At 33.0% G+C, this 57,671-nt stretch carries 57 protein-coding genes, 1 pseudogene and 1 riboswitch (2 of these 59 cut by a window edge); of the genes and pseudogenes, 19 read left to right on the top strand and 39 right to left on the bottom strand.

Going from position 1 to position 57,671, the window contains the following annotated elements; genetic code table 11:
- Both DFR54_RS04815 and DFR54_RS04810 read right to left on the bottom strand, forming a co-directional pair.
- Positions 1–49: the start of a YjjG family noncanonical pyrimidine nucleotidase gene (locus DFR54_RS04815; RefSeq protein ID WP_114289148.1), read on the bottom strand. The gene continues 641 nt to the left of window position 1, outside the view; the window shows 49 of its 690 coding nt (coding positions 1–49); it begins with the start codon at positions 47–49; its stop codon lies off the left edge, out of view.
- Between the two features lie 22 nt (positions 50–71).
- Positions 72–554 (bottom strand): MerR family transcriptional regulator, encoded by a 483-nt coding sequence (locus DFR54_RS04810; RefSeq protein ID WP_114289189.1) that lies wholly within the window; start codon positions 552–554, stop codon positions 72–74.
- 88 nt (positions 555–642) lie between these two features.
- Between DFR54_RS04810 and DFR54_RS04805 the strand changes: the two genes are divergently transcribed.
- On the top strand, positions 643–1,377 hold the full coding sequence (locus tag DFR54_RS04805; protein WP_114289147.1) for an SDR family oxidoreductase: 735 nt from the start codon (positions 643–645) through the stop codon (positions 1,375–1,377).
- A 39-nt stretch (positions 1,378–1,416) separates the two neighbouring features.
- Here DFR54_RS04805 and DFR54_RS04800 read toward each other — a convergent pair whose 3' ends face one another.
- Entirely contained in the window at positions 1,417–1,941 is a 525-nt protein-coding gene (locus DFR54_RS04800) for a folate family ECF transporter S component (protein WP_114289146.1), read from the bottom strand.
- 38 nt (positions 1,942–1,979) lie between these two features.
- A riboswitch (THF riboswitch) is annotated at positions 1,980–2,084 on the bottom strand.
- 61 nt (positions 2,085–2,145) lie between these two features.
- Positions 2,146–2,523 (bottom strand): methylglyoxal synthase, encoded by a 378-nt coding sequence (locus tag DFR54_RS04795; protein ID WP_114289145.1) that lies wholly within the window; start codon positions 2,521–2,523, stop codon positions 2,146–2,148.
- A gap of 130 nt (positions 2,524–2,653) precedes the next feature.
- Here DFR54_RS04795 and DFR54_RS04790 point away from each other — a divergent pair, with 130 nt between their 5' ends.
- Positions 2,654–3,760, top strand: coding sequence for an ABC transporter ATP-binding protein (locus DFR54_RS04790; protein WP_114289144.1), 1,107 nt, complete (start codon positions 2,654–2,656; stop codon positions 3,758–3,760).
- Positions 3,761–3,833: 73 nt separating this feature from the next.
- Here the strand turns inward: DFR54_RS04790 and DFR54_RS04785 are convergent, their stop codons facing one another.
- From DFR54_RS04785 to DFR54_RS04760, 6 genes are all read right to left on the bottom strand, one after another.
- Positions 3,834–4,403: a hypothetical protein gene (locus tag DFR54_RS04785; protein WP_086341043.1), complete on the bottom strand. Its 570-nt coding sequence runs from the start codon at positions 4,401–4,403 to the stop codon at positions 3,834–3,836.
- A 78-nt stretch (positions 4,404–4,481) separates the two neighbouring features.
- The gene (rsmA, locus tag DFR54_RS04780) at positions 4,482–5,366 is read right to left on the bottom strand and encodes a 16S rRNA (adenine(1518)-N(6)/adenine(1519)-N(6))-dimethyltransferase RsmA (RefSeq protein ID WP_114289143.1); all 885 of its coding nucleotides are present in this window, start codon (positions 5,364–5,366) and stop codon (positions 4,482–4,484) included.
- The gene (rnmV, locus tag DFR54_RS04775; RefSeq protein ID WP_114289142.1) at positions 5,353–5,937 is read right to left on the bottom strand and encodes a ribonuclease M5; all 585 of its coding nucleotides are present in this window, start codon (positions 5,935–5,937) and stop codon (positions 5,353–5,355) included. Before rnmV ends, rsmA begins: the two co-directional genes overlap by 14 nt.
- Positions 5,934–6,707: a TatD family hydrolase gene (locus DFR54_RS04770; RefSeq protein WP_114289141.1), complete on the bottom strand. Its 774-nt coding sequence runs from the start codon at positions 6,705–6,707 to the stop codon at positions 5,934–5,936. The genes rnmV and DFR54_RS04770 overlap by 4 nt, the downstream gene beginning before the upstream one ends.
- Before the next feature lie 81 nt (positions 6,708–6,788).
- Positions 6,789–8,795 carry a methionine--tRNA ligase gene (metG, locus tag DFR54_RS04765; protein ID WP_114289140.1) on the bottom strand — a complete coding sequence of 669 codons (2,007 nt, stop codon included), beginning with the start codon at positions 8,793–8,795 and terminating at the stop codon, positions 6,789–6,791.
- A 152-nt stretch (positions 8,796–8,947) separates the two neighbouring features.
- Positions 8,948–9,220, bottom strand: a complete 273-nt coding sequence (locus DFR54_RS04760) for a GNAT family N-acetyltransferase (protein ID WP_114289139.1) — start codon at positions 9,218–9,220, stop codon at positions 8,948–8,950.
- A 134-nt stretch (positions 9,221–9,354) separates the two neighbouring features.
- On the opposite strand from DFR54_RS04760, the gene DFR54_RS04755 reads away from it, so the two are divergent.
- The 3 genes from DFR54_RS04755 (at position 9,355) to DFR54_RS04745 (ending at position 12,343) form a co-directional block, all read left to right on the top strand.
- The gene (locus DFR54_RS04755) at positions 9,355–10,701 is read left to right on the top strand and encodes an Nramp family divalent metal transporter (protein ID WP_114289138.1); all 1,347 of its coding nucleotides are present in this window, start codon (positions 9,355–9,357) and stop codon (positions 10,699–10,701) included.
- A gap of 96 nt (positions 10,702–10,797) precedes the next feature.
- Entirely contained in the window at positions 10,798–11,334 is a 537-nt protein-coding gene (locus tag DFR54_RS04750) for a hypothetical protein (protein ID WP_114289137.1), read from the top strand.
- A 151-nt stretch (positions 11,335–11,485) separates the two neighbouring features.
- Positions 11,486–12,343 (top strand): AraC family transcriptional regulator, encoded by an 858-nt coding sequence (locus tag DFR54_RS04745; RefSeq protein ID WP_114289136.1) that lies wholly within the window; start codon positions 11,486–11,488, stop codon positions 12,341–12,343.
- A 39-nt stretch (positions 12,344–12,382) separates the two neighbouring features.
- Here the strand turns inward: DFR54_RS04745 and DFR54_RS04740 are convergent, their stop codons facing one another.
- From DFR54_RS04740 to treP, 4 genes are all read right to left on the bottom strand, one after another.
- Complete coding sequence (locus DFR54_RS04740; RefSeq protein WP_114289135.1) at positions 12,383–12,916, bottom strand: GNAT family N-acetyltransferase; 534 nt, start codon at positions 12,914–12,916, stop codon at positions 12,383–12,385.
- A 25-nt stretch (positions 12,917–12,941) separates the two neighbouring features.
- Positions 12,942–13,592, bottom strand: a complete 651-nt coding sequence (locus DFR54_RS04735) for an HD domain-containing protein (RefSeq protein WP_114289134.1) — start codon at positions 13,590–13,592, stop codon at positions 12,942–12,944.
- A gap of 188 nt (positions 13,593–13,780) precedes the next feature.
- On the bottom strand, positions 13,781–15,403 hold the full coding sequence (gene treC, locus DFR54_RS04730; protein ID WP_114289133.1) for an alpha,alpha-phosphotrehalase: 1,623 nt from the start codon (positions 15,401–15,403) through the stop codon (positions 13,781–13,783).
- Positions 15,404–15,465: 62 nt separating this feature from the next.
- The gene (treP, locus tag DFR54_RS04725; protein WP_114289132.1) at positions 15,466–17,433 is read right to left on the bottom strand and encodes a PTS system trehalose-specific EIIBC component; all 1,968 of its coding nucleotides are present in this window, start codon (positions 17,431–17,433) and stop codon (positions 15,466–15,468) included.
- Positions 17,434–17,614: 181 nt separating this feature from the next.
- Here treP and treR point away from each other — a divergent pair, with 181 nt between their 5' ends.
- Both treR and DFR54_RS04715 read left to right on the top strand, forming a co-directional pair.
- Positions 17,615–18,331 carry a trehalose operon repressor gene (gene treR / locus DFR54_RS04720; RefSeq protein ID WP_114289131.1) on the top strand — a complete coding sequence of 239 codons (717 nt, stop codon included), beginning with the start codon at positions 17,615–17,617 and terminating at the stop codon, positions 18,329–18,331.
- Between the two features lie 20 nt (positions 18,332–18,351).
- The gene (locus tag DFR54_RS04715) at positions 18,352–19,767 is read left to right on the top strand and encodes a cryptochrome/photolyase family protein (RefSeq protein ID WP_114289130.1); all 1,416 of its coding nucleotides are present in this window, start codon (positions 18,352–18,354) and stop codon (positions 19,765–19,767) included.
- Positions 19,768–19,794: 27 nt separating this feature from the next.
- Here the strand turns inward: DFR54_RS04715 and DFR54_RS04710 are convergent, their stop codons facing one another.
- The 6 genes from DFR54_RS04710 to DFR54_RS04685 are packed head-to-tail and all read right to left on the bottom strand — an operon-like array spanning position 19,795 to position 26,156.
- Positions 19,795–20,661 (bottom strand): MurR/RpiR family transcriptional regulator, encoded by an 867-nt coding sequence (locus DFR54_RS04710; protein WP_086341029.1) that lies wholly within the window; start codon positions 20,659–20,661, stop codon positions 19,795–19,797.
- A 21-nt stretch (positions 20,662–20,682) separates the two neighbouring features.
- On the bottom strand, positions 20,683–21,801 hold the full coding sequence (gene anmK / locus DFR54_RS04705; protein ID WP_114289129.1) for an anhydro-N-acetylmuramic acid kinase AnmK: 1,119 nt from the start codon (positions 21,799–21,801) through the stop codon (positions 20,683–20,685).
- An 11-nt stretch (positions 21,802–21,812) separates the two neighbouring features.
- Positions 21,813–22,904, bottom strand: a complete 1,092-nt coding sequence (locus DFR54_RS04700; protein WP_086341027.1) for a DUF871 domain-containing protein — start codon at positions 22,902–22,904, stop codon at positions 21,813–21,815.
- Positions 22,901–23,800, bottom strand: coding sequence for a BadF/BadG/BcrA/BcrD ATPase family protein (locus DFR54_RS04695; RefSeq protein ID WP_170126919.1), 900 nt, complete (start codon positions 23,798–23,800; stop codon positions 22,901–22,903). Before DFR54_RS04695 ends, DFR54_RS04700 begins: the two co-directional genes overlap by 4 nt.
- A gap of 18 nt (positions 23,801–23,818) precedes the next feature.
- Complete coding sequence (gene murQ, locus DFR54_RS04690; RefSeq protein WP_114289127.1) at positions 23,819–24,712, bottom strand: N-acetylmuramic acid 6-phosphate etherase; 894 nt, start codon at positions 24,710–24,712, stop codon at positions 23,819–23,821.
- A 10-nt stretch (positions 24,713–24,722) separates the two neighbouring features.
- A complete protein-coding gene (locus DFR54_RS04685; RefSeq protein WP_114289126.1) occupies positions 24,723–26,156 on the bottom strand; it encodes a glycoside hydrolase family 1 protein in 1,434 nt (477 codons plus the stop codon).
- 280 nt (positions 26,157–26,436) lie between these two features.
- On the opposite strand from DFR54_RS04685, the gene DFR54_RS04680 reads away from it, so the two are divergent.
- From DFR54_RS04680 to DFR54_RS04670, 3 genes are all read left to right on the top strand, one after another.
- Entirely contained in the window at positions 26,437–26,739 is a 303-nt protein-coding gene (locus DFR54_RS04680) for a hypothetical protein (RefSeq protein ID WP_114289125.1), read from the top strand.
- 31 nt (positions 26,740–26,770) lie between these two features.
- On the top strand, positions 26,771–28,063 hold the full coding sequence (locus tag DFR54_RS04675) for a PTS sugar transporter subunit IIC (RefSeq protein ID WP_114289124.1): 1,293 nt from the start codon (positions 26,771–26,773) through the stop codon (positions 28,061–28,063).
- A gap of 83 nt (positions 28,064–28,146) precedes the next feature.
- On the top strand, positions 28,147–28,635 hold the full coding sequence (locus DFR54_RS04670) for a hypothetical protein (protein ID WP_114289123.1): 489 nt from the start codon (positions 28,147–28,149) through the stop codon (positions 28,633–28,635).
- 58 nt (positions 28,636–28,693) lie between these two features.
- On the opposite strand, the gene DFR54_RS04665 is transcribed toward DFR54_RS04670, so the two are convergent.
- The 5 genes from DFR54_RS04665 to DFR54_RS04645 form a co-directional block, all read right to left on the bottom strand.
- Entirely contained in the window at positions 28,694–30,448 is a 1,755-nt protein-coding gene (locus DFR54_RS04665; protein ID WP_114289122.1) for a flavocytochrome c, read from the bottom strand.
- A gap of 206 nt (positions 30,449–30,654) precedes the next feature.
- Entirely contained in the window at positions 30,655–31,623 is a 969-nt protein-coding gene (locus tag DFR54_RS04660) for a siderophore ABC transporter substrate-binding protein (protein WP_114289121.1), read from the bottom strand.
- 15 nt (positions 31,624–31,638) lie between these two features.
- Positions 31,639–32,394, bottom strand: coding sequence for an iron ABC transporter ATP-binding protein (locus DFR54_RS04655; RefSeq protein ID WP_114289120.1), 756 nt, complete (start codon positions 32,392–32,394; stop codon positions 31,639–31,641).
- On the bottom strand, positions 32,394–33,353 hold the full coding sequence (locus tag DFR54_RS04650) for an iron chelate uptake ABC transporter family permease subunit (RefSeq protein ID WP_114289119.1): 960 nt from the start codon (positions 33,351–33,353) through the stop codon (positions 32,394–32,396). The genes DFR54_RS04655 and DFR54_RS04650 overlap by 1 nt, the downstream gene beginning before the upstream one ends.
- Positions 33,353–34,300: an ABC transporter permease gene (locus DFR54_RS04645; protein ID WP_114289118.1), complete on the bottom strand. Its 948-nt coding sequence runs from the start codon at positions 34,298–34,300 to the stop codon at positions 33,353–33,355. The genes DFR54_RS04650 and DFR54_RS04645 overlap by 1 nt, the downstream gene beginning before the upstream one ends.
- A 151-nt stretch (positions 34,301–34,451) precedes the next feature.
- On the opposite strand from DFR54_RS04645, the gene DFR54_RS04640 reads away from it, so the two are divergent.
- The 8 genes from DFR54_RS04640 (at position 34,452) to DFR54_RS04605 (ending at position 38,522) form a co-directional block, all read left to right on the top strand.
- On the top strand, positions 34,452–34,919 hold the full coding sequence (locus DFR54_RS04640; RefSeq protein ID WP_114289117.1) for a DUF1694 domain-containing protein: 468 nt from the start codon (positions 34,452–34,454) through the stop codon (positions 34,917–34,919).
- Positions 34,920–34,937: 18 nt separating this feature from the next.
- Positions 34,938–36,008, top strand: coding sequence for a serine hydrolase domain-containing protein (locus DFR54_RS04635; protein WP_114289116.1), 1,071 nt, complete (start codon positions 34,938–34,940; stop codon positions 36,006–36,008).
- Positions 36,009–36,035: 27 nt separating this feature from the next.
- Positions 36,036–36,419, top strand: coding sequence for a hypothetical protein (locus DFR54_RS04630; RefSeq protein WP_114289115.1), 384 nt, complete (start codon positions 36,036–36,038; stop codon positions 36,417–36,419).
- Between the two features lie 289 nt (positions 36,420–36,708).
- Positions 36,709–37,269, top strand: coding sequence for an alkaline shock response membrane anchor protein AmaP (gene amaP / locus DFR54_RS04625; RefSeq protein WP_114289114.1), 561 nt, complete (start codon positions 36,709–36,711; stop codon positions 37,267–37,269).
- Positions 37,270–37,282: 13 nt separating this feature from the next.
- Entirely contained in the window at positions 37,283–37,459 is a 177-nt protein-coding gene (locus DFR54_RS04620) for a DUF2273 domain-containing protein (protein WP_071456867.1), read from the top strand.
- A gap of 34 nt (positions 37,460–37,493) precedes the next feature.
- Entirely contained in the window at positions 37,494–38,024 is a 531-nt protein-coding gene (locus tag DFR54_RS04615) for an Asp23/Gls24 family envelope stress response protein (protein ID WP_114289113.1), read from the top strand.
- A gap of 28 nt (positions 38,025–38,052) precedes the next feature.
- The gene (locus DFR54_RS04610; protein ID WP_114289112.1) at positions 38,053–38,298 is read left to right on the top strand and encodes a GlsB/YeaQ/YmgE family stress response membrane protein; all 246 of its coding nucleotides are present in this window, start codon (positions 38,053–38,055) and stop codon (positions 38,296–38,298) included.
- 29 nt (positions 38,299–38,327) lie between these two features.
- Positions 38,328–38,522, top strand: a complete 195-nt coding sequence (locus tag DFR54_RS04605) for a CsbD family protein (RefSeq protein WP_114289111.1) — start codon at positions 38,328–38,330, stop codon at positions 38,520–38,522.
- A 344-nt stretch (positions 38,523–38,866) separates the two neighbouring features.
- Here the strand turns inward: DFR54_RS04605 and DFR54_RS13455 are convergent, their stop codons facing one another.
- Positions 38,867–38,995, bottom strand: a complete 129-nt coding sequence (locus tag DFR54_RS13455; protein WP_264481237.1) for a hypothetical protein — start codon at positions 38,993–38,995, stop codon at positions 38,867–38,869.
- 207 nt (positions 38,996–39,202) lie between these two features.
- On the opposite strand from DFR54_RS13455, the pseudogene DFR54_RS04600 reads away from it, so the two are divergent.
- Positions 39,203–39,452: pseudogene (locus tag DFR54_RS04600) on the top strand (family 1 glycosylhydrolase); the annotation flags it as partial.
- A gap of 297 nt (positions 39,453–39,749) precedes the next feature.
- On the opposite strand, the gene gshAB reads toward DFR54_RS04600, so the two are convergent.
- From gshAB to DFR54_RS04535, 13 genes are all read right to left on the bottom strand, one after another.
- A complete protein-coding gene (gene gshAB / locus DFR54_RS04595) occupies positions 39,750–42,029 on the bottom strand; it encodes a bifunctional glutamate--cysteine ligase GshA/glutathione synthetase GshB (protein ID WP_114289110.1) in 2,280 nt (759 codons plus the stop codon).
- A 153-nt stretch (positions 42,030–42,182) separates the two neighbouring features.
- On the bottom strand, positions 42,183–44,117 hold the full coding sequence (locus tag DFR54_RS04590) for a PTS fructose transporter subunit IIABC (RefSeq protein WP_114289109.1): 1,935 nt from the start codon (positions 44,115–44,117) through the stop codon (positions 42,183–42,185).
- 11 nt (positions 44,118–44,128) lie between these two features.
- On the bottom strand, positions 44,129–45,049 hold the full coding sequence (gene pfkB / locus DFR54_RS04585; RefSeq protein WP_114289108.1) for a 1-phosphofructokinase: 921 nt from the start codon (positions 45,047–45,049) through the stop codon (positions 44,129–44,131).
- Positions 45,046–45,798, bottom strand: a complete 753-nt coding sequence (locus DFR54_RS04580; RefSeq protein ID WP_114289107.1) for a DeoR/GlpR family DNA-binding transcription regulator — start codon at positions 45,796–45,798, stop codon at positions 45,046–45,048. The genes pfkB and DFR54_RS04580 overlap by 4 nt, the downstream gene beginning before the upstream one ends.
- A gap of 186 nt (positions 45,799–45,984) precedes the next feature.
- Positions 45,985–47,142, bottom strand: a complete 1,158-nt coding sequence (gene ftsY, locus DFR54_RS04575; RefSeq protein ID WP_114289106.1) for a signal recognition particle-docking protein FtsY — start codon at positions 47,140–47,142, stop codon at positions 45,985–45,987.
- 9 nt (positions 47,143–47,151) lie between these two features.
- Positions 47,152–47,964, bottom strand: a complete 813-nt coding sequence (locus DFR54_RS04570) for a Cof-type HAD-IIB family hydrolase (protein WP_114289105.1) — start codon at positions 47,962–47,964, stop codon at positions 47,152–47,154.
- 13 nt (positions 47,965–47,977) lie between these two features.
- The gene (gene smc / locus DFR54_RS04565; protein WP_114289104.1) at positions 47,978–51,553 is read right to left on the bottom strand and encodes a chromosome segregation protein SMC; all 3,576 of its coding nucleotides are present in this window, start codon (positions 51,551–51,553) and stop codon (positions 47,978–47,980) included.
- 18 nt (positions 51,554–51,571) lie between these two features.
- On the bottom strand, positions 51,572–52,276 hold the full coding sequence (gene rnc / locus DFR54_RS04560) for a ribonuclease III (RefSeq protein WP_114289103.1): 705 nt from the start codon (positions 52,274–52,276) through the stop codon (positions 51,572–51,574).
- Positions 52,277–52,396: 120 nt separating this feature from the next.
- Positions 52,397–54,172, bottom strand: coding sequence for an oligopeptide ABC transporter substrate-binding protein (locus tag DFR54_RS04555; RefSeq protein ID WP_114289102.1), 1,776 nt, complete (start codon positions 54,170–54,172; stop codon positions 52,397–52,399).
- Positions 54,173–54,199: 27 nt separating this feature from the next.
- Positions 54,200–55,096, bottom strand: a complete 897-nt coding sequence (locus DFR54_RS04550; protein WP_170126918.1) for an ABC transporter permease — start codon at positions 55,094–55,096, stop codon at positions 54,200–54,202.
- Positions 55,097–55,126: 30 nt separating this feature from the next.
- Complete coding sequence (opp4B, locus tag DFR54_RS04545; RefSeq protein WP_114289100.1) at positions 55,127–56,089, bottom strand: oligopeptide ABC transporter permease; 963 nt, start codon at positions 56,087–56,089, stop codon at positions 55,127–55,129.
- Positions 56,090–56,091: 2 nt separating this feature from the next.
- On the bottom strand, positions 56,092–57,039 hold the full coding sequence (locus DFR54_RS04540; protein WP_114289099.1) for an ATP-binding cassette domain-containing protein: 948 nt from the start codon (positions 57,037–57,039) through the stop codon (positions 56,092–56,094).
- On the bottom strand, positions 57,039–57,671 hold the 3' portion of the coding sequence (locus DFR54_RS04535) for an ABC transporter ATP-binding protein (protein ID WP_086340988.1). It continues 372 nt past the right edge of the window; 633 of the gene's 1,005 nt are visible here — the last part of the coding sequence; its start codon lies off the right edge, out of view — the gene reads right to left on this strand; the stop codon is at positions 57,039–57,041. The genes DFR54_RS04540 and DFR54_RS04535 overlap by 1 nt, the downstream gene beginning before the upstream one ends.

The following is a 57,671-nucleotide window of genomic DNA, read 5'->3' as shown; positions in this document are numbered from 1 at the left end:
CTAATAACGTGTTATCTAAATCAAAAATTAAATAATTATACTTCTTCATAATATTCTCCTTCAAATCTCTTTTATTTCAAATGACGAGGTGTTGTTTTGATTTTATCTTTTTCATTTAGTTGCATCTCATTGTATCTATCCAGTACTAATGGATTAAAAGAACGAGTGCCTTCTACAAAATGAATCGCTTCAGTTTCTGCAACACAAGCCTCTTCATAGTACCATTTCTTCCATTTTAGAAAGGCTAGCATCGATTCTAGTGAGGATATTTTTTCTTCTAAATCTTTTTGTTTCTCAGTAAAGAAGTCTTTTCTTTTTTCTAGTGTGTCATCTCCTATAATAGTCCATTCTACAAATTGACCGATTTCTTTCACAGGAACATCTGATTTTTTTAGACATTGAATAACTTCTAAATATTTTAAATCTCTCTCACTGAATAAACGATGACCAAATTCATTTCTTTTTACAAATGGCAACAAGCCAATCTTATCATAATACCTAAGTGTATCCGTAGTAATTTGCGTTAATTCAGCAACTTGTCCAATTGTATACATTTTTTTCACTCTTTCTCTTGCCTTGGAGTTAACTCCAAGAGCTATACTCTTTTTATAGTTTCTATAAATATAAGGATGTGTTGAAAAAATGTCAAACAAACCATTAATCATTATTACAGGTGCCAGCTCAGGTTTTGGTGCTAAAACAGCTGAGATTTTTAATCAAAAAGGGTTCCCACTATTACTAATCGCCCGACGCGTGGAAAAAATTAAGCAACTACCCCTAAATTTTGAGAATATTCTCATTGAAAACATAGACGTTACTCAGATTAATGAGTTGAATGCAGCTATAAAAAAAGCTGAAAGTATTTATGGTCCTGCCGATTTACTGGTTAATAATGCCGGTGTTATGCTACTTGGTAATATTACTGAGCAAGATGAATCAGAATGGCAAACTATGCTCCAGACAAATGTGATTGGTGTTTTAAATGGAATGAAAGCTGTTTTAGGTAATATGACTAAAAGAAATCAAGGAACGATTATTAATGTATCTTCCATTGCAGGTTACAAAGCTTTTGTAGATCACGCAGCTTATGCAGCTAGTAAATTTGGCGTTCATGGTTTAACTGAAACAATTCGCCAAGAAGTAGCAGATAGTAATGTCCGTGTTAGCCTAGTTTCTCCTGGAGCTGCTGAAACTGAGCTTTTAACTCATGTTACAAATGAGAAGTCTCTTACTGACTATAATTCTTGGAAAGAAAGTATGGGTGGTTTAACTTTAGATCCTGCCAAGGTTGCCGAAACTATTTTCTTTATTTACAATATGCCACAAGAAGTAACTATTAGAGAAATATCTATTGCAGCAACCAAACAACAAGCATAAAAAAAGCCGTTGGAAAATTATTTTCCAACGGTCTTTTGCTTAGGCATTAAATTTTATAACTTGTTTTTGGAACACACTCACGTTTGCTAGTGAATATGTTACAGCAATTTGAACTGCACATAATATAAGTGAAGCAATTAACCTAGTGGGAATCATAGCGACTACTGAACTACTAAATATCATGTATAACCATAAAGTATTTAAAGGAAAACTAACTAAAAACGTAACGATAATATTCGTTATAATAATTCTTTTTAGTGTTAATTCCTTTTTATGATAGGAAGCTCCATAAATTAATCCTGCTATTAAAGCAGTTAATGTAAACCCCGGGAAGTAAGCTCCTCCTGCTGGGAACAATAAAGCTCCAATAAAATCTCCTATTGCATTTCCCGCTCCCGTTAATACTGGACCAAACATAATGGCCATAATAACTACAGGAATAAAGAAAAAACTGATTTTAACAAATGGTGTTGTTATCGATAAAAATTGCGATAAAACTATTCGTAGTCCAATCAGCACCCCCATCAGTGCAATAGATTTCGTTGTAAAACGTTGTTTTTCCATTCTAGCATCTCCTTTTCATAGAGTTGCTACATCCAATATGCAGCGAATGCAGAAACCATGTCGCAAGTACTCCATTAGCACTTTTCGTCCAGTGAGCAACATCCCATCCCACTAGCACTTTACGCATCGTTTCCTACTCTGTTTTTTTGTTTTACAATTAGACTATATCATACTTCATAATAATTACAATAAAGAGGATTCACGTCAAATTTCCGCCAAATTTTTCAGTTCTTTTAATAGTAAAATAGCCGTACTTTTATTGGTAGCTAAAGGGATTTCATAGACGTCACTTAGACGAATCAAAGCATTTACATCTGGCTCATGAGGCTGAGCTGTTAAGGGATCTCTAAAGAAAATAATCATATCCATCTCACCTTCAGAAACTTTTGCACCAATTTGTTGGTCTCCTCCAAGTGGTCCTGATTTAAAACAATGAATATTCAATTTTGTATTTTCCATAATTTTAGAACCTGTTGTTCCAGTAGCAAAAAGTGTATGTTTACTTAATATATCTTCATATTCTACAGCGACTTTAATTAAAGCTTTCTTTTTCTTGTCATGAGCAATTAGTGCAATATTCATAAAATTATCTCCTTTAATTATATTTTTTCGGCAAAGTGACATAAATGATTGGTCACTTTTAACATTGTAAGCGTATTACATTTTCTATTATACTGTATCTATCAAAGATAAAGAAAGAAGGACACTACAAATGGTAGAAATCGCATTAAAAAGCATACATAAAAAATATGATGGTAACCCTAACTATTCTGTAACAGACTTTAACTTAGATATTCAAGATAAAGAATTTATCGTATTCGTTGGACCATCTGGTTGTGGTAAATCGACAACTCTACGTATGATCGCTGGTCTTGAAGATATTTCTGAAGGTGAATTATGGATTGGAGACCGCATCGTAAATGATGTTGCTCCTAAAGACCGTGACATCGCAATGGTATTCCAGAACTACGCTTTATATCCACATATGACAGTTTACGATAACATGGCTTTTGGTCTTAAATTACGTAAATATGACAAAGCTGAAATTAAAACACGTGTTGATAACGCTGCTGAAATTTTAGGTTTAACTGAATACTTACAACGTAAACCTGCTGCTTTATCTGGTGGACAAAGACAGCGTGTGGCTTTAGGTCGTGCAATCGTTCGTGATGCTAAAGTATTCTTAATGGATGAGCCTTTATCAAACTTAGATGCTAAATTACGTGTAGCAATGCGTGCTGAAATTGCTAAATTACACCGTCGTTTAGAAACAACAACAATCTACGTTACCCATGACCAAACTGAAGCGATGACTATGGCTGACAGAATTGTTATCATGAAAGACGGATTTATCCAACAAATCGGTTCTCCTAAAGAAGTTTATGACACACCAAACAACGTATTCGTTGCAAGCTTTATCGGTTCTCCAGCAATGAACTTATTCAACGTAACTTTAGGTGAAGATGGTTATATTACTGATAGTGATCATTTAAGATTACAAGTACCAGAGGGTAAATTTAAAGTATTAAGAGAACAAGGATACGCTGGTAAAAAATTAGTCTTTGGTATTCGTCCAGAAGACATCCACAGTGAACCAATCGTAAAAGATGCTTCTCCACATAGTGTTGTTAATTCTGAAGTAGTTGTTTCTGAATTACTTGGAGCTGAAACAATGCTTTATACTCGTACAGGAGAAACAGAATTTATTTCTAAAGTTGATGCTCGTTCTTCATATGTTCCTGGTGAAAATATTGAATTAGCATTTAACTTAAACAAAGGACACTTCTTCGACGCTGAAACTGAAGCAGTTATCCGTTAAATTATATTCCCTCTTTTCACTTTATGTGAAAATTAAAAGAGTCTGACACCATCCTGTCAGACTCTTTTTTTAATTATTTTTGTTTGTGTGCTGCTAAGTAAACTGGAAATTTAAATTTCCAACCAATTTTTTGAGCAATTGAAAAAGCAATTGTATAGTCAATTAGACTATGAATGAATCCACCTACTCCTACTAATAGGAAAACTGTTACGAAAAAGCCAGATGTGTAACTTTCAGGCGATAATTTTCCTGCCATGAAAAAGATTGTTACTACTAAAGTTTCACAGGCAGCATGGATTAAACCAATAATAACGTTAAATACCAACATTTTTTTTGGTGAATCTACTAATTCAGGACGTTTGCTTAAATATAAAGCTCCTAAAAAAGCAAAAATCACGTGAGATAAAGCTCTCATACCGATAATAAATGGTAGTGTTAAAAAGAAACCAAAAGCTGTTCCTAAAGCAACTAAAACAGCAACTACAGGTGATACGAACATTGCTAAAAATACAGGTACATGACTAGCTAAAGTAAATGACGCAGGACCAATAACAACTTTAACTGGCATCACTAAAGGTATCATAATACCTAAAGCAATAAGTAGTGACGTATAGGTTAAGGACTGGACAGATCTGTTTTTCATTTTATTCATCTCCAACATCTTTTGGAACTATGATAACCAATGCACAGAGTTTTGTCAACGTACATTAGTTCCAAGTTATTATTTTTTGTTCGTTATTAACACGTTTGCTAAATCACCAAACTCCTGAATACTTAAAGTTTCCCCGCGGCGTTTTGGGTCAATACCAACTTCTGCTAAAGCTGTTTCTAACCATTCTTTAGTTTGTTCATCTTTTCCAAAATGACTCGTTAAATTGTTCCATAATGTTTTTCTTCTTTGGGTAAATGCTGATTTAGTTAATGTAAAGAAAAAGTCTTCATCTAATACTTTAACAATTGGCTCATCTCTTTTAGTTAAATGTAAAATAGCTGAGTCAATATTTGGTTGTGGCACAAAAGCTGTTTTCGGAACAATAAAGGCTAGTTTAGCATCCATATAGTACTGAACAGCAATTGATAAAGAACCATAAGCTTTTGTTCCTGGAACTGCTGAAATTCGGTCTGCTACTTCTTTTTGCATCATAACAGTCATTGACGTAATATCTAAGTCTGACATTAATAAATGCATCATAATCGGCGTTGTAATGTAATAAGGTAAGTTAGCAACTACTTTAATCTCACCCTTAGTTGAAAAAACCTCTCTCGCGATTGTACTAATATCTGCTTTTAAAATATCTTCATTTATCACTGTTACATTTGGATATGGACTTAGTGTATCTTCTAGTACCTCAATTAAACGTTGATCAATTTCAAAGGCTAAAACCTCTCCCTTTGAACGAGCTAAATGTTCTGTCAAAGCACCAATTCCTGGGCCAATTTCAATAATATTATCTGTGTCAGATAATTCTGCCGTTGCTGCAATATTTCTTAAAATGTTAGGTTCAGTTAAAAAATTTTGTCCAAGACTCTTTTTAAATGAAAATCCATATTTTTTTAAGATTTCTTTGGTACGGCTAGGTGTTGCGATATCTTTATAATCCGTCATAGTCTTCATCCTTTAATATTTCTTTCATTGCTTTAGTAAATTCTTCTTTTGTAATTTGGAACATTTTTAATCTCTTTTGTAATTGTTTGCCATTAGTATAACCAATATTAAGTGCTTCACCTAAAATTTCTCTTCTTTTTTTAGCTGATACACCTGCAATCAAGCCAAAACGAATTAAATCTTCTTGAGTAATTTCTGAAACAAAATCTTCTGTTGTTGGAGTTGAAATATTTCTTAGAGCCTCTAATATCGTTTCCTTATCAGCATGTTCGACACCTAAACTACCACCAGATTTTTTTGGAACACCTTTTTTACGTGAAATAAAAGCATGCTTAGCAGTAGGAACTACTTCTGTTACTTGTTTTCTAATCTTTTCTCCTGAAAAATCAGGATCAGTAAAAATAATCACTCCACGAACTTCTTCAGCATGACTTATTTTTTTTAAGGTTTCTTCACTTAAAGCTGAGCCATTGGTTTCAATGGTGTCACAATCAAGAAATTGTTGTAGTCTTTTAGTATCATCTTTTCCCTCAACAACAATAATTTCTTCTATTTTTATTCTCTCTGTCATTTGGCACCTATTCTAAATAATTTATGCGCATTTTCTTGCGTAATTTTTGCTACTTCTTCAAAAGGAAGATTCCTTAACTCAGCTAATTTTTCTACAACATAACGTGTGTAACCTGGTTCATTACGCTTTCCTCTATATGGCATGGGGGCTAAGTAAGGTGCATCTGTTTCAACAAGTAATTTGTCTAATGGAACAAAACTTGCTGCTTCATGAACTTCAAATGCTTTTTTAAAAGTTACAACACCACTAAAGGAAATATGCATCCCAAGGTCTAAGAAACGTTTTGCCCACTCAGCATCTCCACTAAAACTATGCATAATGCCACCAATATTATTAATTTTTTCTTCTTTTAATATCTTATACGTATCTTCAATAGCATCTCTTGTATGAATACTTATTGGTAGGTTCATCTCTTTAGCAATAGCAATTTGACGTCTGAATACTTTATCCTGTACCTCTTTAGGATCTTCCATCCAGTAATAATCTAAGCCGATTTCTCCAAGTGCAACAACTCTCTCATCTTCTAGTTGTTGCTGTAATTTGGTTTCTATTTCTTTTGTATAACTTCCAGCTTCAGTTGGATGCCAGCCAATAATACTATAAATATTTTCATATGTATGACTAAGTTCTAATGATTTTTCTATAGTCGGTGTATCAAAACCGACAACAGCCATTTCACTAACACCTAATTCTCTTGCTCTTTCCATTACTTCAGGGATTTCATCTTTAAATTGTTCTACATTTAAATGAGTATGTGTATCAAATATCATTACCCTCACTCCAATCATTCTTAGTTTAACACAAAAGAAAACGACTGAAAGGAAAAAGAATCCCTTCAATCGTTTATTTTTTTAAGCGATAATTGATCCGTTTAGAGCGCCCTTTGGAGCTTCAACTAAATGAAGTGTTCCATCTGGATTTTCAGCAGATAAAATCATTCCTTGGCTAATGTGACCACGTAATTTACGAGGTTTCAGATTCGCCACGATAACTACCTTTTTACCTACTAAATCTGTTGGGTCTGGATAAAATTCAGCAATTCCTGAAAGGATTTGACGATGTCCTTTATCTCCAGCATCTAAGCGGAATTGTAATAATTTATCGGCACCTTTTACTTTAGAACAAGCAATTACTTCTGCTACTTTAAGTTCTACTTTATCAAAGTCTTCATATTTAATTTCTTTTTCTTTTGAAGATACTAATTCTGTTTCTTCTGGATTCCACTCTTCCTCTTCTTTAGAAGTAGCTGATTGAGCCATTTGTTCTTTAATGTAAGCTACCTCTTCTTCCATATCTAAACGAGGGAAGATTGGTTGGCCTTTACTAATTACTTTAGCATCTTTTGGATAGTCACCAAAACGAATATCTAACATTGATAATGAATCTTCACCCACTCCAAGTTGACGTAAAATTTCTTTAGGTGTTTCTGTCATTACTGGTTGTAAAAGAATCGCTGTGATTCGTAAACTTTCAGCTAAATGAACCATTACACTATTTAATTCCGCCACTCGACTAGGGTCTTTTGCTAATACCCAAGGTTGTGTTTCATCAATGTATTTATTAGCACGAGAAATTAATTTCCACACTTCGCCTAAAGCAATATTAAATTCCATTTTTTCCATTGCTTTGTTGTATTTACTAATAACATCTGCTGCTGTCGTAGATAATTCACTGTCAAATTCTGTTACTTGAGAAGCATATGAAGGGACATTTCCATCACAATATTTATTAATCATTGCAATCGTTCTATTTAGTAAGTTTCCTAAATCATTAGCTAAGTCATAGTTCACACGAGCCACAAAATCTTCTGGTGTAAAGACACCATCTGAACCAAATGGAATAGCACGCATTAAGTAATAACGTAGTGCATCTAAACCATAACGTTTAACTAACATTTCAGGGTAAACAACGTTACCTTTTGATTTAGACATTTTACCATCATTCATCACTAACCAACCATGAGCAAAAATTTGCTTAGGTAGTGGTAAATCTAAAGCCATTAACATAATTGGCCAATAAATAGTATGAAAACGAACGATTTCTTTCCCAACCATATGAACATCTGCTGGCCAGTATTTTTGGAAATTACTATCATCATCAGTTCCATATCCTAATGCTGAAATATAGTTTGATAACGCATCAATCCACACATAAACAACATGTTTTGGATCAGCATCAACTGGAATTCCCCATGAGAATGAAGTACGACTAACTGCTAAATCACCTAAACCTGGTTTGATAAAGTTATTAATCATTTCATTTTTACGTGAAACTGGTTCGATAAAGTCTGGGTGTTTTTCATAATGTTCTAGTAAACGGTCTGCATATTTACTCATGCGGAAGAAGTAACTTTGTTCCTTAACAAGTTCTACTTCATGACCACTTGGTGCTTTACCACCAATTACTTTGCCATCTGTGTCACGGTAAACTTCAGCTAATTGATTTTCAGTAAAGTATTCTTCATCAGAAACTGAATACCAACCCTCGTACTCACCTAAATAAATATCCCCTTGATCTAATAATTGTTGGAATATTTTTTTAACAGTAGACATATGAGATTCATCAGTTGTACGAATAAATTTATCGTAATCAATGTCTAATAGATTCCATAATTTTTTAACATCTGCAGCCATATTATCAACATATTCTTTAGGTTCAATCCCTAATTCGTCTGCTTTTTGTTCAATTTTTTGTCCATGCTCATCTAAACCTGTTAAATAAAATACATCAAAGCCTTTTAATCTTTTAAAGCGAGCCATAGCATCACAAGCAATTGTTGTGTATGAGCTACCAATGTGTAATTTTCCACTTGGATAATAAATGGGGGTTGTTATATAAAATGTTTTTTTCTCCTCCACTTGTAAACCTCCTTGATATTATGGGATAATTGCTCCCATTTTTACATATAGTCCCAAACATTATAGCACAGTTTACTTATCATTTTTAGTCTAAAGAAAAAAATATGACTATGAGAAAGCGAGCGAAAACTCTCCCATAGTCATTTATTATTTTAAATTAACAAATCTCGGTATTCTTCATGATCGTCTAAATAGTTGGCTACATAAGAACAACTTGGCAAAATTTTTACGTTTTCAGCTTCTGCTTTTTTAAAAACTTCTAGAACTAACCTTTCAGCAATACCTTCTCCACGTCTATCAGGGTTAACAAATGTTCCGTTTACATCAAAATCACCACTTGGTAAAACTCTCCATCTAACTTCACCTACTAAATGACCATCTTCTTCAATAAAGAATCGTGTTTTCTCTTTTTGAATGTTCCCCAACTTGTTCTCCCCCTTGTTTTTTTACTTCTACTATAAATATAACGAATTATATCTAATAAAACAAACTGCTTGATTTTTCATCGTCGAAGCATATAATTTAGGTATCCCTGAATTAATTATAAGGAGCCTTTAAAATGAATAAACATCAAAATATTTTAACAGAAAAATTAAACGGTCTTAGTCTACCTGAAATTAACAACACTGTTTCAGTACCTAAAGACGCTAGTTTTATAAAAAAATTAATTGCTTACTCAGGACCAGGAGCTTTAGTAGCTGTTGGTTACATGGATCCTGGTAACTGGGTAACTTCCATTGCAGGTGGTGCTCAATATGGGTATCTACTACTATCAGTTATTTTGATTTCTAGTTTAATTGCCATGCTATTACAATATATGGCAGCAAAACTTGGTATTGTAACAGGAATGGACTTAGCTCAAGCTACAAGACTTCACACTAAGAAAAAAACAGGTGCTTTTTTATGGGTGATGAATGAATTAGCTATCATGGCTACTGATATTGCTGAAGTTATCGGGAGTGCAGTTGCTCTTAATTTATTATTTGGTTTTCCACTTTTAGTCGGTGTATTTATCACTATATTAGATGTCTTTTTATTACTAATGTTAACTAAACTCGGCTTTAGAAAAATCGAAGCCATTGTTATGACACTAATAGCTACTATTTTTATTATTTTTTCTTATGAGGTTTTTCTCGGTCAACCAAATGTCCCTGAGTTATTTCAAGGTTTTATCCCAAGAAAAGAAGTTGTCACTGATAAAGGAGCATTACTGCTTGCTTTAGGAATTGTCGGTGCAACTGTTATGCCACATAATCTATATCTTCACTCTTCTATTGTTCAATCTAGACAATATAACAGAGAAGACCATGCTGAAATTAAAGAAGCCATCCGTTTTGCCAAATGGGATTCAAACATCCAATTAATGTTTGCTTTTATTGTTAACTGTTTACTCTTAACTTTAGGTGCTACCTTATTTTTCGGACATGGAGAAACTTTAACAACACTAGGTTCTTTATATCACGCACTAGCTGATTCATCAATCGTTGGTGTGATTGCTTCACCTCTTTTAAGTGTTTTATTTGCTGTTGCTCTACTTGCTTCTGGTCAAAATTCAACTATCACTGGGACTTTATCAGGACAAATTATTATGGAGGGCTTCATTAAATTACAATTACCAACATGGGTTAGACGACTAATAACTCGCTTTTTAGCTGTTATACCTGTTGTGGTGGCGATTCTTTTATTTGGTGATTCTGAGGAAGTTGTAGAAAAATTATTGATTTATTCTCAAGTCTTTTTAAGTGCTGCTTTACCACTGTCTATTATTCCTTTGACTATTTTTACAAGCCAAGAAAAATTAATGGGTGAATTTAAAAATCATTTTCTAGTAACCATTATTGCTTGGGCAGTCACTATTATTTTAACAATTTTGAATATTTACTTAATAATTACAACATTCATCTAAATAAATAACTATTTTTTGTTAATTAGTCTTGGTAATTTACCCGCTAACCATTATAATAAAGGTATAAAATCATTATATTTTTTGGAGGATGAGCACATGTTTCAACAAAAAAAAGTATACAAAAGTTTAGAAAATCGTAATTTTACACCTGAGAGTTTATTAAAAGAATTAGAAGATTTAAAAGAATTTAAATTTAATGACGTTTCTTACACAGGGATTAGCTTAAACATTGATATGTTAATCACTCAATATTTAAGAAATGACCAATTTAGTTTAATTGAGGTTCAAGGCGGACTTGCTAAGAAAAATTATGCTACTTGGCATCAAGATTTAAGTTTAGCTATCAATATTTTCAATCATTTTGCAGACTATACAAAAGCACACTTCAATGATTACTTAGAAGAAGCGAAAAAATATCAAGCTGAAACAGGAAACAGTAACACTTCTCCTGAATACAAAGCTTACTTTGAACAAGGAAACTCAATGTATTTCCACGATGTTCTACATAGTGTTTTTGATATCTCAAGAAAAATTGATTTAAGTGTAGAAGATTTTGAAGAAGCATTAGCTGCTGATAATATTGATGCAACAGAATATCCATTACCAGAGAAAAAAGTATTTGAAGGTAAATAAAAATTAGGGCTGTGACAAAATAAGTCACAGTCTTTTTTTATGAATAAACAATGTGATGGATGTAGTATCTAACAATTTTTGCCAATATTTATCCAGTTTTCTGTAAAAAAATTGATTATGATAGTCTCAAGAAGAAGAGAGGAAGAAATAGATGAATGAATTTGCTGCTGTTATTAATTACATTGAGGAACATTTAGAAGATAACATCGACATGAAAAAAATAGAACAACTTGCTAAGGTTTCTGAGTATAATTTCCAAAAGATTTTTTCGATTCTTTCTGGTTTAACTTTAGGTGATTATATTAGAAAAAGACGTCTTTCTAAATCACTATATGATTTAAGGGAAACCGATGAAAAAATAATCGATATTGCTTTTAAATATGGTTACAGTTCTTCAGAAAGTTATAGCAGAGCCTTTCAACAACTTTTCAACATCTCTCCTTCTAAGGCACGTAAAGAACAACTAGAGTTAACTATTTTTCCTAAGTTGTCTATTCGTGTCCAAATAAAAGGAGGCGTTCAAATGAATTATTCAATTACAAACAAACCAGACATGATGATCACAGGTATTAAAGAAAGTTATCCTAATATCGCAGTTGGACAAGCTAGTATTCCTAACTTTTGGGATAGATTTAATCAATCTGATTTATTTAATCAAGTAATTAATGAAAAATCAGAGCACTCACCTAATACTGTTTTAGGTATTTGTATACCTCAAGAAGGTGAAGCTTATGACTATTTTATTGGTGTCTACACTGATGAAAAAACAACGTCTGAGAGGTTAGAAACAATTACACTTCCTACTTCTGACTGGGCTGTATTTAAAGCTGTTGGTAAAGTCCCTGACGCTATTCGTCAAACGTATCAAGATATTTATGAATCTTTCTTTCCAAGTACCACTTACACTCAAAAAAAGGCTCCGGATTTTGAATCTTACCCACTAGATCTTGACCCAATGTCAGAAGACCATGTAACAGAAATTTGGATTCCTATTCATAAGAATAACTAAAAAAAGAGAGCAAGTTTGCTCTCTTTTTCTTTTATAAAATTATTCACTAAAATCTAAATAAAAAATAATATCTTTTTTATCAGCTTGGGATGTCCCATTGTAAACTTTTGTGTCCAATCCACCAATCTTAAATCCCGTTTTCAAATAGAATAAGCAAGCACCCAAATTATTATCTTGGCCTTGTGTGTAGATTCCTATGTAATCTTTTTCTTGTGCTATTTTTTGAGCTTCTTTTATTAGTTCCTCACCAATTCCTTTTCCACGGTAAGCTTGATCAACTTTAAAGTCATATAAATACATATATTTAAAAAAACCTTCTTTAAATATCCCAAGACCGATGCACTTATCCCCATCAAAGGCACCAAGACACACAGCATCTTTATTGATTTCGTCAAAATTATAAGATTCATCAGGAAAACACATCGTTTTAATTTTTTCAAATTTCTCCACATCATAAGTCCACTCTTCACCATCATACTTAGGTATCAGTCTTCCAAACAGTTCAAATGGCTCGTTTTTAATGTTTATGGCATCTTTATTAGCTTTAGTTATTATTTTTATATTAATTGACATTACTCGAAAACTCCTTTCTAATGTTTTATTCCCAATCCTCAAGAAAAGCCTCTACAAAATCTTCCATTAACTTAACTCTTCTTTTAGCTAACTCTTTAGCTGTATTTGTTTGCATCATACTAGGTAGTTTAAACAATTTTTCATAAAAATGATTAATCACTGACTGGTTGATTCGGTAATCTTCTTTAGTCATATTTTCTCGTGGTGGAAGTGCTGGATCATACATAGCGTGACCTTTTTTACCTCCATAATAAAAGGTGCGACCAATACCAATTGCCCCAATGGCATCTAATCTATCAGCATCTTGAACAATTTTTGCCTCAATAGAAAGTTGTGATTCTACTTCTTGTTCTAGTTGATGACTAAAAGAAACATTATCAATAATTTCAAATAAATGAGTAATTTCTTTTGGTGAAAGTTCTAATTCACTTAAAAATTTTGTTAAAGCAATTCTTGCTTCTGATACGTCAGCCACCAATTTATCATCCATTACATCATGTAAATAAGCACCTGCTAATACAAAAAATAGGTCACCACCTTCTATTTCTTGAATTCTTTGACTATTTTTAACAACTCGATTAATGTGATCCATACTATGACCTGTTTGATCCCCTAAAAGAATTGTTTCAGCATATTTTTCTATTTGGTTTAACTTCTCTTTTTCAACTTGTTTCATTAATCTTGCCACGCTCCTTATTTTTTCTAGTATAGCATTCTTCTTTGGATTAGTAGGGAGAAATCCGATCGAAATTTTATGAAATGATATAATATTAATCAACAACAAAAAAGCTGTGACGAACTTTTGTCACAGCCTCTTGTCATTATCAAAATCATCAAATATTAGCATACGCTTTTCATCATTTTTTAAACCAAAATCCCTAATGTTTGATAAGCTTTTAACGTTTGTTTTGCTTCAATTTTAGTTTTTTCATAGTTATCCACTAACACTTTACCTGATAAAAATTCTTCTGGTATTTCTATTTCTACTTCTTCTTTGTAAAAGTTATTTAAGCAAAGTAATTTTTGTCCTTGCCATTCTCTGATATAAGCATAAACTGCCTTATGGTCTTTAGCATATCCCTTATAACTTCCTTCAGCAATTAAAGGCATTTCTTTTCTCAAGTGAATTAACTGTTGGTAAAAGCTAAAAATACTTCCTTCTGCTAATTCTTTTTCCACATTAATCTCTTGATAATTATCTGCCACTTGTAACCAAGATTCCCCTGTTGAAAAGCCACTATTTTTTTCTTGATTCCATTGCATCGGTATTCTTGAGTTATCACGAGATTTGTCTTTAATAATCTCTATGACACTCTCTTTATCTAGTCCTGTTGTTAATAAGTGTTGATAAGCATTCAAGCTTTCCACATCTTTATAAGCTTCAATAGAATCAAAATCTGGATTAATCATACCGATTTCTTCTCCCATATAAATAAAAGGTGTTCCACGACTTAAATGAATCGCAGCTCCTAACATCTTAGCTCCAGTTTCTCTAAATTCTTTAATCTCTACAAAACGGTTCAAAGCTCTTGGTTGGTCGTGATTATTCCAAAACAAAGCATTCCAACCGTTAGCGTCACTCATCTCTTCTCCCCAAGTGTGGAAAAGATGCTTTAATTCTTCAAAATCAAAATCCATAATAGTCCATTTTTCTTTATTTTTATAATCCACTTTTAAATGATGGAAGTTAAAAGTCATAGACAATTCATTGCGCTCAGGCTGTGTATAAAGAATACAACTTTCAATAGTTGTAGCACTCATCTCACCTACAGTAATCGCATCTTCATACTTACCAAATGTTCTTGCATTTAACTCTTGTAGGTATTCATGAGTAATAGGTTTGTCGGTGTACTCGGCTTTACCTTCATTGACTTGATTATTTTTTAATTCTTCGTCTTTTCCAATCACATTAATCACATCAAAACGTAAACCTCGAACCCCTTTTTCAAGCCAAAAATTAACTACATCAGCTAATTCTTCTCTGACTTCTGGGTTTCGCCAATTTAAATCTGCTTGTGTTTGGTCAAATAAATGAAGATAATACTGATCTGTATCACCGAATTTCGACCAAGCTTTTCCACCAAATTTGGATTGCCAGTCTGTTGGTGTATCTCTTAAAATAAAGTAATTTTGATATTTCTTATCTCCAGCTAAGGCTTTTTGGAACCACTCATGCTCTATAGATACATGGTTTAGAACCATATCAAACATAATATCTATTCCGTATTTTTTTGCCTTTTGAAGTAATTTTTCAAAGTCTGCCATCGTTCCAAATAAGGGGTCAATACCTACATAATCTGAAATATCATAACCATTATCTTTTTGAGGTGAAGGATAAATTGGATTTAACCACAGCATATCCACACCTAATTGATTTAGATAAGGGAGTTTTTTCACAATTCCTAAAATATCTCCTACACCATTACCTGTTGTATCTAAAAATGATTTCGGATAAATCTGATAAATCACTTTATTTTTAAACGTCATTTTCTTTCCCTCACTTATACTAGTAAAGAGACTGCGACAAAAGTAAGTCACAGCCTCTATTTTTAATTTCTTGTTGCTACCCCAATTTTTTCTTTTGCTTTACTTGTTTGTTCTATGTCTAAAGAAAAGTCAGTTAACACATCTGAGTTTGTCACAACTACAACAACATCAGTTTCTTTACCTGAATTTTTAACTCTTTCTAAATCCATTGTGGCAACCTTTGTGTTCTCATCTACAGTATCTCCTACATTGACCAATACACTAAAAGGTGCTCCTTTTAATTCAACTGTATCAAGTCCCATATGAAGCAATACTTCTAAACCACTCTCTGTTAAAAAGCCAATAGCATGTTTTGTCTCAAAAATATTAGTAATTTTTCCTTTAACTGGTGCGTAAACATCATGACTTGTTGGTTTAACAGCATAACCTTCACCCATCATTTTTGTTCCAAAAACAGGATCTGCTACTTGGTCAATAGCTACAACTTCACCATCAGCTGGTGCGTAGAAATTTTCTTCTTTTATTAGAACTTCATTTGTAGTAACTGTAGTAGCTGATTCTGCCATAGCTTCTACAACTGCTTCAGCTTCCATGACTTGTTCTACTTTATTAAAAATACCGCGACGAGCAAAGAAAACAGTTAAAATAAATGGCACAACAACAGCAATTAACATAGCAATTAGAAAGGCAAACCAACCGCCACCAATTGTTGAGTTAATGGCCAAAATACCAGGTAAACCACCAACACCGATTGAGTTAGCACGTACACCCATAATAGTTGAGAACATTGCTGCAAATCCTGAACCTATCATAGCAGCTACAAATGGATAAACATATTTTAAGTTAATCCCAAACATCGCGGGTTCCGTTACACCTAAGTAAGCTGAAATCATTGATGGCACAGATACTTGTTCTTCCTCTTTGTTTCCTCGATGCAAGAAAATAATCGCTAAAACGGCTGAACCTTGAGCAATATTAGATAAGGCAATCATTGGCCAAAGATTTGTTGTACCAAAGTCTGCTACAAGTTGCGTATCAATAGCGTTACTCATGTGATGTAAACCAGTAATCACTAATGGCGAATACAAAGCACCAAAGACTCCCGCAAATAACCAGTTTAATGATGATGTTAAACCAGCATTAACTACTGCAGAGATAGCTGTTCCGATTTTCCAACCAATAGGGCCTAAAATAACATGAGCAGCTAATATAGCTGGTAATAATGAAAGAAATGGCACAAATATCATAGAAATTGCTTCCGGTATTTTTTTACGCCAAAAGATTTCTAGGTAAGCTAATAGAAAGCCTGCTAACATAGCCGGAATAACTTGAGCTTGGTAACCAATCATTTGAATTTGAGCAAAACCAAAGTCCCAAACAGGAATATCAGCAGCTGCTGTAGAACCAACACCGTATGCATTTAATAATTGCGGAGACACTAATGTAATCCCTAAAATAATTCCTAAAATTTGTGTTGTTCCCATTTTTTTAGCAATACTCCAAGTAATCCCTACTGGAAGGAAGTGGAAAATAGCCTCACCTGGTAACCAAAGAAATGCATTCACACCACTCCAAAATTGTGATACTTCAACAATTGTTTGACCACCTAAACCAGCAAACTGAATGCCTTCTAATACATTTCTAAACCCTAAAATAAGTCCCCCAACAATAATAGCTGGAATAATAGGTGTAAAAATTTCTGCTAAAACAGAAATAGCACGTTGCAACGGATTTAAGTTTTGTTTAGCTAAACTTTTCCCTTGCTCTTTTGAGACACCTTCAACACCAGAATAAGCACTAAACTCATTATAAAAAGTCGATACATCATTGCCGATAATAACTTGAAACTGACCAGCATTTGTAAACATACCCTTAACACTTGGAATTTTTTCAATTGCTTTCTCGTTTGCTTTTTTTGGATCATTTAAAACAAAACGCATACGAGTGGCACAATGAGAAACACCTGAAATATTTTCTTTTCCGCCCACAAACTCAAGTAGTTGCTTCACATCATCTTGATATTTACCCATGAACAAATCCTCTTTTCTAACTTGACTATACAAGTTGTATTTACAAACCAATAATAACGTTTTCATTTTTCAATTGCAAGCTTTTTTTATTATTTCTTTTTATATTGCTAAAAAAAAAGCCCCACCTTATAATGAAAGAGCCTATGAAAATAGAAAAATATTGCGAAATGAGTGAGTTCCTTTGAATAAATTTCATGAGATTTTTTTAGATTTAGAACAAAAAATCTTAGCTAATGAATACCCGCCTCAAAGTTTACTACCTAGTGAAAATCAATTAATTAAAATTTACGGTGTTTCAAGAGAAACAGTCAGAAAAGCGTTAAACTTATTAACAAATGCTGGCTATATCCAAAAAAAACAGGGAAAAGGCTCTTTTGTTTTAGACTTTAAACGCTTTGATTTTCCTTTATCTGGTTTAACTAGTTTTAAAGAATTACAACAAACACAAGCTATTACAAATGAAACCATTGTCACAACTTTAAAAAAAGCAACTGTCTCACCAACTGTTCAAAAACTGACTAGTTGGGATAAATCAGCTGAAGTTTGGGAGTTAGTCAGACAAAGAAGAATTGACGGAGAAGTCGTTATCTTAGATAAAGACTTTTTATTAACTGATATTGTCGCTGAATTGCCTATAGAAAAAGCAGAAGACTCTATTTATGAATATTTTGAAAATGAACTAAATCTAGAAATTGCTTATGCTAAAAAAGAAATTGAAGTCGAACCTGTCACAAAAGAAATGAAAGACTTAATGGATTTACGACCTGAGGATTCTCATGTCATCGCTGTTAAAAGTTTAGTCTTTCTAGAGGATACAAGATGTTTTGAGTATACTGAGTCTTATCATAGATTAGATAAATTCAGATTTGTTGAGTTTGCTAGAAGAAGAAAAGTTTAAGGATATTAAGGAGTGAGAAAATGATTACTCATGTGATGTGGTTTAGAAAAGATTTACGATTAGAAGATAATACTGCTTTTTATCATGCTTTAGAGTCCCTTCAAAAAAATGATAGACTAATTTGTCTCTTTCATTTAGATCAAAAGCAATACAAAATAGGTGAACCCAGTCATGATTACTTTTTTTCTGCCTTAGAAGAATTTAGAAAAGAACTAGCTAAAAATAAGATAGCTCTTCATCTTTTAACTGGTGATTTAGTTGAAGCTTTTTCTTCTTTAAAAACTCAATTTCCTGTCTTTAAACACCTCTATTTTAATCTAGATAATTCTGGTTTTGGCCAAAAAAGAGACTTAAGTATAACTCACTTATTAGAATCTGAGCATATTTCTGTCCACGCTTTTGAAGAAAGTCATTTACACAAAGCTAAGGATATTTTGAAAAACGATGGAATTCCTTATCAGAAATTCACACCCTATTATAAAAAATGGGCTGCTCTACCAAAACCTGCCTATAGGTATTTAGATGTTTCCTCTTTTTCACCATACACTGCCCATTTACCAGAATTAACAAAAGACGGAGATAGAGAATTAAACTACCTGTTAAGTAATCGCAAAAAAGAGTTTTCCAATGAAGTTGGAGAAATACAAGCTACTGATAGACTAAATGATTTTGTTGCAAACAAATTGGAATCTTATCATTTAAAACGTGATTTTCCCTTTAAAGATGGCACTAGTCATATTTCCTCTTTTCTTTCAACAGGACAAATTTCTATTAGAAAAGTTTGGCACATAGTCATGGACGGGGAAAGCCATCAAGGGCAAGAAATTTATTTGAAAGAATTAGCCTGGCGTGATTTTTACCAGATGATTTATCATTACCATCCTAATCAGTACAAAGAAGAGTTTAATGAAAAATACCGAAGTCTTAACTGGAAAAATAATCCTGAATTTTTTGATGCTTGGAAAAATGGTCAAACTGGTTTTCCCATAATTGATGCTGCTATGAGACAATTAAATGAAACTGGTTGGATGCATAACCGACTAAGAATGTTAGTAGCTTCTTTTTTAACAAAGGATTTGCTAATTGACTGGCGACTAGGCGAAAGATATTTTGCAGAAAAACTCATTGATTACGACGCTGCTAGTAATATTGGTGGTTGGCAGTGGGCTGCTTCAACAGGTACTGATGCGGTTCCTTATTTTAGAATTTTTAACCCTACAACTCAAAGTTTGAAATTCGATAAAGAAGGTGACTTTATTAAGATTTATGTTCCAGAATTAGCTAAACTACCAAGTAAATTAATTCGTGAACCTCATTCTCTATCTAAAGAACAACAAGCTGAGTTAAATTTTTACTTAGGACAAGATTATCCTTTCCCAATTGTTAACCATACTCTTGCCAGAAAAGAGACATTAGAATGGTTTCAATCTCAATAAAAAAACAGTCACACAATGTGACTGTTTTTATCTTTTCGAGGTCATACGTTTGTAGTCATCAACTAATTCTCTCGAGTTTAAAATATTTTCCATATGTTTGTCGTAATCTTCTAAAACATAGGTATAAAATAATAAGTCGATTAGCATAAATTGAGACATTAAAGAGCTTGTTGCCGCACTTCTTAAGGCTACCTCTTTTGAACGAACTGTATTTAAATTAATATCTGTTTTCTTACTTAAAGAATTCATTCCAAATTCTGTGATACTAATTGTTTTAAGTCCTCTGTTTTGTGCAATTTGGTTTAGTGAAAGGACTTCAGCCGTTTCACCAGAATTAGAGATACCAATAAACAGGGTTCCTTCTGGGGCAGAAGTTAAGCTTGCAATTAATTGATGGACATCAGCCATACAAATACATACTTTTCCGATTCGGTTCCATTTTTGAGCTACATTTTCAGCCACTAAATAAGAAGAACCGATTCCAAAAACATAAATAAATGAGGCATCTGCAATTTCTTTAGATGCTTTAAGTAAGGTAGCTTCATCTGCTAGCTGAACTGTTTCTTTCATGGCTTGATAGGCATTACCTAATAATTTACTCTTTACATCTGATATTTTTTCATTCGGCACAATATCAGAATATTCCTGGTTTACCGGTGAATCTCTTTCAGCTGAAAGTTCTAATTTTAATTCAGGGAAACTTGGGATACCAATGGACTTACAAAAACGAATCACAGATGCTGGGCTGGTTTCTGACACTTTCGCCAGCTCACTAGCCGTCATTTTTATTACTTCTTCTGGTTTGTCTAAGACGAACTGAGCAATTTTTCTCTCTGAGCGAGTTAAGTCTTCCAAAATACTACGCACTCTATAATCCACATGTTTGCCATTCATTGGTATTCCTACTTTCACTTATTAATAATATGTCACTTTCCCTAGTATAACATCTCTTGAGGCTCCTGTGGCACTTGGTACGTTACTTGGTAATTTATTTATTGTTCTATGACCTAAAACTACCATCGCAACGGCTTCTTTGGCATCAGATGAAAGACCAATATCTTCTTGAATCATTACCTTAACCTCAGGCAACTCTTCTTTTAATAATTCAATTAAAACAGGGTTATAGCTTCCACCGCCACCAACGATTAATTCTGTTGGTAACTCTAAATAAGGTGTTACAGCTGAGCTAATTGCTTTTGCTGTAAAGAGTGTTGCTGTCTTAATGAAATCATTAGCAGAAATATCAGGATATTTAGCTAACATTTCTTCTACATATTGTTTACCGAACTCTTCTCGTCCTGTTGTTTTTGGTGCAGGTTTTGCGATAAATGGATGTGACATAAAGTCTTGTAATAAGGCTTCATTAACTGTTCCAAGAGAACCATATTGGCCATCTCGATCATATTCTTCATTATAAAAATAGCGACATAACTCATCAATAATCATGTTTCCAGGTCCACAATCAAAGGCTACAATTTTATCTAAAGCACCATTTTTAGGAATAATAGTGGCATTAGAAATCCCACCAATATTTTGTAATATACGTTGACTTGTTTGGCTACGATACATGACATACTCTGAAAATGGAACAATTGGTGCACCTTGTCCACCGACTGCCATATCACGTGGTCTAAAATCTGAAACAACCGTTGTCTTAGTCATCTCAGCGATAATACTAGATTCACCAATTTGAAGAGTTGATGAAACTAGCCCATTCGCATTTTTAGGGTGATGATACACAGTTTGACCATGACTTGCTACAAATTCTAAATCGCTACTATTCATTTTATTGTGTTCGCAAATTTTTAACACGGCATCTCCAAAAAGATAAGCGAGTTCAAAATTCAAACTACAAATTAATTCTACGTCAGACGTTTCTTTGGCTAGAGAACGAGAAATTTTTTCTTTCATCCCAAGTTCAAAAGAATAACTTTGAAAATCAACTAATTCATATGTTTCACCAGTAATTTTCACTAAAGCAACATCAATACCATCTAATGATGTTCCTGACATAATCCCTACTGCGTAACTCATCTTCTCACCTCTTATTTTACTAAGTTAAAGCCAAATTTTTGCCATGGTTTAATATATGGTAACAGAACCATATCATCTTCTGTAACTGATCCAACTACATTTGTTTTACCTGAGTTTTCCATTGGTAAAAGAGCTAATTGTAATTCACCAGCGTAATGAGCATATAAAGATGTTTCAACAATAATATCTCCTGTGTTCATATCAGCTGTGTTAAATGGTTTAAAGTCATGACCTTTGTATTTCACACGACTTTGAGTTGAACGAATCACGTAATCAGAAACATCACCACGGTTGAAGTGGAATTCTTCTAAAACGATTTTTTTCTCTAACTCAGGAATATCTTCTACTAATGTACAATCTAAAGTTAATTTATATGGATCAATATTACTTAAAGCTTTTAATTCTTCTTCAGAAGCAAAAGAGTTGGCAATAATCACGTCATCAATTAAATCAGTTGCCCATAAATGTTTTGCTTGAGTTGCAATAGGCCACTCACGGTGCATTTCTAATGTACATAATCCTTCTTCTACAGGCCATGGTCCAATTGTTGCAGTTGGTGAGTTAACAAACGCTGCTGTACGGATACCATTTTCTTTGTAAACTTCTGTTGTACGGATAAAGTGATCATAACTTAAACCAGTGTAACGGTGAGGATAGAAGTTGTGACAACCCATTAATTTAGTACTATTTGCTTGGTAACTTAAAATATTTTCTAAGTAACGAGTACCAGAACTGATATTCAATTCGATATCTAAATCTTGTGGGTTGAATGTCATCATTGACTCTTCATTTCCAGTGAATCCCATATCTAAACGAATACCATCAGCACCGATTTCTTTAAAGAATGATAAATCTTTGTAGCTAATATCTAATTGACCAAATACTTTAGGGCTCACATCAGCAATAACTTCCATTCCTAATGATTTAGCATAAAAAATTGTTTCAGAGAATTCTTTAACAATTTGGTCTTTTTCTTCGTCTTCAACAGATAATAAACAAGTGAAGACACGTGTAAAGTTATACTTAGCTGCTAAGTCCATGTATGCTTTAATTTCTTCAACTGAACTATGATTTGGATAAACTGAAATACCTAATTTTCTCATTTCTTGTCACCATTCCTTTGATTTAAGTAATATGCCCCTTTGGCACATGATTCTTTTTTAATGTTTAATTCGTAAACTAAATTTTCCTGATCTAATTTACGACTTAAAGCCTCTAATACGTGTTGATTTTTTTCAACTACACTACCGTTTAAACCAATTTTAATTGGTTTTTCTAACTCAGGCATCTTATTTAGACACTGTAAGATACCTGTTGCTAAATCTTCACCAGCTTCATTAATAATACTTGCTGCTGTGTGATTATTTTCTGCTAAATTAGCCACTACTATAGCAGAAGCTGCTAAGTCACCTTTATCTAATGAATAAACTTTTTTAGTTAATTCTAAAACAGTTGTTACACCAAAGTAACTAAATATTTTCTTCGTTAATTCACTTGGAGATTGATTATTGTCGTACTCTTTTAAAGCTTCTTGAATACCTCTTTTAGCAATAAAATAGGCGCCACCCTCATCTCCAAATAAATGACCCCAGCCACCTACTCGAAACCATTGATTATCCTCCAAGCCTAAAATTACTGAGCCTGTTCCAGCAGTTACAGTCACACCGTCAGCACCTTTAAGTATAGAATAATGAGCTAATTGACCATCATTAATCAAATGGATATTTTCATGAATAACGGATAAATCCGACTTCACTTTTGTTTTAAGTCCACCACTATCAATGCCAGCAATTCCTAAAGTAATGCCCACACATTTTTCTTTAGGTAACTTTTCAAAAATAGCATTAATCGCTTCTTTTATATGACTTAAACCAGCCTCGTAATCCACAATTACATTGCCAAATCCGTAGGTACTACTAGCTAGTAATTTTCCATCTAAAGAATACGCTTCTGCTTCAGTTTTTGTTCCACCACAGTCTACGCCTAATATGTAATTCACTAGACACACCCCTTAGTTTTAGTGATTATCTACAGCTTTTCTAATGAATCCGTCGTTAGCTTCTAACAATGCTAAGCCTTCTTCTTTAGATGTTTTAGTTAAGATACGAATAATCGCTAATTTTACTTGTTCATCACTGTCTTCAAAATAATGTGTTGCTTCTTCTTTTGTACATCCAGTTGCTTCAACAATGATATTTTTAGCACGTTCAACTAATTTTTCATTAGTTGGTTTTACATCTACCATTAAGTTACCATAAACTTTTCCTAAATGAACCATACTAATAGTAGAAATCATGTTTAAAATTAATTTTTGTAATGTTCCTGATTTCAAACGAGTTGAACCTGTTAAAATTTCTGGTCCAGCTGTTACTTCAATTGGGAAACTTGCGAATGTACTAATTTCAGCATTTTCATTACATGAAATAGAAGCTGTTGTTGCCCCTACTTCTGCTGCATATTTAAGTCCACCAATAACATAAGGTGTACGTCCACTAGCACTAATTCCAATAACGATATCTTTATCAGTTAAACCACGTTCTCTGAAATCTTCCTCAGCTAACGTAGTTGAATCCTCAGCACCTTCAACGGCAACTGTCATGGCAGATTCACCGCCCGCAATAATCCCTTGTACAAGTTCAGGATCAGTACTAAATGTTGGCACACACTCAGCTGCATCTAGAATACCTAGACGGCCACTTGTTCCTGCACCAAAGTAAAATAATCTTCCACCATTTTTCAAAGATTTCACTACTTGTTCAATCACAGCAGCGATGGATTCTTTTTTCTTCTCAATAGCAGCAATAACTTTCTCATCTTCTTGATTCATTTTTGTAACTGTTTCAATAATGCTTAATTTATCTAAATTCAGTGTATCTTCATTACGCTTTTCTGTTGTTAAGTTCTCTAACATTTGCTACTCACTAACCTTTCTTTTGTTCTTCAATAAAGTTTTTATACCATGTAAAACTATCTTTCTTATAACGTTTATAATCGCCATTACCTTCACTATCAGCATCTACATAAACAACACCATAACGTTTAGCCATTTCACAACTACCTGCTGAAACAATATCAATAATTCCCCAAGCAATATAAGCTCTCACATCAACACCGTCTTCTTTGCCTTTTAAAATCTCAGCAAAATGTTGTTCAAAGTAATCTATACGATATGGGTCATGAATACTACCATCAGCTTCTAAAACATCATTAGCACCAAATCCATTTTCAGAAATAATAACTGGTTTTTGGTAACGGTCATACACTTTATTTAAAGTTGTTCTTAAGCCCACTGGGTCAATTTGCCAACCCCACTCACTAGCTTTTAGATATGGATTTTTAGTTGTTACAACTAAGTTTCCTGCAGTTTGTTTCCCGTCTTCATCTGTTGTACTAATACTTGAAGAGTAATAAGAGAATGATACAAAGTCACATGTATAATCTTTCAACAATTGCATTTCTTCTTCTGTTATATCTAAAACAACATCATTTTTCTTGAAGAACGGTGTCATATAGTAAGGATATTCACCTTTTGATAAGACATCCATACAGAACCATTGATTAACTTGCTCATCTTGAACTAGTTTTAAATTATCTTCAGGTTTTGGTGTTAGTGGGTAATAACAGAAACAAGAAATCATTGAACCAAATGTTCCTTTTATTCCCATCTCACGAGCTAATTTAATTGTTTTAGCACTTGAGACAAATTGATGATGTAAACTTTGGAAGACATCTGTAAATGAGTAATTGCCATCTTCTTCTTTAACAAGTCCGACACCATTATATGGTGAGAAGTAACCTGCATTAATTTCATTAAATGGTAAGAAGTACTCAACATACTCTCCCCAACGAGTTAAGACATATTCACTAAATCTCATATATAAGTTAATTGTTTCTTTATTTTTCCAACCATCATACTTTTCTACTATATTAAGTGGAACAGCATAGTGATTCATCGTTAGGAAAATTTTGATATTTTTTTCTTTTAATAATTTGAAGACGCGGTCGTAATACTCAACACCAGCTTCATTAGGTGTCAGCTCATCTCCATTTGGAAATAATCTTGACCAACTAATAGAAAAACGATATAAATCAATTCCCATTTCTGCTAATAATTCAATATCTTCTTCTAAAAAGTCAACACCGCGTGATCCTTTTCTAAAAGGATAGAATAAATCACTATTTTCGTCTTTTGCTTTATCAATTACTTTTTTTGTTAATAAACGCGTTTCTGTTGTTGCGTTACTTGTTCTTGGTAAGTAAGGACGACAGTCTTGTGTGTCCATTCCCTTTTCTCCATCGAATCCGCCTTCATATTGACTAGAAGCTGTTGCTCCACCCCAAAGTATTTTACTCATTAAATAAAACCGCCCTTTCGCCTACATTTAAGTCTATAATAGCATTTTTGAAATAAAATTTCAATTTTTTGTTTCTGTTTTTGTAATAAACAGTCGTTTAAGAAATTAAATTTCAAACTTAACAATAAAAAGTTGAAAAATACTTTTTATTGTGTATACTAGGATATAAGATGTGAGTGCTTTCTTTTAGGGTAGTACGGCTTTTCATATCTAATCCTCAATCGTTATTTTCTATAACTATTGAACAAACAAACCATTTATTAGGAGGTGTTTAAAGACAATGACAAATAAAGAAAACCCAACAATTCCAAAGTTTTCTCTAAAAAGTGCAGGACTTCTATTTCTAGCAGGAATTATAGGAGGTATCGTGGTTCCATACTTTTTCTATGAAATGAATTGGGATACAAGAATTGGTGTCTTATTATTTTTACCTATTCTAATCTCATCAACCATTGCTTATGTGCAATGTTTCATCGAAACAAAAGATGGTATCGGGCGCCGCTTTTATAGAACTTTGATTATTAGTTTTATTGTTCTTGAAACCGTTACTTATTTCTGGTTGTTTAAAGGATTTATATTTTAGGTATTATTATATTTTTTAAGGAGTGTAAAAAATGTTAGAAAAATTTACAAATTTTATTGATTCACGTCTAGCTGGTCCTATGGATAAAATTGCTAACCAAAGACATTTACGTGCTGTTCGTGACGGAATTATCGCTACATTACCATTAATTATTGTTGGTTCATTCTTCCTTATCGTAGCTTTTCCACCGCTACCTGCAACTTGGGGAATTACTGAATTCTTAACTTCAAACGCTGCAACGATTCTTTTACCATATCGTATGACAATGTATATCATGTCTCTATATGCGACATTTGGTATTGGTGCTAGTCTTGCTAAATCATATGATTTAGACCAAGTTTCTGGTGGTATCTTAGCTACTATTGCTTTCCTTTTAACTTTCGTTCCTGTGAACGTACCTGCTGAAGCATTAGAAGCTGCTGGAACTGCTGGATTTGTATTACCAATGGCTAACCTTGGTGGTGGCGGAATGTTCGTTGGGATCATTACTGCTATTATCGCTGTTGAAATTTATCGTATGACTGATAAATCTAAATTCAAAATTACAATGCCTGAACAAGTTCCTCCTGCTGTAGCTCGTTCATTTGAAGCATTAACACCAACTTTAATCGTTATCTTAGGTATGGCAACAATTACTTACTATATCGGATTTGACTGGCATACTGCCGTAGCTAAATTAGTTGCACCTTTAGTTACAGCTGCTGACTCATTACCATCTGTATTACTATTAATCTTCATGATTACATTCTTCTGGGTATTTGGTATCCACGGTGTATCTATTGTAGGTTCATTAGCTCGTCCAGTATGGTTACAATTATTAGAAGGTAACACAACAGCACAAGCTGCTGGAGAAGCATTACCACATATCGCTGCTGAGCCTTTCTTCCAATGGTTTATCTGGGTTGGGGGATCTGGAGCAACAATCGGTTTAGCTATTCTTTTAGCATTCACTGCTAAATCTGAATACGGATCTAAATTAGGTAAAGCAATTATTACACCATCTATCTTTAACATTAACGAACCTGTTATCTTTGGTGTGCCAATTGTATTAAACCCAATTATGATGATTCCTTTCGTAGTTACTCCAATGATCATGGCAACAATTGCATGGTTTGCAACTTCTTTAGGATTTGTTAACCCTGTAACAATTACTGCTCCTTGGACATTGCCTGGACCAATTGGTGCTTACTTAGCAACTGGTGGGGACTGGAGAGCTGCCGTATTAAACGTTATTTTAATCTTAGTATCTGTCATCTGTTACTACCCATTTGTTAAAGTTTACGATAGAAAAGAATTAGAAAAAGAGCAAGGAATTGAAGCTTAATTTCTACTTAAAAAGAACAGTCAATTGACTGTTCTTTTTTTTGTTGTATGATTAGCTTACTACCAACTTAAAGGAGTGTTAAAATGACTTACTACGATAAATCTATGAGCTACTTGAATGAGTTTTTTGAGTTAACACCTGTTTCTACTTCTGACTTATCAGAAATTTATGTAACTATCACCACTGAAAATCTTCTTAATTCACTCATAGGTCAACAGTATCAATTAACTCCTGATACAGTTGATTTCGAGTTTTATAAAATCGACAAAACAAAAGATACTCTTCTTTATTTTTCTGAAATAGATTCTCACTACACACCGTATCAACTAATGAGTAAAGAGCAGGATATTATACTAGTAGCTATTGAAAAAACTATTGGTGTTGTTGACTGTAATTCTAACCGTCTATTTAACGAATTACAATTAAACCAAGGTGTCACTTCTAGTGATCTTCAAAACGAAGAACTTGTACTAGATTATGAATCAACTAAAAAAATGTTTACAGAATTTTACACTCTTTCCCATATTCCAAAGGGGCATTCAATTCATCAAGCCCTTGCCTCAAAAAAATAAAGATTGAGACATTATTTTTTATGTCTCAATCTTTACTAAATATCAATAATTTATATTTTTATTTAACGACACCGTCTCCTGCAATGCGTCCAAAGACAATAATATCCGCAATGGCATCAGAGCCTAAACGGTTAGTTCCATGAACATCTCCTGTTACTTCTCCTGCAGCGTAAACATTAGGAATTGGATTTTTATCTCCATCCAATAATTGAGCTTTAGTGTTAATTGTTAAACCACCCATTGTGTGGTGAACAGCTGGAATAGATTTCATAATATAGTAAGGTCCTTCACCAAAGGCTACTAACTCACCACGTTTATTAAACTCTAAATCTTTTCCGTCTTTTGCATATTTATTGTAGTTATCAATTGTTGTTTGTAATTCTTTAGCATCAATCTCAAAATGTTTAGCTGCTTCTTCTACTGTATCAGCTTTAACTAAAAGACCACGATCGACTAAACTATCATATTCTTTTTTATGTGTTTTATCTACTTTTGATGCATCCATTGCTGACTGATCCCAGAACATATATGAAAATCCGTCAGATTGTTTTGTCACAGCTTTAGAAATCACGTCACGACGTTCTAACTCTTCCACAAAACGTTTTCCTTCTTTGTTAACTAAAATAGAACGTCCTTCCATACGCACGTCTCCTACATAAAGTAAACGGCCTGTTTCAGGGTCACATGTTGGATACGTTTGGATGTATTCCATATCAGTTGTTCCAGCACCAATAGCTTCACCAATTAAAATACCATCACCCATACTACCAGCACTTGTTGTTGCTAAGATTTTTTCATCCATATCTTTGTTGTATTTTTTACGCATTTCTAGGTTAGAACCAAATCCACCTGAAGCAATCACAATACCATCTTTAGCTGTAAAGGTAACATCTTTATCATTTACTTTAGCTTCTACTTGATCAAATTCTTTTCCATTTGAAGCGTTGATTTTTTTAGCATCTGCTTCAGTTAAAATTGTCACTTTAGAATCTTTAGCTTTTTTCTCTAATTTTTTAATTAATTCAGCACCTGAAGCATCTTTTGGTACTAAACTTCTTTTAACTGAGTGTCCACCAAAGAATAATAAGTAATCTTCAAATTCAACTTTTACGTCATCTCTTAACCATTCAGCACCAGATAAAGCATTGTCAGCTAAGACACGAACTAGAGCTGGATCGTTTTCAGAGTCTCCACCTTTAATGATATCTTCATAAAATTGATCTTTACTATCTTTGATACCTTCTTTTTCTTGTAACCAGTTACCAGGAGCAGCCATTTCACCACCTGAAATCATTGTATTACCACCAAGAACTGGTAATTTTTCAAGTAAAACAACGTCTGCACCTTTTTCAGCAGCAGTAATCGCAGCAGTTAACCCTGCACCACCACCACCAATAACAACAACGTCATAATCTGTTTTACTTACTTCTTTAGCTTTTGGTAAACTTGCTTTAACTTTTGACATCGCAGCAATATCTAAACCAGATTTTTCTAAAGCATTTTTAACAGCATCTACAACAGCATTACTTGTTGATGAAGCTCCACTTACCGCATCTACATCAAGTCCTTGAGCTTTAACAATAGCTTCTGGAATTTGTTTTAATGCTAAATCTGAAACACCATCTGTTTCACTACTCTCAACAATTTTTATGTCTTCAATCTTGTCTTTCTTAACAGTAACCGAAACTTTAATCGGTCCGTTGGCTCCTTTAGCCTCTCCTTCATACGTTCCATCTTTACCAGCTCCTGATGAACACGCCACTAATAAAAATAGTACCAAGCTAAACAGTAACCCTTTCAACACTTTTTTCACAGTAAACTTCCCCCTTAATTTATTAACGACCTTATTATAAGTTATCTTTTTCACAATAACAAGAGTAATATTTATTTGATTTTTCTGTATGAATACGGTTTATTTGTTAAAAATATCACTTGTTTCTGTTGGCTTATTATCGTTTATGGCAGAAGGTTCTACGAAGTAAGAAAAAAGACTTGAGATTTTCTCTCAAGTCTTTCATTTTACTTAAATGCTTTTAATACATCTTTAATCATTAGTTCAGTTGATTCAATTCCACCACCAGATAAATACCAAACATCTGGTGTTAATGTGATAACTTTGCCATCTTTACCAGCAGTTGTTTGTTTCACTAGTTCGTTTTCTGCTACATTATTTTTACTGTCATCTCCACCAATTGCTTTAGTGCGGTCAACAACAAAAATAATATCTGGGTTAGTTTCTAATACATATTCGTAAGAAACTTCTTGGCCATGAGTTGAAACTTCAATCTTATCATCAGCAGGTAACACACCAAATGTGTCATGGATAATACCAAATCTAGACCGATTACCATAAGCTGATAATGAACCTTCATTAACTAAAGTAATTAAACCTTTTTTACCACTTTTTTCAGCTACTTCTTTGACTTCAGTAATATCTTTTTCTAAACTTGCAATTTTATCTTCTGCTTCTTTTTCTTTACCAAAAATAGTTCCTAATGTTTCAATATTTTGTTTTGTTGATTCCCAAGTTTTTGAGCTATCAACACCTAAATAAAGAGTAGGAGCAATTTTTTCTAAGTCTTTTTGAGAGTCTTGTTGACGTCCTGAGATAACAATTAAATCTGGTTGTAAGGCATTAATTTTTTCTAAATCAGGTTCTTTAATACCACCTGCTGATTCTGTACTATCAAATGATTTCAAGTAAGCTGGTAAATTATCTTTTGCTGTTGCAATCACACTATCCCCAGCTCCTAATTGATTAATTGTATCTAGAGAACCCATATCAAACACAACAACTTTTGACGGGTTACTTGGTACTTCTACATCATTTCCTTCGCTATCTTTAACAGTTAGCATTTTACTTTCAGCAACGCTACTTGACGTTTGTGTTTCTTTTTTGTCACTTGCCTTCTCACTATTACCACATGCTCCTAAAAATAACACACTAACAGCTAATACGCCGACTAAACTAATTAATTTCTTTTTCATTTGTTTTTCTCCTCTTTAATTAAAATATAAACAGAATCGTTTTCCTTCAAGCTCACAGACACGAATACTCATGTCATATAGCTCATCCAGTACTTCTTTTTCAATAATTTCATCTGTTGTTCCTGTTTTAAAGATTTCGCCATCTTTCATGGCCACTATCTCATCTGCGTAACTTGCCGCAAAATTAATATCATGAAGCACAATAATAACCGTCTTTCCTTTTTCGTCTACTAGTTGACGAATGGTTTTCATTAATTGGACCGCATGATTCATATCTAAATTATTGAGTGGTTCGTCTAAAAAGATATAATCTGTATCTTGAGCCAGAACCATTGCAATATAAGCTCTTTGTAATTGTCCTCCTGAGAGAGTATCAATAGTACTTTCTGCTAAATCAAGTAACCCTAAAAAAGTTAAGGCCTTAGTTATTTTTTCATGATCTAATTCTGTTAGTCGTCCCTTACTATGTGGAAATCTTCCAAAAGCAACTAATTCTCGAACGGTTAATTTTAGTTGTACGCCATTAGCCTGTTTTAAAATAGATAATTTTTTAGCTAATTCCTGTTGATTCCAAGCCTTAACTTCTGTTCCATCTAGATAGATACCACCTTGATCTTTTTCAATCAAGCGGCTCATCATAGAAAGTAACGTACTTTTCCCAGCGCCATTTGGGCCAATAAAAGCTGTTAATTTTCCTTTTTTGACTTGATAATCTACATCAGAAACTACTTTTTTATTACCATATTTTTTAGTTACTTGATTTATATCCATTAATTGACTCCTCCTTTCTCTTTTAGTAATTTCCAAACAAAGTAAAGACCACCACTAAATTCTATGACTACACTGAGTGTTGTATTCATATGAAAAACTTGTTCGACTAAAAATTGGCCTGCTACTAAAAATAAAATGCTAAGTAATGCTCCTGAGATAAATAAATACGTATGTTTATATGTATTCATCCATTGATAGGTTACGTTGGCTACGATAAAGCCTAAAAACGTAATTGGACCAATTAGTGCTGTTGCTATTGCTACGGATAAACTAATTAAAAATAAAACATATTTTCTAAATTTCTGAACATCAATTCCTAAGTTAGTTGCTTGTTCGATTCCTAGATGTAAAACATCTAATTTAGCACTCACTTTAAAAAATAAAATCATTAAAATAATCACAACTGGAATAACTACAGTTAACAAGGACACATCTACATTACTAAAACTGGCAAATAATTTTCCCTGTAATTTATCGTATTCATTAGGATCCATTAGTACTTGTAAGAAAGTACTAATACTTCTAAAGAGCGTGCCTAAAATCATACCAATCATTAATAATAAAAATAAATCCTGCTTTTCTTTTTTTAATAATGTGGAAAATAATAGAACACTTAAAATAACCATAATAACAATATTAAAAACAAATAATTTCGGGTCTCCTTGTCTACTTTGACCCAAAATAAAAAATAGTATAGTTTGGATTAAGACATATAAGGAATCAAAACCTAAAATACTTGGCGTTAAAAAATGATTTTGAGAGATCGTCTGAAAGGAAATTGTAGAAAAACTAGTTAGTAAGCCGACTATCACAAAAGCTAGTAATTTCTTACCTCTTAGCTTTAATGCAAATTCCCAATTGCCGTAAGTGTGATAGGTCAAAAACAGAAAAATCATTGCCATCACAACTAATCCTAATAACATCAAACTTGTTTTCGGATTTTTTTTGATTGTTAACATTATTTTTTTCCTCCTTTCAGTAGCAGAAAGATAAAAATAATACTTCCAATAATTCCGACAATTAAACTAACAGGTACTTCATACGGTGGATGAATAACTCTAGATAAAATATCACAGACAATTAAAAAGAGACTGCCTGAAATAGCTGTAATCCATAAGGTATTTTTAAGTTGATCCCCGTAAAATTGAGCGACAATATTAGGAATAATGACACCAATAAAAGGTAAACCACCTATAGTAACTAGCGTGACACTACTAGCTACAGCTATTAGTAACAAACCTAACATCTGCGTTCTTTCATAGTTCAATCCCACATTAGTTGCCATATCACTTCCCATTCCAACAATGGTAAAACGGTAGGCAAACAGATAACATACGATTAAAACAGGAACAGACAAATAAATTAATTCATAATCACCTTTTGTGACAGTTGCAAAATTTCCTTGGAGCCATGATGTCATATTTTGAATTAATTGAAATTGATAGGCAAAGAAGGTCACAACTGAACCTATAATATTTCCAAACATCACACCAACTAAAGGAATCATAATTTGATTTTTAGCAGGTATGCGTTTTATGATTTGTAAAAATAAATACGTACCAAAAAAGGCAAATAAAAAAGCTACAAAGGACCTCGTTAATATAGACCCAGCTGGGAAAAATAGCATGGCGACTAACATCCCTAAGCGAGCACTATCCATGGTTCCTGCAGTTGTTGGTGAGACAAATCTATTTTGAGTCAGATGTTGCATAATTAAACCACACACACTACTAGTAGCTCCTGCAATTAATAAACTAACTGTTCGTGGAACTCTTGTGTACCAAAAAACTAACTCTTCTAATTCATTAAAGTTAAATAGATGAGAAATCGGAATGCTTTGTACACCTACAAACAAAGACAAGCACACAAAAAAAAGTAGTAGCACTACTGGAATACTTTTATTCACTGCCTTTTCTCCACCCTTTCTAACTGATAATGATTTTCATTACCACTAAGTTTATCTAAAGTAAGTGAAATTTGCAACATTTTTCTTAACCCTCAGTTTTTAAAGTCTATGTTATAATAAAAGTACTTACTCAAAGGAAAGGTGTTATTTCATGACGCAAAAAGATATTCAAGATTATTTAGACAAAGGAATGTACGGGGCTCCTCAAATTAAGCCTGATGAGGTTAAAAAATATCTTGGTACATTTAGAGAACGCGTTGTGTTTTCTATGACTTGTGAAGAAGCAAAAGGTTCTTCTCATGATTCATTTTGTTTAGACAGATTTAAACAGTACGTTGATGGCACTTTATCAATTAATGCAAACTCTCCTCTTGAGATTCAAAATCATTATATGAAGCTAGCCCAACAAGTTGGTGTTAATTTTAAGATGGTTGATACTGAGCTTGAAACAGTGGAACCAGATGACATTACTATTGTATTTTCAGTAGATTACGCTATTAATTTAGAGGATATTTCTGTTGAAGATATGATTAAGAAAACAAAACAAATAGTTTCCTCTAAAACCACTGAGGATACACCTAAAAAAGAAAGTCTGTTTAAACGATTATTTAAATCTTAATATTTATGAGGTGATTAGATGACTAATTTAGATAAATACAATAAAAAAATACTATTTCTTTTTGTTATCAATCTAGCGATCATTATCATCTCTATGACCTTTTTAAGAAATTCACTTAAGGAAAAAGAAACTCCTTTAACTCAAAAAGAGTTCATTGAAAAGGTTTCAGCTGACTTTAAAGAATCACATTTATCAGGTTCAGTTGCACTTGTTAAAAACGGTAAAATCATTGATACGTCTAGTTATGGCTTTTCTGATAAAGAACAAAATGTAAAGAACACAGACAATGAGCTCTATCCTATTGCCTCTTTACAAAAAAATATGACTGGTGTGATTATCGCCCAGCTGATTAGAGAAGATAAATTAACTTATGACACAATGATTAATACCTTTTATCCTGACCTTGAATTTGCTGATACTATTACAATTCGAGATTTATTAAATCATACAAGTGGTTACGGAATGCCTGAAACAGCTACAGACTCTGTCTTAAAAACTGAAAAAGTGCAACTAGAAAATGTTTTTGACTCACTTTACTATCATGGTAGTCATGAATTTTATTATTCTAATGGTAACTACAGCCTTCTAGCTGGTATTATCAGTCAGATTGAAAATAAAAGTTACAAAGAAAGTCTTAAAACAAGAATTTTTAAACCATTAAAACTGGAGCATACTTTTCTTTGGGATGATTTACCAAAAGAAGCTACAATTCCTAATGAATACCTCTTTTATAATGACGAAGACTACAATACTGAAAACCTACAATACTCTGAAGAATTAATGAGTACTTTACTAGGAGCAGGAAATGTTTATTCCACAGTCAGTGATTTAAGTCGTTTTGAAATGTCTTTAAACAATGGCACTTTGTTAACAGAAGATGAGTTTAATGAGTTGTTTAATTACTCGTTACAACAAGAAGTTATGTTTTCAGGTAACATCTCTGCTGATGGTGTTATGGGTGGCTATCGTAGTTATGTTTACGGGGATTTATCTGAGCAAAATTTCATTGTTTTTCTAGCAAATCAATCAAGTGATTATTATCCTTACGACCTTTTAAAAGATGTTTATCAACAGTTATTACTGTTTTAATATAGATATTGATAAGGAGGATGTTAAATGAATCAAGAAAAAATGATTAAACAAGAACTAGCCGAAGCTTTACACGTCCACATTTTATTACTAAAAGGAATTGAAACCATTGATTCTAACTCTGAGGGAGCTCTGCGTTTTGTCGTTAGAAGTTTAGGTTTTATGCTAGAGCGGATTCCTGAAGCTCTGATTTCTGAAGATGAGGAGGACTTATATTTTGCAGCTTTTCAATATTATAACCTTTTAGCTGAGTTGAAAAATAATTTAGCCTTATCATTTCCTCACGTATCTTCTATTGATTTATCAGCTTTCCCAGATTCCCATGTAGATTTACTTAACAAATGGTGGGAAGAAAAAACTGGATTACACGTTGACACACCGACAAAACAAACATTGATAGTAGCAGAATAAAAAAGAATCGAAGGCCTGAAATCTTAAATGATTTTGGCCTTCGATTTTTTATTAATTCATTATTTACTATCAAGATAAAATATTATTATAAGACTAGTTATACTACAATCTTCTATTTGTTATTTGACACAACCGAATATTTAAACAATAATGTGACTGTTTTTTTTACTGACGTTTTCTATTTAAACTTCTATTTACATATTTTTTACAAAAAATAACGCTTTCTTTTTGACTTTAGATCCTATATATCATAAAGTATTGTTATAAACAGTTGGAAAGGAGATTTTATATGTACCGTTCTAAAAAAGTGTTTATTTTAATAACGATAGTATTACTACTTCCGCTCTTATTTGCTAATATTGTACAAAATCAAGACTTAGCAAATCTTTCTTTTAAGCTTATCAAAATGGAAAATTATCCTTTTATAGGTTTCTATCTCCCATTTTATCTATTTTGGGGAAGTATTATAGTAATTATACTTTTAATCATTTTGTTCTTTTTCATTCTGTTTTACCCTAGAAATAAAACAGAAATTTATCATTCTAAATCTAAAGGCAGTCTTTCTATTAAGAAAAATGCTGTTGAACAATTTGTATCTACTATTTTGACTCAAGAGCCATGGTTAAAAAATCCAAAAGTGTCTGTCACAATGAAAAAAAATAGAATTAAAATTTTTATTTCAGGTAGTTGTTCTAATAATGAAACTAATTTACTTGATAAAACAAATGAATTATCTCTTCGAATAAAACAAGAATTATCAATATTTCTTGGAATAACTGACTCCAAACAGATAACAGTTGAAATAAAACAAGTTTCAAATAAAAAAACTAATAACTCACGTGTTATTTAAGGAGGATAAGAAAATGGAAGATTTCATAAAAAAATATAGATTTCCTATTTTGGGAGCTCTCATCGGCCTCGGTTTAGCTATATCATTTTTTAGTTTAGGATTTTTTAAAACAATTATCCTTATTATTTTAACGTTACTAGGTGCTTGTATCGGTTACTACCTTCAAAGAAATAATTTTTTGAAGAAATAAAAAAATAACAATAAATAAATTGGAGGAATCAATCATGGAAAACAAAGGAACACAAGTAGAAGTAAAAAAATCAGAGTTAAAAGGTGAATTAACATTTGAAGACAAAGTTATTCAAAAAATCGTTGGTATTTCATTGGAAACTATTCCTGGTCTGTTAACAATTAATGGTGGATTTTTTTCAAATTTAGCAGATAAAATTGCTAATAATAATGATGTAACTTCAGGAATTGATGTTGAAGTAGGAAAAAAAGAAGTTGCTGTTGATTTAGATATCGTTGCAGAATATGGTGTAGATATTTCAAAAATATACGAAGACATCAAACGAGTGATTGAAAAAGAAGTAAAGCATATGACGAGTCTAGAAGTTATAGAAGTAAATGTTAATGTCGTAGATATTAAAACAAAAGAACAATACGAAGAAGATAGTGTTACTGTTCAGGACAAGTTGAGTGACGCTACAAGTGAAGTTTCAGACTTTGTTTCTGATCAAACTGACAAAGTCAAAAAAGTGTCTTCTAAAGGAGCAACAAAAGTAAAAGAAGCAACTGAGCCCAGAGTAGAATAATAATATTTTTAGATGAGGAGTGATATATATGGGATTCATTTGGTCATTAATAGTAGGTGGAGTTATCGGAGCTATAGCAGGTGCTATAACAAGTAAAGGAAAATCTATGGGATGGATTGCTAATATTGTTGCTGGTTTAATTGGTTCTTCAATTGGCCAATCTTTATTTGGTTCATTTGGACCATCTTTAGCCGGAATGGCTATTATTCCATCCATCATTGGAGCAGTTATTGTTGTGGCTGTCGTGTCATTATTTACTGGTAAAAAAAGCTAACAAAATAAAAACAAAGAAGGAGAATCTTTATGACAGATAAAGGATATACAGATAAAATTAAAGGTAAAACAAAAGAAACTATTGGAAATTTACGTGGTGATGATAAACAAAAAGCTGAAGGTATCTTAGATCAAGCGATTGGTAAAACAAAAGAAGTGACTTCAGATATTAAAGAAAAAGCCGAAGATTTTATTGATGAAACAAAAGATAAATTAAATAAATAATAAATTTGCATAATTTATATACCACATAAATAAAAATATCCCTTCAAATAAATGTTTACTTGAGGGATATTTTTTATTATAAAATAAACAATGTTTAAAAAGAAAATTATTCATAGAACATGAACATATGTAAAAAAGAAATAAATCAGAATTAAGGGTCTGTTTTTCGGCTAGTAACTCTAAAAAAGAAGTTGTTCTATTTACAAGAATAATTTCCAAATTGGTTGAGTATAACTTTATTATGGGAATAATAGTAAAAAACACAAATGTATTCCAAATTACAAATAATAATTTAAAAATATTCATTGATTTCATATGTTCATTAAAAATACTAATATATAAAATCAGCTTTTTGAAAATGTTTTAATTGTACTCGCAATAACCTGAGTAAGCTCAAGTATATCAAAGTCTTCAACCCCATGTAACTCTTTCACAACAGATAAACCTAAAAACTCAGTAAACGTTACCGCCACTCTAATATTAATATCTCCCCAGTGATAGTGCCTATTCCAGATATACACTTAAATAGATTACCAGCTAATGATTTCCCAAATCCAGAAATTAGAGTTGCTTTTCATAGTCCTTTTACAACACCTTGGGAGATAGTTAAACCATTTCTTTTGTAAAGAGCAACAATCATAATTGTTTGGATAAGTACTAATAAAGCTGCATCTGAAAATGGAACTATACTTTGCTATACCTCCGAAAACGGTATGGAAGTTGAGGAATAAGAACGATATATGGACAAATGATGATTACCGTATCGAGTTTGTCTCTAATCATTTAAAGTATTTTAACCAAGCCATACAAGAAGGTAGCAATGTACGAGGCTATCATATGTGGACTTGTATGGATAATTGGTCTTGGACAAATGCTTATAAAAACAGATACGGTTTTATTTCAGTTGACTTAGATAATGACGGACAATGAAGTATTAAAAAAAGCGGTTATTGGTTTAAAAAATTATCTAAAAATAATGGATTTAATTAATATCAATTGAATTACTTATAAGTTTGACACTTGAAAAAAGCTCAAATATAGTTTTATTTTTAAATAGAAAGAATGTTTGTAGTTTACTTCTAAAGTTAAAGCAAAAATTCTATCTTTAACGGTAAATTTTTCATAATCACATATATTTAATTTTTTAACTCTTTATGTATAAAAATAAAAAAAGGAGTAGATTTCTCTACTCCAAAAAGTCTAAATACTATGCCTCGCTCTTCTTTTCTACTTTTTAATATCTGGATACAATAACTCTAATACATTCATGGTTAATCTTCTACCTGTTCCTGCAAATGGGTAAATATGCATATGCATGGCTGGGTTGAAGTTTCCTTCGATAATACCATAAGAAGTATCTTTTTTATTTCCTTTAATAGTTTTATCAGGAATGATTAAATCAATACCACAAATTTTGGCACCTAGGGCTTCGACTGCTTCTTCTGCAATTTTTTTATAACTCTCATCCATGTCATCAGTGACATCAATAGAATCGCCACCAGTACTAACATTTGAGTTTTCTCTTAAGTAAACAACTTGGTCTACTGCCGGAATACTATCAATAGTTAATCCCTGCTCTTTAAGCATTAATTGTTCAATATCACCTAACTGAATAATTTCTAATGGTGATCTGTGATGCGTTCCACGTAGGCTATCTTGATTTTTTTCATTAACTAATTCTGTGATAGTACGTTTCCCATCCCCCACTATATTAGCCGGAACCCTCAACAGAATTGCTCTTGTTTTACCATCTAAAACAAAGAATCGATATTCAGTTCCTGGTAAAAATTCTTCTACTAATAAATCAGTATCTTCACTAAAAGCTATTTCCAAAGCTTTTTTATAATCTTCAAAAGTAGCTCCGTCTTTGAAAATAGAAATTCCTAAGCCGTAGTTAGTTGATTTAGGTTTTACGACAAATCCTTTATTAGCAAATAAATCATAGGCTTGTTCTGCCTTTTCCATACTAGAAAATTCTTTGCCTAATGGGACTCTAAAGCCAGCTTTAGCTAATACTTTTTTAGTTACTGTTTTATTTTCCATGAGCAGCGGCACAATGTAGGAATCTTTACTTGTCATATTCGCATTTTTTACATATTCAACTTTTCCTTGATATGTTAGTTTTAAAAACTGGTCATTTTCATCAAGTACTTCAACTTTGACACCATTTTGAATAGCATCAAACATCATAATTTGTGTTGATAATTCCATGTGGCGATAACCTGATAGTTGATATGGTTTTTCAATAGCTCTTTCATGATACGTATTTCCTAAAGACGTTGCTAATTCTTTATTAGTTTTATAAGTTGATTCGATTTCCGTTACTATTTGAGCAGCTAAAGTTTCTTTTGGATGTTCTAAAGCTTTTGAGCTTTTTTCAATAACAGCTAAATACTCTTTTGGTAAGTTTAAGGCTGTCGCTAGTTTTTCCATTTCGTTTAGCAGCCACAAACCTTCCTCATAATTGTCTGTTTTAACCATTGGGTGTTCTAAGGAAACTTGTTCATTCTTAACAACACCTGTTTTCAATAAACTCTCAGAAGTTTCCTCTGTTTCATCTAACCACAACATAGTCATCATAAATAAATGTAAGAAATCTAAAGTTTCAAGAGAAATACCATATTCTGCAAATGGGTTTAAATCTATATTTCTAAGTTCAATATAAGAAACACCTTTAGTTAATAACTCGTCAATATTATCAGTTCCACGAAGTCTAACAGCTGAATAAAACTCTTTAGCTTCTATTAACAAACCATTATCAATCAAATCATTAATATCTGCGACATATTTTTCCAAAGAATCATAAGACACATTAATTTCAGGTCGATTAGTATAACCAAAATGGCTATTTCTAAAACTTCTAACGGGTTGTTCAACTGGCTGATTGAAGAAATACCCTTTCTCAGCAAAAGGACTTGCGCCATATAAATAAGTTACTAGCCAACGATATCTTAAATACTGACGAGATACTTTCATATAACAGCTTGTTCTAAATTCTTCAAAAGAAGTTACTTGATCTTGTTCTTTAAATAAAGCTCTTAAAAATTCATCAGAAAACTCAAAGTTATAATGAATACCACTAACCATCTGTTTTCTTTTACCATAAACTTTAGCTAAATAACGGCGATAATTAACATCACCTTGGTCACTTAATTTAGCAATAATAATATCTTTGTCATCTCTTGGCAAGACTGGTGGCATACTCATAGGCCATAGTCTTTCACCATTCTCTAAAGAACGTAAAGTCACATCGTGTAATGCCCCTAAAAATCTTAAGGTTTCTTCACTTGAATCAAATACTGGGGTAATTAATTCCATTTGAGTTTCACTAAAATCTGTTTGGATGTAGGGATGGATATCTCTTGATGCTATTCTTTTCGGGTGCTCTGTTGTCGCTAATTCTCCATCTGGTGTTATACGTTGACTCTCTTTTTCTAAGCCAATTCGAAATTCTTTAAATAATGGTTTTATTAAGTCAGATGACAACATCTGTTTCATTTTTTTCATTTAATTTCCACCTTATACCTTTTCAACATACTTTAACTTTATACCCACCTATTATATCATTCAGTGATTACTTTCTCTAAAATTATGATTACATACTAAAAAATAGTAAAAAAATGACTGGGACAAAATAAGTCTCAGCCATTTTTCGAATGATTATTTATTTTTATTTTTTAGTAACATACCTAAAATCACAGCACTAATTAATGAACCAACTAAGATAAAGACTAAGTAAAGAATCGGTTGGCTGACTAACATGATAACAAAAATTCCACCATGTGGTGCCATTAACTTAATACCTAAAGCTCCAACTAAACCACCAGCTACTGATGAACCAATAATAAAACTTGGAATCATACGTAGTGGGTCAGCAGCTGCAAATGGAATTGCTCCTTCTGTAATAAATGAGAATCCCATAATTAAGTTAGTAATTCCTGCTTCTTGATCTTTTTTAGAAAACTCTTTTTTAAATAGAATTGTTGCAATCGCAATTGCTAAAGGTGGTACCATCCCACCAGCCATAACTGCTGCCATAACAACACTACCACCAGTTGCTACACTTGCAGCTAGGGTTCCAGTACCAAACACATAAGCAGCTTTATTAATAGGGCCACCTAAGTCAACAGCCATCATCCCACCAAGTAAAGCACCTAAAATCGCTGCATTACCACCTGAAAGGTTATTTAAGAAATTATTTAAACCTGTGTTAATAGCTGACATTGGAATATTAACAAGTAACATCAAGCCACCTGTAATTAACAAACCAAAAACAGGATAGAATAAAATAGCTTTAATACCATCTAAAGATTTTGGTAAGTTAGCAAATACTTTTTTAAGGAAAATAATTACGTACCCTGCTAAGAAACCACCTACTAAAGCACCTAAAAATCCAGATGGCATAGGATTTTCTAGTTGTCCAAAAGCCACACCAGATGATGCCATAGCACCTGCTGCAAACCCAACAATTAAACCTGGGCGATCAGCAATACTTGAAGCAATAAATCCAGCTAAAACAGGTAACATAAATGAAAAGGCTGTGCCACCAATGGTATTGAAGTAAGCTGCCACTTGGTTATATGATCCAAGTGAACCTAACGAATCCGTTGGCACACCTAGCATCTGGTCAATTAAAAATGCTAAAGCAATCGCAATCCCACCACCAATAACAAATGGTAACATGTGACTAACACCATTCATTAAATGTTTATAAATTTGAGAACCGATACTACCTGAAGCTGATTCTTCTTTCGTGTCATTTCCACCAGTATGGTGATACACATTTGCTTTACCACTTGTTGCTAATTCAATTAACTCAGCTGATTTTTTAATCCCATCACTTACTGGACGATTAATTAATGGTTTACCATCAAATCTAGCCATCTCTACATTTTTATCAGCTGCAATAATAACACCACTCGCACGCTCAATATCTTCTTTTGTTAAAGCATGTTTAATACCTTCTGATCCATTTGTCTCAACTTTAATCTCTACACCTAATTCTTTAGCTTTATTCTTAAGAGCATCTTCTGCCATGTAAGTGTGAGCAATCCCTGTTGGACAAGCTGTTACAGCTACTACAAATGGTTGATCTGAACTGACAACAACAGACTCTTCTTGACTTTCTTTTTTGTCATACTCTTTTTGAGCTTCATCAAATAAATGAATCACTTCTTCTGGTTGTGTCGCTTTTTTCAAATCAGCAATTAATTCTGGATTTAATAATAAGCGCGAAAGACCTGCCAAAGCTTGTAAATGAGTGTCATTAGCTCCGTCTGGCGCTGCAATCATGAAAAATAAAAAGGTTGGTTGACCATCTAAAGCTTCATAGTCAACTCCGCTATTACTTTTCGCAAATAAAACTGTTGGTTTAAGTACCGCTTTGTTTTTCGCATGTGGCATTGCTAGTCCATCACCTAAACCAGTTGACGTTTGAGCTTCACGAGCTAAAATACCTTCTTCAAAAACCGTCACATCTTCAATTCGACCTGCAGCATGTAATTTTTCAACCATCTCATGAATAGCAGCTTTTTTCTCAGTTGCTGACAAATTCATAATCATAGCATCAACAGATAATAAATCGACAATTTTCATTTTTTCTCCTCCTAATATTCTTTAATTGTTTTTATCGTAATTTGGTTAACTAAATTTAAAATAGCTTCTTTACTTCCTAAGTCATCGCTAAAGGCAGTGGCACTCCCTGAAGCCACACCGTATTTAAAACAAGTTAATAAATCTTTCCCTTGAACTAGTTGACTAATAAATCCAGCGACCATGGAATCTCCAGCTCCGACTGAATTTTTCAACTCACCAGAAAGTCCATTAACTCGGTAAATACCTCCTTCTGTAAATAATGTCGCTCCGTCTTTTCCCATAGAGAGTAAAACATTTTGAGCACCTTGTTCTAATAATTTTTCACCGTAAGGAATCATCTCGTCGAAGTTTGCAAAAGAAGTATTAAAAATTGTAGCTAATTCATGATGATTTGGTTTAATTAGAATCGGTTTAAGTGGCAAAATATTTAGTAACTCTTGACTACTAATATCCACTACAAAAGGAACTTCATTTTGTTTGACTACATGAATCAACTCTAGGTAGATATCTTTTGAAACTCCTTTAGGAATACTTCCTGAGAATACGACTAAGTCTTGTTTTCTTAACTGACTTAATTTATTTTTTAAATGGCTAATATCTGTTGCTGTAATTTGTGGTCCTTGACCATTGATTTCTGTTTCAACTTGGCTTTTTAATTTAATGTTGATTCTTGTATCACCTTGAACGGCAATAAAATCAGCACCTAATTTTTCTTCATAAAGTTTTTCTTCGATGAATCTCCCTGTAAATCCACCAATGAAGCCTAAATTAACGGATTCCATCTCTAACTGATTTAAAACTCTTGAAACATTGATTCCCTTCCCCCCTGGAAATTTATGCTCACTTGTTGTGACATTCAATTTGTCCTCAGCAAAATCAGGTACTTGAATCACATAATCGACAGCTGGATTTAAGGTAACTGTGTAAATCATTTTCCTACCTCCTTAATAACTGTTTGACTTCTTAATTCTTGACTTACTTCTTTATTTATTTGATTTGTAATAATAATAGCTTCATCTAAATTTCCCATTTTAGCGAAGTTTACTTTATTAAACTTTGAATCATCAGCTAAAATAAAGACATGTTGTGCTTGTGACATAGCAGCTTTTTTCGTTGCTGCCTCTTCAGCATCTGCTGTTGTGTAACCATAGTTTTCATGAATTCCATTAGTTCCCATAAATGCTTTATCAAAGTAACAAGTTTTAATTTGTTCAATAGTTTGATTACTAACCGCTGCTTTTGTTGTTAAGCGAATGCTGCCACCTAACATCGTTGTCGTTAAGCCTAAATCAATACTGATACTGGCATGTTGAACTGAATTTGTAATGACATGAACCTTTTTTTCTTTTAAGAAAGGTAACATCTCTAAAGTTGTTGTTCCTGCATCTAAATAAATAAACTCACCTGGTAAGACTAAAGAAGCAGCATATTTAGCAACCATTTTTTTCTCATGAAGGTTTTTGGATGATTTTTCTACCATACTAGGTTCAGACTCTAACTTAATAATTCGCTTAGCCCCGCCATGTACTCGGCGTAGCCAACCAGCCTCTTCCATCTCTTGTAAATCTCGTCTAATCGTTGATTCAGAAACATCAAACTTAATCATTAAGTCTCTTGTTTTAACGATTTCTTTTTCTTTTAATAGGTCTAAAATACTCTGTTGTCTTTCTTCTGTTAGCACTTTCATCACCTCATAATTTTACTATACTATCATTTTCATTCTTTTTCAACCAAAATCATTCGTAAATTAGAATGTTTTTGACTGATTTTGATAAAAAAATTGCAGTGACATAAATAAACATTTATCTCACTGCAACTTTTTTAATAGATGTCGTCACAGAAATAATCTCTGTCACAACCTCTCTTTTTAATTTTCGTAGTTTTCCATTAGATCTTTGAATAAACCATAAACAAATTGATTTGGATCAAAGTCAGCTAAGTCAGTAATCTTTTCACCTAATCCCACTAACTTAACTGGTAAGTGTAATTCATTTCGAATAGCTAAGACCATACCACCTTTAGCCGTACCATCTAGTTTAGAAAGTACAATACCTGTTACATCAGTTGTATCTTTAAATTCTTTTGCTTGAATCATGGCATTTTGTCCAGTTGTTGCGTCAACAACTAGTAAAACTTCATGAGGAGCCGATGGGTATTCTCTTTCGATAACACGCTTCATCTTCTCTAATTCTTTCATTAAGTTGACTTTATTTTGCAAACGACCTGCCGTATCAACTAATAAAATATCATAGTTTTCTTTTTTAGTTCTTTCTACAGCATCAAAAACAACTGCCGCAGGATCACTTCCAGCACTATGTTTTACAACATCAACACCTGCACGATCTCCCCAAACAACTAATTGGTCAATTGCTCCAGCTCTAAAGGTATCTGCTGCTGCTAATAAAACTTTTTTACCTTCTTGTTTATAACGGTGAGCTAATTTACCAATACTTGTTGTCTTACCAACACCATTAACACCAACAAAAAGAATAATCGTTGGACCATCTGTTTGGATGTTTAAATTATTATTCTCTTCTTGACCTTCAGCCTCATAAATCTCAACTAATTTTTCAATGATTGTATTTTGAACGTCTTCTTGTTTCTTAACATTTTTCAATTTAACTTCTTCTTGAAGTTCATCAGAAATTCTCATTGCTGTTTCAAAACCAACGTCTGCACTAATTAAAGCTTCTTCTAATTCTTCGAAAAACTCATCATCAACCATACGGAAATTAGAGAACAAATCATTCATAAATTGACCAAATGTCTTACGAGATTTTTCTAATCCCTTGTCGTATTTTTCAATGGTTTCTTCTTGTTTAACAACTTCTACTTTTTCTACTTGAATCTCTTCTTTAATTTCAACTGCTTTTTCTTCAACAGGTGTTTCAACTTCAACTGTTTCTATTGAGGTAACCTCTTCAATTTCAGGGGTTTCCTCCTGTTCAACAGGCAAGTCTTTGATTTCTTCTTCAGCAGGCTTTTCACCTAAGACTGCTTTTTTAATTTTATCAAAAAATCCCATAGTATCCTCCTAATCGACTAAAACAAATTTTTCAACAGCGTGGGCCACGCCGTCTTCTTGATTTGATTTTGTCACAAATTGTGCTAGTTTTTTAAGGTTCTCATTACCGTTTTCCATGACAACACCCATTCCAGCATATTCAATCATTGAAACGTCATTTTCCTCATCCCCAATAGCCATTACTTCTGATTGTTTAATGCCTAATTCTTTGGCTAATAAATCAATTCCATTAGCTTTACTAACATCTTTATGGATGATTTCTAGTAAGCAATCTCTTGATTTCATTATATTAAATTTCTCGTACCATTCAGGTGATAAACTTTTTAGTTTTTCATCTAAGTATTCAGGATCTGTTCCAACTACCATTTTATTAAAAACAATTGTATCATCCAGTTCCTCTGGTGATTTTGTTACAAATGTTAGTAATGGATTTAATGTATGATAAATGGATTGTTTTGTTTTAGATGTTGTTAAGTTAATACAAGTATCTACTGTAATAATATCTAACGGTAAATCTAGTTCTGTCATAACTTCAGCCACTGCTTGAACTTCATCAAGGGATAAAGAAAAAGATAATAAAGCTTCTCCCGTATCATTTTTTTGAACTGAGCCACCATTAAAGGTAATGCTATAATCACCTTCATCTCTTAACTCTAAACGGTCTAAATAAGATTCAACAGCTAGTAATGGACGTCCTGTACATAAAACAACTTTAGTCCCTTGGTTTTTAGCTTTTGTTAAAATCTCTTTATTTCTATCTGAAATGGTTTTATCATCTTTTAAAAGTGTACCATCTAGATCAATTGCAATTAATTTAATCATTGATTTTCCCCTCTCACAACATATCTAGTTTTTCTTGATTTTCAAGTTCTTCTAAATGAACAGATACAATTTTAGAAACACCTGACTCTTGCATTGTCACACCGTAAAGCATATTGGCTGACTCCATTGTACCTTTTCTGTGGGTAATCACAATAAATTGTGTATCTTCCCCGAAATGACGTAAGTAATTTCCATATCTAGCAACGTTGGCATCATCTAAAGCTGCCTCAACCTCATCAAGAATACAGAAAGGAACAGGTCGTGCTTGAATAATCGCAAATAGTAAAGCAATCGCTGTTAATGCTCTTTCTCCACCTGAGAGTAAGCTTAAGTTTTGTAATTTTTTACCTGGTGGCTGAGCAATAATATCAATTCCTGTGTGTAGTAAATCTGTTGGGTCCGTTAAAATTAAGTCTGCATGTCCACCACCAAACATATTCGGAAACACTTTTCTAAATTCTTCACGTATATCACAGAAGACATCATGGAATTTCTTAATAACTAGCTCATCCATTTCATTCATGGTTTCAAATAACTCATCTTTTGCTAAAATTAAATCTTCTTGTTGAGAAACTAAGAATGTATGACGTTCTTTAACTTCCTTATACTGCTCAATCGCGCTGACATTAACCACACCTAGTTGCTGAATCTCAGTCTTCAATACTTTAATTTTTTCTTTACCAGCTTCAAAATCTTCAACTGGCTCGTAATTCAGTTTACCAGCTTCAAAGGTTAGCCCGTACTCTTCTTGTAAATACATTAATGAGCGGTCAAGAGCAATATTAGCACTATTTTTGGCTACTTCGACTGCTGTTTTTTGGTCCATTTGTTCTTGAATCAATTGATTTTGCTCAACAATTTTATCATCTCCAACAGAAATCTGTTGGTAAAGAGCTTCTCTTTGTTTTTTCAAGTTCTCTGACGTATCACTTAGATTTTCTTTGGCTAATTTTAGGCGTATCATTTCTTCTTCAATACGTTGACTCACTTCGCCGTGACTTAAGTGTTCACTTGATTCTGAGTTTAATTGGAAATGAAGATTTTCTTTATTAGTTGTTAACTCTTCAAACTCAAATTCTCTTTCTTTGATTCGTAAGTTTAGATGAGAATTTTTTTCTGTAATAACCGCTAGTTCAGCTTGTTTTTGATTTAATTTGTTTTGAGAGATTTCTTTTTGTTGAGTCGTCTCTTCCTCAAGCTCACTGGTTTCTTTCATTAACTTATCAAGCTCTAACTTTTTAGTAGCTAATTTTTCTTGAGCTTCTAATAATTGTTCTTTTTCTTCTTTGTAATCTTCTAAGAAACGTTGTAATTCACGTTTTTCATACTCAAACGCACGACGTTCTTTTTCTTGTCTAGTAACTTTTTGTTCATATTTTTCTAAGTTATTAGTTAAAGTTTGCTCTTTTAGACGAGCAACTTCACCTTCATGTCTCACTTCTTCTAATTGACTTTCTTTTAGTTGAAGCTCTTGTTTTAAGGCTTTAACCTCTGATTCTTTCATTTCATAAAGCCTTGTCATTTGAGCCACTTGAACTTCTAATTCTTTTAAATCTTGACCTTGAGAAAACAGTTGATTGTTTTGACCTGATTTATTTGCTCCACCAGTCATTGAACCACCTGGATTCATCACATCTCCCTCAAGCGAAACCACACGGTACTGGAAGTTAATTAGCTTAGCTAACTCATTGGCTGTTTGTAAGTCCTTAGCAATAATCGTTAAGCCTAGAATATTTTCAATTATTTTACTAATCTTAGTGTCATACGTGACTAACTCATTAGCAATTCCAATAAATCCAGGATGTGACATGACTTTAGCTTTAATACTTTGATTTAGTGCTCGAGGTTTAATTGTTGTCAGTGGTAAAAACGTTGCTCGACCTACTCGTTTTTGTTTTAAGTAAGAAATAGCTTTTCTAGCACTTGTTTCGTCTTCTGTAATGATATGTTGAGCTGAAGCACCTAAAGCTGTCTCAATAGCTAAGCTAACCTCTTTTGGTACAGTAACAAGTTCAGCTACAGCTCCAACAATTCCACCAAGAAAATCCTTATCTTTTAAGACTGCTCGAACACCTTGGTAAAAGCCTGCATAATTTGCTTTTAAATCTTGTAAGCTTTTTTCTTTAGCTTGAGCTTGCTGGAGAATTTTTAAAGCTTCGTACATTTGTCTTTCATTGGTTGAAACTTTAGATTTCAACTCATTTACTTCACTATGAACTTCTTTAAAATTCGCTAGTAACTCTTGAACTGTCAGACTTTGTTTTTCTAAAGCTTTTTTAGTTGTGTCATAGTTTTTTTGAGTTTCTTTTTCTTCTAACAATAAAGTCTCATAGGTATTAACATCTTTTTCATTACGCATCATTTCTTGCTGATGTTGTTTTTCCAAATATTTTAAATCATTGTTAATATTAGTTTGTTGTTGCATCACATCAACATAATCACTACGTAAATCCTCTAGTTGTTCCTTTGTTGACTTACTAAATCGCTGAACTTCTGCTTTTAATTCTTCTACTTCAACAAGTAATTCTTTTTTAGTAACAGTTAAAGAAGCCTCTTCTTCTTTCAAAGTATCTATTTCATTTTTCACAGCAATTTCTTTAGCTGCTAATGAAGCTAAATTTTCTTCATAAGTTTCCTTATTTTGATCAGAATGACGTTTCTTTTCTTCTAGTAATTGTTTTTGACCTTCTAATTTTTCAAAACCAGTTGTCACAGATAACAATTCACTTTGTTTACTATCAATTTCTTTTTCAAGAATTTCACGAGAGTCTTTTAATTCTTTTAATTTCTCTTCTTCAACTAAGAGACTTTCTCTTTTAGCATTAATTTCAACTAAAATTTTGTTTAAAGCTGCCTCTTTTTCATTCCACGTTTCTTTGTATTGCTCAATCTTTTGAACCGTGACACTGACATCAACTGCTGTTAATTGTTCTTTATACAATAAGTACTTAGTTGCCACATCGCTTTGCTCTTTTAAAGGCTCAAGTTGAGATTCTAACTCATAAATAATATCTTGAACACGGTTAAGATTATCCTCTGTTTCAAATAGTCTTTTCTCAGCCTCTTTTTTACGGGTTTTATACTTTAATACACCAGCTGCTTCTTCAAAAATACCACGACGATCTTCTGGTTTACTATTAAAAATAGATTCTACTTTACCTTGAGAAATGATTGAAAATGATTCCTTACCTAAACCTGAGTCCATAAATAAATTAACAATATCTTTTAATCGGCAGCTCTGTTTATTAATAAAGAAATCACTGTCACCACTTCTAGTTAAGCGTCTTGTTACACTGACTTCACTGAAATCGATTGGTAAAAAACGTTCTTCATTATCAAGTACTAAAGTAACTTCTGCGATATTTAAAGCTGGACGTGAAGAAGAGCCAGCAAAAATTACATCTGGCATGGTTCCACCACGTAAATTTTTTGCTGACTGCTCCCCTAATACCCAACGAACTGCTTCTGTAATATTACTTTTTCCACTACCATTTGGTCCAACGACTGCTGTTAATCCTTGATTAAATTCAATAACAGTTCTATCTGCAAAAGATTTAAACCCAGCTATTTCAATTCGTTTTAAATACACTAAAGTTTAATCTCCTTCCTAACACTGATTTTTCTTTTTCAAATCAGCTAATGCTACCTCAGCAGCTTTTTGTTCAGCTACTTTTTTAGATTTTCCAGAACCTACACCAAGTAAGGTACCACCTGCATTGACCTCTACATGAAAAATACGTTCATGAGCTGGTCCTTCTTCTTTAACTAGTCGGTACTCAATTAAGATGTCACCATTTTTTTGTAAAACTTCTTGTAAAGCTGTTTTGTGATCCATCTCATGTGAAAAAGCACCAGATTCAATTTTAGGAATAATCACTTGATAAATAAAGTCATTAGCTGCTTTTGAACCTTGATCAATAAATAATGCACCTAAAAACGCTTCAAATAAATCACATAAAAGTGATGAACGTGTACGTCCATTTGAATTTTCTTCACCCTTACCTAAACGAACGTAAGTATCAAATTTACATTCTTTAGCAAACATAGCTAAACTATCTTCACGAACAATTGTCGCTCTTAATTTAGTTAGTTTACCTTCTGGTAAGTCTTGAAAATGATGATACAAGTATTCAGAAATAATTAATTCTAAAACGGCATCACCTAAAAATTCAAGGCGTTCATTATCTGTTAGCTCTAAGTGTCGATGCTCATTCACATAGGATGAATGGGTAAAAGCTTGCTCCAATAGACTAATATCTTTAAAAACAATATTATATGTGTCTTTTATTTCTTTCATTAATGTTTCTATCATGGTTTTTGCTCTTCCTCTCATTCAAAATGTTCAATTTCTATTATACGTTGTTTTGTCCTCTTTTAAAACAAAAACTATCAACTTGAGAAAAGCTTTTCTCAAGTTGATAGTAACTAATAATTATTTAGTTAAACCAATAGATGCCCATGGGTTATCTTGTGCGTCATAAGCCCAAGTAAAGCCAGTTACGTTTTCACTTACAGGTAATACTTGATCTCTAAATAATGTTGGGAATACAAATGCTTCATCACTTGCATATTCTTGCCATTCTTTAAATGCTTTTGCACGGTATTCTGTATCAAATGATTTTTCTGAGTCAATGTTGTTCATTAATTCAGTGTTTTTATCTGATTCGAAACGAGTGTAGTTAAATGATGCTGTTGGTGCGTATAATCCTGATTGAGATGGATCTGCACTTAAGCCCCAAGCAGCTTGGTATACATCAATTTCTGGGTCATCATTTTTAAGTTTATCGTAGAATGAGTTAAACTCGATTAAACGACCTGTTGCTAATGATACATCTAAACCGATTTCTCTCCAACAGTTAACATAGTACTCTGCTAATGGTTGAGCAGTTTCTCCACCAGCCATTGATGCAAATTTAATCTCTAATTTTTCACCTTTTGGATCACGACGGAATTCTTCGCCATCTTTTTTCTTGTAACCAGCGTCATCTAATAATTTATTAGCTTTTTCGATGTCTTGTTTAGTGTAACCTTCTAAATCTTTAGCACTAAATTCAGAGAAGATTGGTGGCACCATAGCATTTGCCGCTTGGCGTAAACCGTGGTAATATTTTTCACCAATTGCATTGTTATCTACAGCATAAGCCATTGCTTGACGTAATTCTTTGTTAGCCATTTTAGATTCTGGGTTGTAGGCAACTTTACCTTCTTTTTCGTCCCACTTACCTAATTTAAATCCAATATAAGTATAAGCTAAGTCTGGACGACCTAAAATTTCATAACCTTCAATGTCTTTGTATGATGGGTAGTTATCAGTTGGCATAGATAATACCATGTCATATTTTTTAGCTTTCATTGCTTCAGTAATTGAGTTTGTTGGAGCAACTCTCATAACGATTTTTTCTAATTTTGGTTTTTCGCCATAGTAGAATTCGTTAGGTGTGTACTCAACAGACTCACCTTGATTAATTTTTGTCATTTTGTAAGGTCCTAATGTTACAGGAGACTTACGAACTGGATCACTTGATTCCATACCTTTAACCGGCATATCTTTGAAAATATGAGCAGGCATAGCACTTGACCAAACAGTTTCACTTGTTTGTTTCATACCAGGATTCATTTCTTTGTAAGTAATTTCGATTGATTTATCATCGATTTTCTTAAGTCCTGAAATTGAATCAGCTTTTCCATCATGGTATTCTTCAACACCAACAACGTTTGTAAAGTCTTCACCATAACGAATACCAGCGTAGTCTGGGTGAGCAATAACTAAATAAGGTTGAATTAAATCTTCAGCAACTAAAGGTTCACCATCTGACCATTTAGCATCCTTAGTAATTGTTAATTTGATAGTTTTCTTGTCAACATCGATATCTTTTTTAACGATACCGCCATCAGTTGTTTCAAAGTTACTATCTGAACGGAAAATTTCTTCGTGAGATGGTAACATGAATTGTGCGTCATAGTTATTTTCATAGAATTCAGTTACAAATAAACCTGCAAACTGAGTATCCATTGCTACAGCTACTTCAAGAGTACCGCCCTCTTTTGCTTTTTCTTTGTTGCTTACTTCGATTGGAAATTGTGATACGTCTTCTTGCTTAGTATCTCCCGATTTCTTTCCATCGTCTTTTTTTCCACCACAGGCAGCTAAACCAACTGTCACTGCAGCTCCTAGTGCCATTGCACTAACTAACTTTTTGTACTTCATCCTTCATTTCCCCCTATTCTTCTTTTGTTAACCTAGTCGCTGGCGAGCATCAGCAGAACGCTTAAATGCTTGACCAACATAATTTATACTCAGCATCATCACTAAAATAAGTATTGATGCAGGAGCCCAAATCCATGTTTTTTCAGATAATACGACACCATTTGACGCATATCCAATAAGAGTTCCTAAACTTGGTGTTCCCGGCGGTAAACCAAACCCTAAATAAGATAGAGTTGTTTCAATCCCGATGTTTGCCGCGAAGTTAATCGTCAAGTTAGTAATAATTAAAGAACTCAAGTTTGGCATTAACTCACCAAACATAATTTTGAAATCACTTGTACCTAATGTTTTTGAAGCACTAATATAATCACGACGAGACTCTGATAAAGTTTTACCTCTAAACAGCCTTGCCTTAGCTACCCAATAAAAAGCACTCATAATCCAAACAAAACTCATCATATTATATTTAGGTATGATTGTAACAAATACAATAACAATCATTATCATAGGTAATACCATAATAAAATCTACTATACGCATAATGATAGTATCTATGATACCACCATAATAACCTGCAATAATACCAAGACCTACCCCAATAATAGAAGTAACGATAGTAATCGCAAATCCGATAACAACTGAGTTTCTAGCACCGATAATTAATTGGCCAAACACATCACGACCACCCTCATCAGCTCCTAAAATGAACCCATTAACACCTGGTTCACCGTATTTATCAAAAATACTTACTTTCATAACTGCATCTTTATCTAACATCATTGCTCCGATAAAAATAGTTAGTAGTAATATAGTTAATAATCCTAGTGAAAATAACGCTAGTTTATCTTTTTTAAATTCTCTAACAATCATTTTAAAGCCAGTTGGTGGCGCACTGATTGTTTCTTGTTTTTCTTCTTTATTCATTATTCTTCTCCTTTCCTAATCCTAAGCTTATTATTGAATACGAATTCTTGGATCTACGATACTCATTACGATGTCAGAAATTAAGTTTCCGACAATTGTTACAATACCTAGGATTAATACTAAGGCTGTAATAACTGAGTAGTCACGTCCATTAATTGCATCAATAAATAATTTACCGATACCTGGATAAGCGAAAGTTTGCTCAATAACAACTGAACCACTGATAAGTGCTGAAATTTCATAACTTAATTGTGCTGCAATTGGTAATGAAGCATTTCTGAAAATGTGTCTTGTAAATACTTTATTTGTTGGAACACCTTTAGCTCTTGCAGTACGAACAAAGTCCATTTGCTGTGCATCAATTACTTCGTTACGTAAGTATTGAATTGTAACTGCTGTTGCTAGTAAAGCTTGAGAGATTGCTGGTAAAATCATGTGATAGATTTTACTCCAGAAATAAGACATTGTTCCCGGCTCTAAACCTGAGGCAACTGATCCTGTTGTTGGGAACCAGTCTAAGCGGTAACCAAAGATAAACAACATTAATAAAGCAAAGATAAAGATTGGAACAGCAAAACTGACAAAGTTATAAACTACTACAGTCTTATCAAATAAAGAGTTTTGATATCTACCTGAGAATAATCCTAAAGGTAAAGCAATCGCGTAAGACAAAATAGCTGTCATTAATGATAACCAGATTGTATTTGTTACACGTTGTCCAATAATATCTGTTACTGGTAATTTAAATAGGAAACTTTGCCCAAAATCACCTTGAACAGCATTTGTAATCCAATCCCAATACTGTACGTACCAAGGGTTGTTTAATCCCGCTGCTTCACGCATTTTTTCAATAGTTGCTGGGTCCATGTTCGGGTTAATCAATCCAGTAAACGGATCCCCTGGCATAGCTTTAGCTAAAATAAAGATGAATAAACTTAAAATAATGATTTGAGGAATCATTGCTAATACACGTCGAAGTATCGTTTTCCACATAACTATTCTCCCCCTCTTTCGCTCAATTTAACGGCAGCTTGATGAGTTGAACTAATAGTTTGTAGGTCATAAACTCGACCGTCTTCATCATAGTATAGATTGTAAAGTTCGTCATATTCTCTTTCAACTTTACGACGATTTTCTTTATGTGCTTCACGATTATCTACATCAATTTTAGGAATTGCTGATAATAAGCGTTTTGTATAAATATGTTGCGGATTGTTGTAAATATCATCACGCGTTCCAATTTCTACAAAGCGACCTTTATTCATAATAGCAATGTTGTCACACATATGTTTAACTACACCTAAGTCATGAGAGATAAATAAGTAACTTAAGTTGTACTCTTCTTGAATACGTTTCATGAAGTTAAGTACTTGCGCTTGTACAGATAAGTCAAGAGCTGATACTGGCTCATCGGCAATGATTAATTTAGGGTTTGTAGCTACTGCACGAGCAACACCTAAACGTTGTCTTTGTCCACCCGAGAACTCATGAGGATATTTGTATAAAGCATCTGTTGGCATCCCAACGATATCTAATAAACCTTGAACTTTTTTCTTTTCTTCTTGATCAGATAATTTTTCAAAGTTACGAATTGGTTCTGCAATAATGTCTAATACACGTTTCTTTGGATTCAAACTTGACATTGAATCTTGGAAAATCATTTGAACATCTTTATTATAACCAATTTGTTTACGTACACTTTTCTTAACAACATTATTGCCTTCAAAAATAATTTCTCCAGCTGTTGCTTTTTCTAATCCAACAATTGTTTTACCAATTGTTGATTTTCCTGAACCAGATTCACCTACTAAACCGTAAGTTGTTCCTGCTTCGATTTGGAAGTCTACACCATCTACCGCATATACATAATCTACTACTTTATTAAAGAAGCCTCCACGAATAGGATAGTGTACTTTTAAATCTTTAATTTCTATTAATCCCATTACGCTTCTCCTTCTTCTTTAAAATCAAAATGTTTGTAGCATGTACAACGTACAAAATGTCCCGGGCTTACTTCATGTAAAGTTGGTTTCTCTTCATGAGCATCAGCAGAAATCCAAGGAATACGTTCTGCAAATCGACAACCAACGCGTTCCATATTTTTAAGCGTTGGTACAACTCCTTCGATAACATGTAAATCACTATCATGTGCATCTTCTTGTGGAATTGAGTTTAGTAATGATCTTGTATAAGGATGTTGTGGGTTTTTAAATAACTCTGCAACAGGCGCTTCTTCTACAATTTGACCCGCATACATTACAGCAACACGGTCTGCAGTTTCAGCTACTACACCTAAGTCATGGGTAATTAAAATAATGCCAGATTCAGTTTCTTTTTGTAAATCATTTAATAAATCTAAAATTTGAGCTTGGATTGTTACGTCAAGAGCTGTTGTTGGCTCATCCGCAATAATAATTGGTGGTTTACATGAGATTGCAATCGCGATAATAACACGTTGTCTCATACCTCCTGATAACTCATGTGGGTATTGTTTTGCCACACGCTCAGGATTTCTAATCCCAACTTGCTCTAATAAATCGATAGCTCTTTTGTTACGCTCATCTTCATTTAAATC

Source organism: Vagococcus fluvialis, assembly GCF_003337315.1.
GTDB classification, from domain to species: domain Bacteria; phylum Bacillota; class Bacilli; order Lactobacillales; family Vagococcaceae; genus Vagococcus; species Vagococcus fluvialis.
This window is presented reverse-complemented; position numbering and strand designations above follow the sequence as displayed.

Excerpts from the sequence above, each read along its gene's own strand:
- pfkB (WP_114289108.1), bottom strand. The coding sequence starts at position 45,049 with ATGATTTACACAGTTACCTTAAATCCAGCTGTCGATTATGTGATTCAA.
- treC (WP_114289133.1), bottom strand. The coding sequence starts at position 15,403 with ATGACGTTTAAAAATAAAGTGATTTATCAGATTTATCCGAAATCATTT.
- DFR54_RS04555 (WP_114289102.1), bottom strand. The coding sequence starts at position 54,172 with ATGAAGTACAAAAAGTTAGTTAGTGCAATGGCACTAGGAGCTGCAGTG.
- DFR54_RS04785 (WP_086341043.1), bottom strand. The coding sequence starts at position 4,403 with ATGAAAAACAGATCTGTCCAGTCCTTAACCTATACGTCACTACTTATT.
- DFR54_RS04735 (WP_114289134.1), bottom strand. The coding sequence starts at position 13,592 with ATGAAACAAGTTGAAAAAGAGAAGTTAAACCAAATAGAAAAATATGCT.
- DFR54_RS04640 (WP_114289117.1), top strand. The coding sequence starts at position 34,452 with ATGACGCAAAAAGATATTCAAGATTATTTAGACAAAGGAATGTACGGG.
- gshAB (WP_114289110.1), bottom strand. The coding sequence starts at position 42,029 with ATGAAAAAAATGAAACAGATGTTGTCATCTGACTTAATAAAACCATTA.
- rnmV (WP_114289142.1), bottom strand. The coding sequence starts at position 5,937 with ATGACAGAGAGAATAAAAATAGAAGAAATTATTGTTGTTGAGGGAAAA.
- DFR54_RS04590 (WP_114289109.1), bottom strand. The coding sequence starts at position 44,117 with ATGAAAATTGTCGATTTATTATCTGTTGATGCTATGATTATGAATTTG.
- DFR54_RS04655 (WP_114289120.1), bottom strand. The coding sequence starts at position 32,394 with ATGGATATAAATCAAGTAACTAAAAAATATGGTAATAAAAAAGTAGTT.
- DFR54_RS04615 (WP_114289113.1), top strand. The coding sequence starts at position 37,494 with ATGGAAAACAAAGGAACACAAGTAGAAGTAAAAAAATCAGAGTTAAAA.
- DFR54_RS04795 (WP_114289145.1), bottom strand. The coding sequence starts at position 2,523 with ATGAATATTGCACTAATTGCTCATGACAAGAAAAAGAAAGCTTTAATT.
- DFR54_RS04660 (WP_114289121.1), bottom strand. The coding sequence starts at position 31,623 with ATGAAAAAGAAATTAATTAGTTTAGTCGGCGTATTAGCTGTTAGTGTG.
- murQ (WP_114289127.1), bottom strand. The coding sequence starts at position 24,712 with ATGTTAGAGAACTTAACAACAGAAAAGCGTAATGAAGATACACTGAAT.
- DFR54_RS04570 (WP_114289105.1), bottom strand. The coding sequence starts at position 47,964 with ATGATTAAATTAATTGCAATTGATCTAGATGGTACACTTTTAAAAGAT.
- amaP (WP_114289114.1), top strand. The coding sequence starts at position 36,709 with ATGTACCGTTCTAAAAAAGTGTTTATTTTAATAACGATAGTATTACTA.
- DFR54_RS04605 (WP_114289111.1), top strand. The coding sequence starts at position 38,328 with ATGACAGATAAAGGATATACAGATAAAATTAAAGGTAAAACAAAAGAA.
- DFR54_RS04790 (WP_114289144.1), top strand. The coding sequence starts at position 2,654 with ATGGTAGAAATCGCATTAAAAAGCATACATAAAAAATATGATGGTAAC.
- DFR54_RS04745 (WP_114289136.1), top strand. The coding sequence starts at position 11,486 with ATGAATGAATTTGCTGCTGTTATTAATTACATTGAGGAACATTTAGAA.
- anmK (WP_114289129.1), bottom strand. The coding sequence starts at position 21,801 with ATGAGTTACGCAGTAGGGATTATGTCAGGAACATCATTAGATGGTATT.
- DFR54_RS04800 (WP_114289146.1), bottom strand. The coding sequence starts at position 1,941 with ATGGAAAAACAACGTTTTACAACGAAATCTATTGCACTGATGGGGGTG.
- DFR54_RS04755 (WP_114289138.1), top strand. The coding sequence starts at position 9,355 with ATGAATAAACATCAAAATATTTTAACAGAAAAATTAAACGGTCTTAGT.
- DFR54_RS04710 (WP_086341029.1), bottom strand. The coding sequence starts at position 20,661 with ATGAATGGCAAACATGTGGATTATAGAGTGCGTAGTATTTTGGAAGAC.
- treP (WP_114289132.1), bottom strand. The coding sequence starts at position 17,433 with ATGGGTAAATATCAAGATGATGTGAAGCAACTACTTGAGTTTGTGGGC.
- DFR54_RS04685 (WP_114289126.1), bottom strand. The coding sequence starts at position 26,156 with ATGAGTAAAATACTTTGGGGTGGAGCAACAGCTTCTAGTCAATATGAA.
- DFR54_RS04680 (WP_114289125.1), top strand. The coding sequence starts at position 26,437 with ATGACAAATAAAGAAAACCCAACAATTCCAAAGTTTTCTCTAAAAAGT.
- DFR54_RS04540 (WP_114289099.1), bottom strand. The coding sequence starts at position 57,039 with ATGGGATTAATAGAAATTAAAGATTTAAAAGTACACTATCCTATTCGT.
- DFR54_RS04630 (WP_114289115.1), top strand. The coding sequence starts at position 36,036 with ATGAATCAAGAAAAAATGATTAAACAAGAACTAGCCGAAGCTTTACAC.
- DFR54_RS04550 (WP_170126918.1), bottom strand. The coding sequence starts at position 55,096 with ATGAATAAAGAAGAAAAACAAGAAACAATCAGTGCGCCACCAACTGGC.
- DFR54_RS04740 (WP_114289135.1), bottom strand. The coding sequence starts at position 12,916 with ATGTCAATTAATATAAAAATAATAACTAAAGCTAATAAAGATGCCATA.
- DFR54_RS04810 (WP_114289189.1), bottom strand. The coding sequence starts at position 554 with ATGTATACAATTGGACAAGTTGCTGAATTAACGCAAATTACTACGGAT.
- DFR54_RS04635 (WP_114289116.1), top strand. The coding sequence starts at position 34,938 with ATGACTAATTTAGATAAATACAATAAAAAAATACTATTTCTTTTTGTT.
- ftsY (WP_114289106.1), bottom strand. The coding sequence starts at position 47,142 with ATGGGATTTTTTGATAAAATTAAAAAAGCAGTCTTAGGTGAAAAGCCT.
- DFR54_RS04620 (WP_071456867.1), top strand. The coding sequence starts at position 37,283 with ATGGAAGATTTCATAAAAAAATATAGATTTCCTATTTTGGGAGCTCTC.
- DFR54_RS04610 (WP_114289112.1), top strand. The coding sequence starts at position 38,053 with ATGGGATTCATTTGGTCATTAATAGTAGGTGGAGTTATCGGAGCTATA.
- DFR54_RS04805 (WP_114289147.1), top strand. The coding sequence starts at position 643 with ATGTCAAACAAACCATTAATCATTATTACAGGTGCCAGCTCAGGTTTT.
- DFR54_RS04675 (WP_114289124.1), top strand. The coding sequence starts at position 26,771 with ATGTTAGAAAAATTTACAAATTTTATTGATTCACGTCTAGCTGGTCCT.
- DFR54_RS04770 (WP_114289141.1), bottom strand. The coding sequence starts at position 6,707 with ATGATATTTGATACACATACTCATTTAAATGTAGAACAATTTAAAGAT.
- opp4B (WP_114289100.1), bottom strand. The coding sequence starts at position 56,089 with ATGTGGAAAACGATACTTCGACGTGTATTAGCAATGATTCCTCAAATC.
- DFR54_RS04700 (WP_086341027.1), bottom strand. The coding sequence starts at position 22,904 with ATGAGAAAATTAGGTATTTCAGTTTATCCAAATCATAGTTCAGTTGAA.
- rsmA (WP_114289143.1), bottom strand. The coding sequence starts at position 5,366 with ATGACGGATTATAAAGATATCGCAACACCTAGCCGTACCAAAGAAATC.
- DFR54_RS04650 (WP_114289119.1), bottom strand. The coding sequence starts at position 33,353 with ATGTTAACAATCAAAAAAAATCCGAAAACAAGTTTGATGTTATTAGGA.
- DFR54_RS04750 (WP_114289137.1), top strand. The coding sequence starts at position 10,798 with ATGTTTCAACAAAAAAAAGTATACAAAAGTTTAGAAAATCGTAATTTT.
- DFR54_RS04715 (WP_114289130.1), top strand. The coding sequence starts at position 18,352 with ATGATTACTCATGTGATGTGGTTTAGAAAAGATTTACGATTAGAAGAT.
- rnc (WP_114289103.1), bottom strand. The coding sequence starts at position 52,276 with ATGATAGAAACATTAATGAAAGAAATAAAAGACACATATAATATTGTT.
- DFR54_RS04670 (WP_114289123.1), top strand. The coding sequence starts at position 28,147 with ATGACTTACTACGATAAATCTATGAGCTACTTGAATGAGTTTTTTGAG.